General features: G+C 65.9%; 32 protein-coding genes and 1 riboswitch (1 of these 33 only partly in view). Of the genes, 20 read left to right on the top strand and 12 right to left on the bottom strand.

Going from position 1 to position 49,766, the window contains the following annotated elements; all coding sequences use genetic code 11:
* A partial coding sequence (locus BRA1253DRAFT_RS08880; RefSeq protein ID WP_007593203.1) for a LysR family transcriptional regulator occupies positions 1 to 171 on the bottom strand: 171 nt, incomplete at its 3' end.
* Between the two features lie 120 nt (positions 172 to 291).
* Here BRA1253DRAFT_RS08880 and BRA1253DRAFT_RS08875 point away from each other — a divergent pair.
* From BRA1253DRAFT_RS08875 to BRA1253DRAFT_RS08845, 7 genes are all read left to right on the top strand, one after another.
* The gene (locus BRA1253DRAFT_RS08875) at positions 292 to 1,713 is read left to right on the top strand and encodes an amidase (RefSeq protein ID WP_007593202.1); all 1,422 of its coding nucleotides are present in this window, start codon (positions 292 to 294) and stop codon (positions 1,711 to 1,713) included.
* A gap of 96 nt (positions 1,714 to 1,809) precedes the next feature.
* The gene (locus tag BRA1253DRAFT_RS08870) at positions 1,810 to 2,760 is read left to right on the top strand and encodes an ABC transporter permease (RefSeq protein ID WP_007593201.1); all 951 of its coding nucleotides are present in this window, start codon (positions 1,810 to 1,812) and stop codon (positions 2,758 to 2,760) included.
* On the top strand, positions 2,757 to 3,650 hold the full coding sequence (locus tag BRA1253DRAFT_RS08865) for an ABC transporter permease (RefSeq protein ID WP_007593200.1): 894 nt from the start codon (positions 2,757 to 2,759) through the stop codon (positions 3,648 to 3,650). Before BRA1253DRAFT_RS08870 ends, BRA1253DRAFT_RS08865 begins: the two co-directional genes overlap by 4 nt.
* A 2-nt stretch (positions 3,651 to 3,652) precedes the next feature.
* Positions 3,653 to 4,666 (top strand): ABC transporter ATP-binding protein, encoded by a 1,014-nt coding sequence (locus BRA1253DRAFT_RS08860; protein ID WP_007593199.1) that lies wholly within the window; start codon positions 3,653 to 3,655, stop codon positions 4,664 to 4,666.
* Positions 4,663 to 5,667, top strand: a complete 1,005-nt coding sequence (locus BRA1253DRAFT_RS08855) for an ABC transporter ATP-binding protein (protein ID WP_007593196.1) — start codon at positions 4,663 to 4,665, stop codon at positions 5,665 to 5,667. The genes BRA1253DRAFT_RS08860 and BRA1253DRAFT_RS08855 overlap by 4 nt, the downstream gene beginning before the upstream one ends.
* A 54-nt stretch (positions 5,668 to 5,721) precedes the next feature.
* On the top strand, positions 5,722 to 7,215 hold the full coding sequence (locus tag BRA1253DRAFT_RS08850; protein ID WP_007593194.1) for an ABC transporter substrate-binding protein: 1,494 nt from the start codon (positions 5,722 to 5,724) through the stop codon (positions 7,213 to 7,215).
* Positions 7,216 to 7,567: 352 nt separating this feature from the next.
* Positions 7,568 to 8,542, top strand: coding sequence for a magnesium transporter CorA family protein (locus BRA1253DRAFT_RS08845; RefSeq protein WP_007593193.1), 975 nt, complete (start codon positions 7,568 to 7,570; stop codon positions 8,540 to 8,542).
* Between the two features lie 43 nt (positions 8,543 to 8,585).
* Here the strand turns inward: BRA1253DRAFT_RS08845 and BRA1253DRAFT_RS08840 are convergent, their stop codons facing one another.
* Both BRA1253DRAFT_RS08840 and BRA1253DRAFT_RS08835 read right to left on the bottom strand, forming a co-directional pair.
* A complete protein-coding gene (locus BRA1253DRAFT_RS08840; RefSeq protein WP_007593191.1) occupies positions 8,586 to 9,212 on the bottom strand; it encodes an alpha/beta hydrolase in 627 nt (208 codons plus the stop codon).
* Entirely contained in the window at positions 9,209 to 10,147 is a 939-nt protein-coding gene (locus BRA1253DRAFT_RS08835; RefSeq protein ID WP_007593189.1) for a ring-cleaving dioxygenase, read from the bottom strand. Before BRA1253DRAFT_RS08835 ends, BRA1253DRAFT_RS08840 begins: the two co-directional genes overlap by 4 nt.
* A 129-nt stretch (positions 10,148 to 10,276) precedes the next feature.
* Here BRA1253DRAFT_RS08835 and BRA1253DRAFT_RS08830 point away from each other — a divergent pair, with 129 nt between their 5' ends.
* Positions 10,277 to 11,188 carry a LysR family transcriptional regulator gene (locus BRA1253DRAFT_RS08830; RefSeq protein ID WP_007593186.1) on the top strand — a complete coding sequence of 304 codons (912 nt, stop codon included), beginning with the start codon at positions 10,277 to 10,279 and terminating at the stop codon, positions 11,186 to 11,188.
* A 37-nt stretch (positions 11,189 to 11,225) separates the two neighbouring features.
* Here BRA1253DRAFT_RS08830 and BRA1253DRAFT_RS08825 read toward each other — a convergent pair whose 3' ends face one another.
* The 3 genes from BRA1253DRAFT_RS08825 to BRA1253DRAFT_RS08815 are packed head-to-tail and all read right to left on the bottom strand — an operon-like array spanning position 11,226 to position 15,277.
* Entirely contained in the window at positions 11,226 to 11,540 is a 315-nt protein-coding gene (locus tag BRA1253DRAFT_RS08825; protein ID WP_035993050.1) for a hypothetical protein, read from the bottom strand.
* A 15-nt stretch (positions 11,541 to 11,555) separates the two neighbouring features.
* Positions 11,556 to 14,249 carry a hybrid sensor histidine kinase/response regulator gene (locus BRA1253DRAFT_RS08820; protein ID WP_007593183.1) on the bottom strand — a complete coding sequence of 898 codons (2,694 nt, stop codon included), beginning with the start codon at positions 14,247 to 14,249 and terminating at the stop codon, positions 11,556 to 11,558.
* Positions 14,246 to 15,277 carry an ABC transporter substrate-binding protein gene (locus tag BRA1253DRAFT_RS08815; RefSeq protein ID WP_007593181.1) on the bottom strand — a complete coding sequence of 344 codons (1,032 nt, stop codon included), beginning with the start codon at positions 15,275 to 15,277 and terminating at the stop codon, positions 14,246 to 14,248. The genes BRA1253DRAFT_RS08820 and BRA1253DRAFT_RS08815 overlap by 4 nt, the downstream gene beginning before the upstream one ends.
* A gap of 294 nt (positions 15,278 to 15,571) precedes the next feature.
* Here BRA1253DRAFT_RS08815 and BRA1253DRAFT_RS08810 point away from each other — a divergent pair, with 294 nt between their 5' ends.
* From BRA1253DRAFT_RS08810 to BRA1253DRAFT_RS08800, 3 genes are all read left to right on the top strand, one after another.
* Positions 15,572 to 16,342, top strand: coding sequence for a hypothetical protein (locus BRA1253DRAFT_RS08810; protein ID WP_007593180.1), 771 nt, complete (start codon positions 15,572 to 15,574; stop codon positions 16,340 to 16,342).
* 69 nt (positions 16,343 to 16,411) lie between these two features.
* A complete protein-coding gene (locus tag BRA1253DRAFT_RS08805) occupies positions 16,412 to 33,280 on the top strand; it encodes a leukotoxin LktA family filamentous adhesin (protein WP_007593179.1) in 16,869 nt (5,622 codons plus the stop codon).
* 11 nt (positions 33,281 to 33,291) lie between these two features.
* Positions 33,292 to 34,986 carry a ShlB/FhaC/HecB family hemolysin secretion/activation protein gene (locus tag BRA1253DRAFT_RS08800; RefSeq protein ID WP_007593178.1) on the top strand — a complete coding sequence of 565 codons (1,695 nt, stop codon included), beginning with the start codon at positions 33,292 to 33,294 and terminating at the stop codon, positions 34,984 to 34,986.
* An 18-nt stretch (positions 34,987 to 35,004) separates the two neighbouring features.
* Here the strand turns inward: BRA1253DRAFT_RS08800 and bluB are convergent, their stop codons facing one another.
* The 3 genes from bluB to cobU are packed head-to-tail and all read right to left on the bottom strand — an operon-like array spanning position 35,005 to position 36,924.
* A complete protein-coding gene (gene bluB / locus BRA1253DRAFT_RS08795; RefSeq protein ID WP_007593177.1) occupies positions 35,005 to 35,637 on the bottom strand; it encodes a 5,6-dimethylbenzimidazole synthase in 633 nt (210 codons plus the stop codon).
* Between the two features lie 4 nt (positions 35,638 to 35,641).
* Complete coding sequence (gene cobS, locus BRA1253DRAFT_RS08790; protein ID WP_007593175.1) at positions 35,642 to 36,424, bottom strand: adenosylcobinamide-GDP ribazoletransferase; 783 nt, start codon at positions 36,422 to 36,424, stop codon at positions 35,642 to 35,644.
* Positions 36,421 to 36,924: a bifunctional adenosylcobinamide kinase/adenosylcobinamide-phosphate guanylyltransferase gene (cobU, locus tag BRA1253DRAFT_RS08785; RefSeq protein ID WP_007593173.1), complete on the bottom strand. Its 504-nt coding sequence runs from the start codon at positions 36,922 to 36,924 to the stop codon at positions 36,421 to 36,423. Before cobU ends, cobS begins: the two co-directional genes overlap by 4 nt.
* Before the next feature lie 122 nt (positions 36,925 to 37,046).
* On the opposite strand from cobU, the gene cbiB reads away from it, so the two are divergent.
* On the top strand, positions 37,047 to 37,985 hold the full coding sequence (gene cbiB / locus BRA1253DRAFT_RS08780; RefSeq protein WP_007593171.1) for an adenosylcobinamide-phosphate synthase CbiB: 939 nt from the start codon (positions 37,047 to 37,049) through the stop codon (positions 37,983 to 37,985).
* An 11-nt stretch (positions 37,986 to 37,996) separates the two neighbouring features.
* Complete coding sequence (gene cobD, locus BRA1253DRAFT_RS08775; RefSeq protein WP_007593170.1) at positions 37,997 to 38,959, top strand: threonine-phosphate decarboxylase CobD; 963 nt, start codon at positions 37,997 to 37,999, stop codon at positions 38,957 to 38,959.
* Here the strand turns inward: cobD and BRA1253DRAFT_RS08770 are convergent.
* Together BRA1253DRAFT_RS08770 and cobO are read right to left on the bottom strand one after the other, a co-directional pair.
* Positions 38,948 to 40,396 carry a cobyric acid synthase gene (locus BRA1253DRAFT_RS08770; RefSeq protein ID WP_035993045.1) on the bottom strand — a complete coding sequence of 483 codons (1,449 nt, stop codon included), beginning with the start codon at positions 40,394 to 40,396 and terminating at the stop codon, positions 38,948 to 38,950. The two genes, cobD and BRA1253DRAFT_RS08770, sit on opposite strands and share 12 nt — an antisense overlap.
* Before the next feature lie 10 nt (positions 40,397 to 40,406).
* Positions 40,407 to 41,042, bottom strand: a complete 636-nt coding sequence (gene cobO, locus BRA1253DRAFT_RS08765) for a cob(I)yrinic acid a,c-diamide adenosyltransferase (protein WP_007593167.1) — start codon at positions 41,040 to 41,042, stop codon at positions 40,407 to 40,409.
* A gap of 40 nt (positions 41,043 to 41,082) precedes the next feature.
* Positions 41,083 to 41,301, top strand: a riboswitch (cobalamin riboswitch).
* Positions 41,302 to 41,395: 94 nt separating this feature from the next.
* On the opposite strand from cobO, the gene BRA1253DRAFT_RS08760 reads away from it, so the two are divergent.
* Genes BRA1253DRAFT_RS08760 through cobJ form a run of 7 tightly spaced genes read left to right on the top strand, consistent with a single transcriptional unit; the run spans position 41,396 to position 49,312 of the window.
* Positions 41,396 to 41,779, top strand: coding sequence for a DUF1636 domain-containing protein (locus BRA1253DRAFT_RS08760; protein WP_007593166.1), 384 nt, complete (start codon positions 41,396 to 41,398; stop codon positions 41,777 to 41,779).
* Positions 41,776 to 42,810: a cobalamin biosynthesis protein CobW gene (cobW, locus tag BRA1253DRAFT_RS08755; RefSeq protein WP_007593165.1), complete on the top strand. Its 1,035-nt coding sequence runs from the start codon at positions 41,776 to 41,778 to the stop codon at positions 42,808 to 42,810. The genes BRA1253DRAFT_RS08760 and cobW overlap by 4 nt, the downstream gene beginning before the upstream one ends.
* Positions 42,810 to 46,058, top strand: coding sequence for a cobaltochelatase subunit CobN (gene cobN, locus BRA1253DRAFT_RS08750; RefSeq protein WP_007593164.1), 3,249 nt, complete (start codon positions 42,810 to 42,812; stop codon positions 46,056 to 46,058). The genes cobW and cobN overlap by 1 nt, the downstream gene beginning before the upstream one ends.
* Positions 46,055 to 47,218: a precorrin-3B synthase gene (cobG, locus tag BRA1253DRAFT_RS08745; RefSeq protein ID WP_007593163.1), complete on the top strand. Its 1,164-nt coding sequence runs from the start codon at positions 46,055 to 46,057 to the stop codon at positions 47,216 to 47,218. Before cobN ends, cobG begins: the two co-directional genes overlap by 4 nt.
* Positions 47,218 to 47,847 (top strand): precorrin-8X methylmutase, encoded by a 630-nt coding sequence (locus BRA1253DRAFT_RS08740; RefSeq protein WP_007593162.1) that lies wholly within the window; start codon positions 47,218 to 47,220, stop codon positions 47,845 to 47,847. Before cobG ends, BRA1253DRAFT_RS08740 begins: the two co-directional genes overlap by 1 nt.
* Positions 47,848 to 47,849: 2 nt before the next feature.
* Positions 47,850 to 48,581 (top strand): precorrin-2 C(20)-methyltransferase, encoded by a 732-nt coding sequence (locus BRA1253DRAFT_RS08735; protein ID WP_007593160.1) that lies wholly within the window; start codon positions 47,850 to 47,852, stop codon positions 48,579 to 48,581.
* Entirely contained in the window at positions 48,578 to 49,312 is a 735-nt protein-coding gene (cobJ, locus tag BRA1253DRAFT_RS08730) for a precorrin-3B C(17)-methyltransferase (protein WP_007593158.1), read from the top strand. The genes BRA1253DRAFT_RS08735 and cobJ overlap by 4 nt, the downstream gene beginning before the upstream one ends.
* Here the strand turns inward: cobJ and BRA1253DRAFT_RS08725 are convergent.
* Positions 49,288 to 49,766: the 3' portion of a cobalt-precorrin-6A reductase gene (locus tag BRA1253DRAFT_RS08725; protein WP_035995036.1), read on the bottom strand. It continues 268 nt past the right edge of the window; 479 of the gene's 747 nt are visible here — the last part of the coding sequence; the start codon falls outside the window, past its right edge; the stop codon is at positions 49,288 to 49,290. The genes cobJ and BRA1253DRAFT_RS08725 overlap by 25 nt on opposite strands.

Here is a 49,766-nt window from a genome sequence, read left to right as displayed (position 1 = left end):
CAAATCCATGCCGCGCGTGCCGCGGCGGAACAGCGGCGCGCCGACCTCGGCCTCCAGCTTGCGGATCTGGACCGAGAGCGGCGGCTGCGCCATCCGCAGCCGCTCGGCGGCCTTGCCGACGCTGCGCGCCTCGGCGACGGCGACGAAATAGCGGAGCCGGCGAAGATCCATTGGCATACCGAAAACGTATGGGTTGGTGTTCAAAATCGTATTGGCGGCGAGTTAACAAAACTGTCATCCTGGCTGTCAATGCTATCGGCCACCGGCGGCCGGGTTCGGAGCGAAGTGACGATGAACGGTGATCCCTGCCTGCTGTCCGCAACCGTGCTGCGCGGCCTCATCGCGACAAAGCAGATCTCGCCCGTCGAGCTCACCCGCGCGGTGCTCGCCCGCGCCGAAGCGCTCCAGCCCGAGCTGAACTGCTTCATCACGATCTGCGGCGACGAGGCGCTTGCCGCCGCGCGCGAGGCAGAGCGCAAGCTGATGGCCGGCGGGCCGCTCGGCCTGCTGCACGGCATCCCCGTCACCGTCAAGGACATTGTCAACACCAAGGGCGTGAAGACCAGTTTCGGCGCCATTCCCTACAGGGACAATGTTCCGGACGAGGATGCCGTCGCGGTTGCGCGGCTTCGCGCGGAAGGCGCCATCCTGATCGGCAAGACCACGACGCCCGAATTCGGCAGCAAATGCCTGACCGACTCGCCGCTGTTCGGCCGCACCCGCAATGCGTGGAGCGCCGAGCGTTCCTCCGGCGGCTCCAGCGGCGGCGCGGCGGTGGCGGTGGCGAGCGGCATCGCGCCGCTGGCGATCGCGACCGATGGCGGCGGCTCGACGCGAATTCCCGCCGCCTGCAACGGCGTTGTCGGGCTGAAGCAGAGCAACGGCGTCATCCCGCATAGCCAGGCGCTGGACGTGTTCGGCAACCAGACCTATGTCACGCCGATGACTCGGACCGTCGCCGACACCGCGCTGATGATGCAGGCGATGGCCGGCGAGGATTCTTGCGATCCCTGGTCGATCGGCGTTCCCGTGCCCGACTTCGTCGGCACGGCCGCGCCGCGCGGCGATCTGCGTGGGCAGAAGATCCTGTACTGCCTTTCGCCGCCCGGACGCCCCGTCTCTGCCGATGTCGAGGCCGGCTTCAATGTGAGCCTCGATCGGTTGGCAGGGCTCGGCGCCGAGCTCGAGGAATTCTCCGGCGAGGGGTTCGACATCGAGCCGATCTGGCGCGCCATCAATCACACGGTCTGGCGGACGCGCTTTGCAAAGCTCGCGGCCGAGCATGGGGACGCGCTGAGCGAGGCCTTCCTCGAGCAGCTTGCGCTTGCCACCGACGTCAGCGGCGTCGCCTATCAAGAGGCGATGTTCGCCCGCACGGCGCTGTTCCGCCGGGTGCAATCCCTGCTTGCGCGCGGGCATTTGCTGGCGATGCCGACCATCACCCGCACCGCCCTGCCGATCGATCAGGATCTGTTCGGCACCATCGAGATCGACGGCAGGCAGTTTGACAGCGTCCGGCCGCACTGGTTTCCTTGGACCATGCCGTTCAACATGACCGGGCACCCCGCGATCAGTCTGCCCTGCGGCTTTGGCCGCGACGGCCTGCCGATCGGCTTGCAACTCGTGGGCCGCTTCCGCAGCGATGCCGACTTGCTGCGCGCGAGCGCGTTGTTCGAAGCCTCGCATGACCTCCTGTCCCGCTGGCCGGCTTGAGGAGAGGGACATGCAAAGGACTTGTTCGCAAAGCACTTGCCTCCGGTGCTCGGACATGTTGATCGTGCTGCGGATGAGCCCTGAATCCGAGCGCGCATGAGCGTATTTGTCCTCCGACGTGTGCTGACCTTGCTGGCGACGCTGGTCGGCGCGTCCGTGATCATTTTCCTGGTGCTGGATGCTCTTCCGGGCAACGCCGCGCAGATGCTGATGGGCGCCGACGCCTCGCCAGATGCGGTCCGCGCGCTCACCGTCAAGCTCGGGCTCGACCAGCCGCTGGCGCTTCGCTATCTGCAATGGATCAAGGGGCTGCTCGTCGGCGATCTCGGCAACTCCTATGTCTACGGCACGCCGGTCGCAAGCCTGATCGCGGAACGGCTGGTGCTGACCATTCCGCTCGCGATGATGTCCATGCTGATCACGGTGACGCTGGCGCTGTCGGCCGGCATCTACACCGCCGCCAACCACAACAAGCTCGGCGACGTCGGCGTGATGTCACTGACGCAGGTTGGCATCGCGCTGCCGAATTTCTGGTTCGCGATCCTGCTGGTGCTGTTGTTTTCGGTGCGGCTGCAATGGCTGTCCGCGGGCGGCTTTCCCGGTTGGGAGGACGGCATCTGGATCGGGATCAAGTCGCTGCTGCTGCCGGCGGTATCGCTCGCGGTGGTGCAGGCCGCGATCCTCGCACGCGTCACGCGCTCGGCGGTGCTGGAAGTGCTGCGCGAGGATTTCGTCCGCACGGCGCGCGCAAAAGGGCTCGGCAAGCGCGAGGTGCTGTGGAAGCACGTGCTGCGCAATGCCATGATTCCCGTGATGACGGTGATGGGCCTGCAATTCGCCAATCTGCTCGCCGGCACCATCGTGATCGAGAACGTGTTCTATCTGCCGGGCCTCGGCCGCCTGATCTTCCAATCGATCGCCAACCGCGACCTCATCGTGGTGCGCAACTGCGTGATGCTGCTCGCGACCATGGTCGTCATCGTCAATTTCGTGGTCGACGTGCTCTATGCCTTCGTCGATCCCCGCATCAAGGTCCACGATCTGTGAGCGCGCCGCTGACCACCCTCGTCGATGCGCCGGCCACAGCGCGCCCTCTGCCGGCCCGGACCTTCTGGCGCCGCGCGCTGCGTCATCGCAGCTTCGTGCTCGGCGGCGCGCTGAGCCTGCTGGTTCTCGCCTCGGCGCTGCTGTCGCTGCTGTGGACGCCTTGGTCGCCCTATGAGATCGACATCGCCGCAAAGCTCCGGCCGCCCTCGGCCGCGCACTGGCTCGGCACTGACGTCTTCGGCCGCGACATCGTCTCGCTGCTGCTGGCCGGCGCCCGCTCCACCATCATGGTCGGCATCATCGCGGTCAGCATCGGCCTCACCTTCGGCGTCTGTCTCGGTCTGATCGCGTCGGCCAGGCGGGGCTGGACCGAAGAGATCATCATGCGCTTCTCCGATTTCACCTTCGCCTTTCCGGCCGTGCTCTCCGCGATCATGCTCGCCGCGGTCGCGGGGCCGGGCATGGTGACCTCGATCGTCGCCATCGGCATCTTCCAGATCCCGACGCTGATCCGGCTGACGCGCGGCTCGGCCAACGCGATCTGGGCGCGCGAATTCGTGCTGGCCGCGCGCGCGGCAGGCAAGGGCAAGTTTCGCATCACCATCGAGCACGTGCTGCCCAACATCCTGTCGATCCTGATCGTGCAAGCGACGATCCAGTTTGCGCTCGCGATTCTTGCCGAAGCCGCCTTGTCCTATCTCGGTCTCGGCACGCAGCCGCCGCAGCCGTCTTGGGGACGGATGCTGAACGACGCGCAGACGCTGCTGTTCCAGTCGCCGATGCTCGCGGTCTATCCGGGCGCTGCGATTGCAATCGCGGTGCTCGGCCTCAATCTGCTCGGCGACGGACTGCGCGATCTGCTCGACCCTCGATTGGCGCGGGAGCGATGAGGATGGGTGAGCGCTCGACCATGCCGCTGATCGAGGTTGCGAACCTGGGCGTGCGCCTCAACACCAGCCGCGGGCCGGCCCAGGCTGTGCGCGGCGTCAGCTTTGCCCTGAAGCGCGGCGAGACGCTCGGGCTCGTCGGCGAATCCGGCTGCGGCAAGTCGGTGACGGCGTTGTCGCTGATGGGGCTGCTGCCGGACAGCGCCGTCGTCACCGGCAGCATCAAGCTGGATGGTGGCGAACTCGCTGGTTTGTCGGACGCGGATTATTGTCGGCTGCGCGGCAATCGCATCAGCATGATCTTCCAGGAGCCGATGACCGCGCTCAACCCGATGCACACGATCGGCCACCAGGTCGCCGAGCCGCTGCGGCGTCACAAGAAATACTCGGCATCGCAGGCGCGGCGAGAAACGATCGCCTTGCTCGACCGCGTCGGGCTGCCCGATCCGGCGAGGCGCGTCGATGCCTATCCGCACCAGTTCTCCGGCGGCCAGCGTCAACGCGTCACGATTGCGATGGCGCTCGCCTGCGAGCCGGACCTTCTGATCGCGGACGAGCCGACCACGGCGCTCGACGTCACCATTCAGGGCCAGATCCTCGACCTGATCGCCGATCTGGTCGAGGAGCGCGGCATGTCGATGATCCTGATCTCGCACGATCTCGGCGTCATCGCCGAGAACGTGCAACGCATGATGGTGATGTACGGCGGCACGATCATCGAGAGCGGACCGACCGACGAGGTGTTCCGCCGGATGGGACATCCGTACACGCAGGGCCTGTTCCGCGCCCGGCCGAAACTCGGCGCACGCAAGGGGACGCGGCTGACGACGATATCGGGCACGGTCCCGGAGCTCGCTGATCTGCCGTCCGGTTGCACCTTCGCCGATCGGTGTCCGCTCGTGATCGAGCAGTGCCGGGCCGCGCTTCCACCGATGGTGGACGTCGGACCCGGCCATTTCGTGCGCTGCATCCGGACCGACGTGTCCATGGCTGAACGCGTCGGAGCGCTGACCGCATGAGCACGGCGCCTCTTCTCGACGTCAAGGATATCGAGCAGCGCTACACGCTGCCGCGCGAAAGCGTGTTCCGCCCGCCGGGGCAGGTGCGCGCGCTCAACGGTGTCAGCGTGCGGGTCGACGCCGGCAAGAGCCTCGGCATCGTCGGCGAATCTGGCTCCGGCAAGTCGACCTTCGCGCGGGTGGTGATGGCGCTGGAGCGGCCGACATCGGGGCAGGTCGCGCTGCTCGGCCGCGACCTCAACCGCATCTCCGCCGACGAATTGCGCCGCGCCCGCCGCGATTTCCAGATGGTGTTCCAGGATCCCTACGGATCGCTCGACCCACGCCAGACCATCGCGCGTATCGTCGCCGAACCGCTCACCGTGTTGGAGGGGATTGACCGCACGACGCTTCGTGCCCGCGTCTCCGCGGTGCTGCGGCAGGTGGGCCTACGCGATGCCGATACGGAGAAATATCCGCACGAATTCTCCGGCGGCCAGCGCCAGCGCATCGCCATCGCGCGCGCGCTGATCACCCAGCCGAAGTTGATCGTCGCCGACGAGCCGGTCTCCGCGCTCGACGTCTCCGTGCAGGCGCAAGTCTTGAACCTGATGCAGGACCTCCAGGAGCAGTTCGGTCTCAGTTACGTCCTGATCAGCCACGATCTCGCCGTCGTCGACTATCTCTGCGACGAGGTCGCGGTGATGTATCTCGGCCGTATCGTCGAGCAGGGGCGGCCGGAGGATTTGTTCGAGCGCTGCGCCCATCCCTATACACGGGCCCTGCTGGATGCCGTGCCGCGGGTGCGCGCCGGCGGCGGCCGGCGCCGGCGCGGGGCCCAGGCGATCGCCTCGCAATCGGCGGTCGCGACCGGGTGTCCCTATGTCTCGCGATGCGCGCTGGCCGATCAGCATTGCTGCGAGGTTCTGCCTGAGCTACGCAAGGTGGGCGAGACGCATCTGGCCGCCTGTCACAAGGCGGAAGCCGTGATGGCGTTGCCGCAATTGCCCGTCGAAGGTTAGCGTCCGCGCCGGGATTGGCGTAGGTTGGGACAACAGAAGGTCGGGGAGTTACGCATGCTCAGGAAATTATTCGTCGTTGCATGTGCCGCTGCGTTTGCTGCGGCACCGTTGCCGGTACTGGCGCAAGGCAAGAAGGACAGCGTCGTCATGGGCATGACGCTGGAGCCCCCCGGGCTCGATCCGACCAACGCCGCCGCAGCGGCGATCGCCGAAGTCACGCTCTACAACATCTACGAGACGCTGACCAAGATCAACGAAGACGGCTCGACCTCGCCATTGCTGGCGGAGAGCTGGACGGCCTCGCCCGATCTGAAGACCTATACGTTCAAGCTGCGCAAGGGCGTCAAATTCCACAATGGCGAGCCGTTCGATTCCGCCGCGGTGAAGTTCTCGTTCGAACGCAATGCTGGTGCCACCAGCACCAACAAGGACAAGAGCCTGTTCCAGAGCTTCGAGTCCGTTGCCGCGCCCGACGCCGACACGGTCGTGATCACCCTGAAAAACCCCGAGCCGAACTTCCCGTTCTTGATGGGGCAGGCAAGCGCCTCGATCGTCGAGCCGAAAAGCGCGCTAACCAATGTCACGCAGCCGGTCGGGACCGGACCTTACCAGTTCGGCGCCTGGGCCAAGGGGTCGTCGATGACCCTGAACAAATGGGCCGACTATCGCAACGCATCCGCGATCAAGCTCTCCAAGGTGACGATCCGTTTCATTTCCGATCCCGCGGCTCAGGCCGCGGCGCTGCTCTCGGGCGACGTAGACGCTTTTCCGCGCATCGCGACTCGCGTCGTTGCCCAGTTCAAGGCCGACCCGCGCTTCACGGTGCTGATCGGCGGCTCCAAGGCCAAGACCATTGTCGCCATCAATCATCGGAAGAAGCCGCTCGACGACGTCCGCGTTCGCCGCGCGATTCTCGCTGCGATCGACCGCAAGGCGATCATCGAGGGGGCCGTCGAAGGATTCGGCACGCCGATCGGCAGCTTCTACACGCCGGGATCGCTCGGCTATGTCGACACCACCGGCATCAACCCTTACGATCCCGAAAAGTCCAAGAAGCTGCTCGCCGAGGCTGGAATCACCGCGCCGCTCGAGCTGTCGCTGAAGCTGCCGCCGCCGCCCTATGCGCGGCAAGGCGGCGAGATTGTCGCGGCCCAGCTTGCCAAGGTCGGCATCATCGCCAAGATCGAGAACGTGGAATGGGCGCAATGGCTGTCGCAGGTGTTCGCGCCCAACGGCCCGCATAATTTCGACCTCACCATCGTCAGCCACGTCGAGCCCTTCGACCTCGTCAAGGTCACCGAGCCGGACTACTATCTCGGCTACAACAACGAGGCCTTCAACGCATTGTACAAGCAGATCGTGTCAACGCCGGACGACACGGCGCGTGCCAGGCTTCTCGGCGACGCCCAGCGTATGCTGGCAACCGACGCAGCCTCCGCCTACTTGTTCCAGCCGCAATGGCCCACCGTCGTCAGCAAGAAGCTGAAAGGCGTCTGGAAGGAAGTCCCGCAGTTCGAGAACGATTTCTCGACATGGAGGTGGGAGTAGCGTCGCGCAGGTCGATTGCGCGATTTCGGTGACGATCTCTCCCAAAGGAAGAGATCGTCACGAGACCGGTCCAAACAAAAACCTGAAAAACAACCCCATGCACAGTAGCCGGGGATAGTCATTTCAATGGCTTGCGCGTCACGCGAATTGAAATGGTTTGCGGCGATGCCGTTGACGCGTCGGGCAAAACACTGGCATGATGGCATGATCGAAGAAGGCCGCGGCCGCTTGGTTTGATTGCGCCGGCCCGATGCTCCCCCGACTTTGAACGTTCGGAACCCTCATGCGTTAGCTCGGCGCAGGATGGCCGCAGGCCGTGCGATCCGGCGCGAGGGTATGCGGAGTTCGATTCTTGCTCAAGCTGTACAGGTGGCCATCCGACGACTGGCAGAAGATCGGCGCGGAGATGCCGTCCGAGATCATCTGGGCTGATCTTTTGGACGCGACCGCTGAGGAAAAGCAGTTCGTCGAACGATTGCTCGGGATACGCGTTCCGTCCGAGGATTCGCTCAGCGAGATCGAAGCGTCGAGCCGCCTGATCCTCGACAACGGCACGCTCTATCTCAGCTCGCCGGCGGTCCGGCTCAACGAGGACAGCGAGGCCGAGATCACGCCGGTGGGATTCGTCATCGGCCCGCGCGTGCTGGTGACGGTGCGCTTCGCGCAGTTGCCGATCTTCGACGACATCGGCAAGCGTATCGGTTCCGATGACAGCCTGGAGAACGGCATGTGCGTGTTCACCAGCCTGGTCGAGGCCATGGTCGACCGCGGGGCCGATGTTCTTGAGCATCTCGGCGCGAAGGTCGACAGGCTCTCGCGGGGCGTCTTCAAGGGCGGGCTCGTCCGCACCAAGCGGCCGGTCCGCTCCAGCCGGCGGATGCGCGAGGCGCTGGAGAACATCGGAGAGCTGGCCGATCGGCTCGCCAAGGCGCGCGATGTCCTGCTTGGCGTCGGCCGCGTCGCCTCGTTTGCCGGCGATGTCGGGAGCGAGTGGATCACGCCCGCGTCGAAAAAGCGTCTCGAGGCCGTCTCGAAGGATGTCGCTTCGCTCGGCGATTACGAGACGCGATTGTCGGAAAAGATCCAGCTTCTGCTCGATGCGGTGCTCGGCTTTATCAACATCCAGCAGAACGAGCTGTTCAAGATCCTGACGATCGTCTCAGTCGTGGGCGTGCCGCCCACGATCCTGGTCGGCATCTGGGGCATGAACTTCAAGCACATGCCGGAGCTGGACTGGACGTTCGGCTATCCGCTGGCCTGGCTCGCCATCATTGCTAGCGGCGTGCTGCCGCTGATCTGGTTCAAGCGGCGCGGCTGGTTCGAATGAAATAGCGGCGCACCGTTCGACAACGGTGCGCCGCTCTTCGGGATCAGGCGATTTCGACGGCGAATGTGCCGATCCAGTCGCGGGCGAGCGTCACATCCGCTTGCGACAATTGATGGCCGGCCGGCAACACCTTGTGTTCGACCCGCGCTCCGGCTTCCGACAACAGCGAGGCAAGCTTCGCCGAATTGTTCGCCGGAACGATCGGATCAGCCTGCCCTGACAGAAGCAGGACGGGCTTGCCGCCGAGCTCGGCCTTCGGCGGATCCGACAGCGGCACCATGGCGCGGAGCAGGATCGCGCCTGCCAGCACATCCGGCTCCAGCAGCAACAGCGCGGTTGCGATGTTGGCGCCGTTGGAGAAGCCGACCGCGATCGGCGCGGCGATGCCGTAGCGCTGCCGCGCCTCGCTGACGAAATCGCCGAGTTCGTGCGCGCGGCGGCGCACGTCGTCCTCGTCGAACACGCCTTCGGCAAGACGGAGGAAGAAGCGCGGCATGCCGTGCTCCAGCACGCGGCCGCGCGGCGAGAGCAGGGCCGAGCCGGGCGAGATCATCTTGCCAAGCCCGAGCAGATCGTTCTCGTCGCCACCGGTGCCGTGCAGCAGCAGGAGCGGAGGGGAGCCCGCGCCGGTCGCGGGCTCGAAGCGATGGACGAATGAATTCTCGGTCACGACACCCTCTCTTCCAAATTGGGCAGAACACCCTCGATCTGCTTGCGCTGCGCTTCGAGGAAGCTCGGCAGCTTCAGGTCGCGTCCCAGCGTCGCGACGGGCTCGTCGACGGCGAAGCCGGGGATATCGGTCGCGATCTCGAACAGCACGCCGCCAGGCTCGCGGAAGTAGATGGAGCGGAAGTAGTTGCGGTCCCTCTGCTCGGTCGGATGCAGGCCGTGATTGCTCACGAGCCTTTGCGCCATCTTGCCCTGCTCGGCATCGTCGGCCGCGCGGAAGGCGATGTGATGCACGGAGCCGCCACCTTGGTGCCCGCGCAAAAAGCCCTTGGCCTCGTAGATGTCGACGACGCTGCCTTCGACGTCGCCCGGCGCCTTGAAGCGGATCACCGAGCCTTCGCGCGCCGTCTCCTTGAAGCCGAACACGTCGGTGAGGACGGCCGCCGTCTTTGCCGCGCTGTCGAGCAGCAAGGTCACGCCGTGGAAGCCGCGGATCGCATGCTCGGCGGGGACGTCGCCATTGCTCCAGCCGGGCTCGCTCTCGGCACCGGGAATGCCCACGAGCGCGAGTGCCATGCCATCGGGGTCCGTGAACGGCAGCACGGATTCGCCAAAGCGCTTCTCCAGCGCCTCGTAAGCGATGCCCTTCTCGACGAAGCGCTGCGTCCAATAGCCGAGCGAGCTTTGCGGCACGCGGAAGGCGGTCTGGTGCGTCTCGCCGACGCCGCGGCGCCCGGCCGGCACGCCGGCCCAGGGAAAGAAGGTCAGGATGGTGCCGGGGCGGCCGGTCTCGTCGCCATAATAGAAATGATAGGTGCCGGGATCGTCGAAATTGACCGTCTTCTTGACGAAGCGCAGGCCGAGATCACGGGTGTAAAAGCCGAAGTTCCTGATGGGGTCGCCCGCGATCGCGGTCACATGGTGCAGTCCAGACATCGTCGTCCTCCTGAATTCGGGGAGCGGTCTTGCTCTGACCGGAAATATCGTTCCGCTTTGGATTGGAGACAATCCATGCAAATATGACGTCTATGTCTACGATTTGGAAACAATTGCCGGCGCCGGCCCGTGGATAAGGTCGCCAGCCTCCGGGCCTTCGTAAAGGTGGTCGAAAGCGGCAGTTTTGCCGAGGCGGGCCGGCAGTTACGGCTGTCGCGCTCGGCGATCAGCAAATACATCGCCGACCTCGAAGAAAGCCTCGGCGTGCAGCTCCTGAACCGGACCACGCGCCATGCGAGCCCGACCGAGAACGGCCAGCGCTATTTCGAGCGCGCGGTTGTGATTCTCTCGGAGATCGAGGCGGCCGACCAGGCCGTGACGCAAGCCCAGTCGGCGCCGCGCGGCCTGTTACGCGTCAACGCGCCGATGTCGTTCGGCACCCTGCGGCTCGGGCCGGTGCTTGCCGATTTCATGGCGCGGTATCCGGAGCTGCAGCTCCAGCTCGTGCTCAGCGACGATCTGCTCGATCCCGTCCAGGACGGTTTTGACGTGACCTTGCGCATCGCGGAATTGGAATCGTCGAGCTTGATCGCGCGAAAAATCATGCCGGTGGCGCGCATGATCTGCGCTTCACCCGATTATCTCGCGCGTCACGGCACCCCAAAACATCCGCAGGATCTGCGCGGGCACGCCTCGCTGACCTACGGCTTCCTGCTCACGGGCAATCAGTGGAAGCTCACCGGCATCGACGGCGATCACTGGATCCAGCCGGCCTGGTCGCTCTGCGTCAACAATGCCGAAGTGCTGCGCGATGTCGCGATCAAGGGCAGGGGGCTCGCGCTGCTCCCGGAGTTCATCGCCGCGGATGCTTTGCGAAAGGGCGAACTGCGAACGGTGCTGGACGAGTATTCCGCGCCGCCGCTCGCGCTCTATGCGGTCTATCCGCCGACCCGGCATCTGTCGGTGAAGGTGCGGCTGTTCATCGATTTCCTGGTGGAGCGGTTTGGCCGGGATGACGAAGCGGGTGTGCGAACCCGCTAACGGGGCGCAGGGCTATGAGCGCACGACCAGATTTTCCCTAGTTTTCGATCTCGAACCGAACCGCGACATCCTCGCCAACGCGCGCAAGCCTACGCGCTCGTGTCCTCGCAATCGCAGATGAAAAGTCGTGGACCATCTCCTTGACTTCGGGCACCAATTTGGCCGTGTTCACGACTTTGATTACATAGGGAGGTTTGAGGGCGTTCATCCCGCCTCCAAAAATCGAGTCTAGAAAAGCTCCCACAATGTCGCCATGCCATTCGGGCGCCCCTATCGCAATCTTAAGCGCCAGTCGAAAGTCCTGAACAGTTTTCCAGCTGCTGCCGTCGAGTTTTATTTCGTGCATCGTCATTACCGGGGGGATCGTCTAGTTGACCGTACGATCTTCGGCAGGCCAGAGCAATTCATCCAGCGTACTCATCGAAGCATTTCGAATCGCGGCGAGCTCGCGTGCGGCGCTCTGGGATTCGGGCGAGGACATCGAGGCTGCTGCTTGCTCGACCTCGCTGCAGCGCTCGAACAGGCGGACCAGGCCGAGCGCGCCGGCGGCGCTGCCGAGCTGGTGCGTGGACCGCGCGAGCTGCTTGCGATCGCCGGCTGCGGCGGCTTCGATAATGTCCGTGATCAACTTCTCGCTGGTCTCCCGCAACAAATGATGGAGTTTTGCGATCTGTGCCGCGCCCAGCAGCTCCTTCTGGTCGGCGAGGAAATGCCGGTCGATCAATGCGCCTGCGGCGAGTTGCGCCGCGGCTGGCTGGTTCTGGGCATCGTCCTCGATCGCCTCGCGCAGCGCATTGATCAGGATCGGTTTGCTGACGATTCTGGCAATGCCTGCGTCTGCAAGCCGCTCGCGGGCGCGGCGCGACATGTCGGCGGTTACCGCGATGATGCGCGGCATGGTCGGCAGACCGAGCTTTCGGATTCGCGATGCCGCCTCGACGCCGTCCATGTCGGGCATGTGCAGATCCATCAGGATGATATCGAACGCGTGATCGCGGGCGAGTGCGATGGCCGACGCGCCGTTCGTGGCAATGGTGGCGTGGTGGCCGAGCCTCTTCAACATCGCTTCGCCGACCTCGCAATTGACGGGGTCGTCGTCGACCAGCAGCACGCGGAGCTGCCGCGATGGCGGCTGGTCCGCGCCTTGCGCGATGCCGCTCGCGGCGAGGCCAAGCGGGACCTCAAGCATGAACGAGCTGCCCGCACCCGGCGTGCTCGCTACCGTCAACTCGCCGCGCATCAGGCGGGTGAGGCGCCGCGCGATCGCCAGTCCGAGCCCGGTACCGCCGAACCGCCGCGCGATGCTGTCGTCGGCCTGGACGAAATCCTCGAAAATCCGCTCGTGCATGTCGGGCGCGATGCCAATGCCGGTATCGCGAACGGTGATGCGCAGCAGGACATGATCGTCATGTCCGTCGGCCGTTGCGCTCAAGCCGATGCCGCCGCGCGGGGTGAACTTGATCGCGTTGCCGATCAGATTGAGCAGAATGCGATTGAGCCGCACCGGATCGCCATGCACGGAGGTATTGACCGTCGCATCGCAGGCGAGATCGAAGGTCAGGCCCTTGCCGAAGGCCTGCGGACGCATCAGATCGGCGGCCGTTTCGATGAGCTGGTCGAGGCGGAAATCGCGGGTCTCCAGAGTCTCGGCGCTGGCCTCCAAGCGCGCATATTCGAGGATGCCGTCGACCAGCGCGATCAGCGTTTCGCCCGACGCGGCCGCGGTCGTGAGGTGGCGCCGCTGCGCTTCGCCGAGGCTGCCGTCGTCGAGCGTTTGCAGCACGCCCATGACGCCGTTCAGCGGCGTGCGCAGCTCGTGGCTGACGACCGCGAGAAAGCGCGATTTGGTCTCGTTGGCCGCGACCGCCGCGCTGCGCGCGCGCTCGGCGGCATCGTGCTCGGCAAGGGCCTGGTCGCGGGTCTTTTCCAGTTCGGAGGTGCGCTCGATCACCTTGCGCTCGAGCGTCGCATAGGATTCGCGCAAGTGAGCGGCCATCCGGTTGAACTGATCGCCCAGCGCCTCCAGCTCGTCACCAGTCTTGATCGCGAGCCGCAGGCCGAGGTCGCCACTGCCGATCCGCCGCGCGCCTTGCGTCAGGATCTGGATCGGCACGGTCATGCGCCGGCTTAGAAACAGAGAGACCAGCACCGCACATGCCAGCAGGATGACCAGGAGAAAAGTCGAGCGTCCGATCGACGCATAGATCGGCGCGTAGGCTTCGGTGAGCGGCAGCTCGACGAACACCAGCCAGCCCAGCGAGGGGACCGTCGCGTAGGTCGACAGCACGCGTTGACCGGACGGATCTTCCTTGACCAGGCCGCCGGCGGGCGGCCCGACGCCATCGAGCGCGGCGCGCACGTCGGCATGGCCGGAGAGATCGCTGCGACGCAATGCCGGCCACAAATCGGGATGCGCGATCAACAACCCCATCCGATCGACCACATAGGCCTTGCCGGTGTTGCCGACTCTGATCCCGGCGACGAGGTCCCAGATGAAGCGAAGATTGACCTCGGCGACAATCACGTCCGGCGTGAGGCCCGTTCCGCGCGTGGCGAGCGTCATGAACGGCTCGGTGTCGCCGAGGAAGTAGACCGGCCCGTAATAGGCGCGGCTTTCATTGGCGCCGCGGAAGGCCTGCGAAGCGGAGAGGTCGGCCTTGCTGCCGATCCTGTCCGCGACACGGCGCGACACGCGCACCTGCTCGCGGCCTTGGGCGTCGAGCTCGGCGATTTCCGCGATCGCAGGCGAGAGGCGCAGGAGGCGGATGGCGTTAAGGCGCTGGTCCTCGTTCGTGGACAACTCGGGGGGCAGGCGCGAGAGCCACCTGATCTGGTTTTCGATCTGGCCGATGAACTGGCCGATCTGGATGGCGGCGCTTGCTGCCTGCTCGCGCTGGGTCGCCGCCAGGAGCTGCTTCTGCTCGCGATAGGAGAACCAGACGTCGAAGCCGGTGTTGATGGCGAGCGCGGCAAAAGCGAGTGCGACGATCGAGTAGAGATATTTGCGGAACAGCCGGCCGGGAGGTGGCCGCAGATCTCCCTGGTCGATCGTCTCGTTCACTCGCGGATCTCGTCGGCGCGCGCGAGCAGCGTGAATGGGATCGTCAAATCCAGCGTGCAAGCAACCGTGCGGTTGATCAGGAGCTCGTATTTCCGCGGCGACTGCACCGGCAGATCGCCGGCCTTGGTGCCGCGCAGGATGAGATCGACATAGTCAGCCGAGCGCACTTCGAGCGTCGGCCCGTAGCTCATCAGCCCGCCCGCATCCATGAAATAGTAGAACGGGTAAATCGTGGGCACGCGATATTTGGCCGCCGCGGCCACCGCAGCCTGCCGGTGGACCACCAGGAAGCTGTCGACCAGCGCAATCATCGCCGCCTTGGGCGCTTCGGAAAAGGGCCTGACGGCTTCGTCGATCTCCGATGGCGCGCTGACGGGGGCGGGGACCACGGACACGCCGGACAGTGCTGCCTCTTGCTCGATGGAATCGAGGAAGAAGCGGCCGCCGCGAGGCGTGGTCGCCGGGTTGTACAGGATACCGACGCGCGCAAGATCCGGCACGGCCTCCCGGATGAGCTGAAGCCATTTGCCACCCATCTCGGCGCTGCTGTTGGTGAAGCCGGTCACGTTGCCGCCGGGGTGGGCGAGGCTTTCGACGAAGCCGTTGCCGACGGGATCGTTGGCGGTCGCGAACACGATCGGGATGGTTTTCGTGGCTTCCAGGACGGCCGCGGTTTCGACCGTCGAGCCGGTCAGGATCACATCCGGCTTGAGCGCCAGCAATTCCTGAACTGCGGTTTTCAGTCTATCCGGCGCGCCGAAGGTCGAACGGAGTTCGAGGCGGAAATTGACCCCTTCGACCCAGCCTCGCTGCCTCAAGCCCACGATGAGGCCACCCAAGCGGGAGGTCGGGCTGTCGATCATGCTCCTTCTGGTCAGTTCGTCGTCTAGCGGCAACGCCGTCAGCGATGCCACGACCCGCACGCGATCAGATGCTGCGCCGAGCGCCAGCCACCCCGCGGCGGTTGTGCCCGCAAGGCGAATGAACCCGCGGCGATCGACCGCGAGAGCGGAAGGCCGTTCGGTCATGGATGTCTTTGCATGATGGCTTGCCCCAACCCGATGCTTAGCGCGAACGGCCGGCATCCACAATTGATGAAAAAATGCGTTTGTGACTGCTCATTCGCAGCGTTTGGCGGCCCGATACCGTATTCCTACGCCGCCAAAGAGTCGCTGTTTCGAACCTTGCCTCCTCCGTGACACCTTGTAACGCACCGCGGCGTCGCAACATTTTCCGTCTCGGTCGTGATGACGGTTCGGGGAGGCCGATTTCGTAGCTGCCGATTTTTGAAGCGTTGTTTCATATTTTTTCGAAGGTTTTCGATGCGCAAAATCTATCTCGTTCCGGCCCTCGTCGGCCTGCTCACCACCGTTGCAGCGGGACCCCTTGCGGCCCAGGGCGCCGTACCGAAGCAGAAAGCTGCGCCGGCACCGAGAGCCGCCGGTGCCGCTCCCGCAGCCGCCGGTACGCCGGTCGCCGCCGGCGCGACGTCGGCAGCCGCCGCCGAGACAGCGGCCCCGGACGACAAGTCCAAGGCGACCGATTCCAAGTTGATCGACGGCTTCCGCTCGGCCAAGTTCGGGATGAACGAGGCCGACGTGCGCGCGGCGATAGCCAAGGATTTCGGCGCAAAGCCCGACGCCGTCAGGGCGCAGGACAATGCGTCCGAGCTGACGCACAGCCTGCTGTATTCGGCGCCCGAGCTGCTGCCCAACGGCGGCACCGCCGAGCTCTCCTACGTGTTCGGCTACAAGTCCAAATCTCTGATCCAGGTCGGCGCGGTCTGGTCGAAGGGCACCGACGCGGCGATCACGCCGGAGAAGCTGTTCTCCAACGCCAACATCCTGCGCGCCCATTTCCTCAGCGAGGGCTTCAAGCCCGACTCCATCGCGGTCAACATGCCCGTCAACGGCGGCATCGTGATGTTCCGCGGCAGCGACGCCAAGGATCGCTCGGTCATCCTGCTTCTCCAGGGCACGTTCGAGAACAAGGACAACAACCAGCGCGTGCTGACGCCGACCAGCCTGCTGCTGTTCTACGTGGCCGACGCCAAGAGCCCCGACATCTTCAAGCTGCCGCCCGGCCAGTTCTGATGCCGCGCGGCCACGACATTCTCCCACCCGGTTGTGGATCGGCCCCAGTGCCGATGAAGAGGATCTGAAATGCGCCGACCATCTGCAAGGCGAGACAATGACGAGCTGACGCTGCGGGGGCTTGCGCGCTTCCGTTCGATGTCACTGCTCTGCGCGATGCAGATGGTCTTCCTGCCGGTGTTCAGCGTCCGCCTGCAGGCGCAGCCGGCGAACGTGATCACGCCGGACGGCCGCACCGGGACCAGCCTTCAGACGTCCGGCAGCGTCACCAACGTCACGACGTCGACCGTCTCCGGCACCAGTGCCTTCAACTCGTTCTCGCAGTTCAGCGTCGGGAAGGGCAACACCGTCAATCTGCAACTGCCGACCGGTACGCAAAATCTCGTCAACATCGTTCGCGACGCTCCGGTCTACGTCAACGGCACGCTGAACTCCTACATGAACGGCGCGATCGGCGGTAACGTCTATTTCGCCGATCCCAAGGGCTTCGTGGTCGGCCGCAGCGGCACGGTCAATGTCGGCAGCCTCAACGTCTCGACGCCGACGCGCGAGTTCACCGACAGTCTGATCGGCGTGCAGGGGCAGATCAACGGTTCGGCCGTCGCCAATCTGATGGCGGGGTCGTTCCCGGTCTCGCCGGACGGCAACATCCGGATCTACGGCCGGGTCAATGCCATCGACGGCGTGCGCCTGACCGGGCAGAACGTCCTTGTCGGTGGTGCCAGCCAGCGCGACATTGCCAATCTCGATCACGCCGCGAAGTTCGCAGCCTCGGTCAATTCCAAGGGGCTGCGCAGCGCCGCCGCGATTTCCGTGCGCAATGGCTCCATTCACATCGGCGCCGTCAACAACGCCAGCGTGAACGGACGGCTGACCGCGCGCAGCAAGACCACGACGCCGAGCAACATCACCGTCGTGGCCGGCAACCAAGCCGAACTCGGCAAGAATGCGCGGTTGAGCACGGCGAGCAGGACTGCGGATGCCGGCGGCGTCCTTGTCAAGGCCGGCAACGACGTGACCGTGAAGAGCGGCGCGAAGATCAATGCCAGCTCGAAAACCGGCAATGCGGGCCTGGTCGAGCTGAGCGGAAACGGCGTCATCGACGTCGGCAGCGGCGTTACGATCAATCTCGCCGCCCCCAACGGCCGGGCCGGGACGCTGCTGATCGACCCGACCGATGTGGTGATCGGCGACGCCAGCCAGGGCGACGTCGGCGTAACCCTCGGGAACACGTCCGTCGCCAACGCCATCGCGGCGCTCAGCGCTGGTGGCACCTATCTGGTTCAGGCCGACAATTCGGTCACGCTGGCCGCGCATGCGGTGATCGATGCCCGCAACCTCGACGCCACCAAGACTCATTCCGTCGGCAACGCCATCAACGTCGAAATCAACGCGCCGACCATCAGCATCGTCAACGGAGCGCAGATCCTCGCCCAGGCGATCAATACTGGTGGAACGACCTACACCAGCGGCAGTGTCACGCTTGCAGCCACGGCGAGCCAGACCCTGATGTCTGGCCACGCCCATGCGACCACGGGCGTCACCGTTGACGGCACGATCACCGGCGGCGCGATCTCGATTAGCGCGAGCTCCACGGCGGTGGCGAGCTTCACGAGCTCACTCGCTTCGACGTTCGCGCTTGTCGGCGAATCGGTCCCCGGCATGATCCTGGGCCTCAACGGAGGCTATGTCGCGGCGAGCGCAACCGCGACCGTGAACATCAACGGCCATGCCAATATCTCCGGCAGCGGCAACGTCTCGATCAGCGCGTACGGGTCGGAGAGGGCCGAGGATCCCGTTATCGCCTCGTCGCTCCTCGGCGTATCGCCGGTCGGCGCTGCGGTCGTGGTCGGGAACATCGCCGGCAACGTCACCACCAACGTAGCAAGCAATGCGACGATCAGCGCAGGTGGTAGCCTCGGCATCAAGGCCACCAACGATGCCACGATGAACGTCACGGCCGTATCGCTGACCTCGAGCGCGGTTCTCGTGGCGACGGTGGCCTATTCGACGGCGTCGGTGACGACCACGGCAAACGTCGCGACCGGCGCCCACCTGAGCGTCGGCACCGCGAGCGGATCGACCGGTGGATTCGCGCTGCGCGCGCTGAATAACAACAGCTTCTCGACGTCCGCGACCTCCGTGGGGCTGGATAATCCGGCCCTGAACGGCGGCGTCGGCGGTGCCGTCGCGATCAGCAACGTCAACACCTCGGCGACCGCGACCCTCGGGTCGTCGCTGGGGTCCAGCACGTCGAACCGGATGAACGGCTCGGTGACGGTCGAGGCGACCTCGAACACGACGTCGAATTCGACGATGTCCTCGACCATCACAGGTACGCCGGCTTTGATCGCCGGACTCCAGGGTGCCCTGGTCGTGGGCACGATGAATCCCAACTTGTTCTCCCAGCAGTTCAGCACGCTTTTCACCGCGGATCTGAACCTGAAGGCGGCGGCGGCCTTGACGATCGCGCGCAGCACGGAGAGCGCGACGGCGGCGATTGCGCAAAACCCCAGCGGCGGCGCGCCGTCGATCTATACGTCGGGCAACGTCGTTGTCATCAGCAACGTGATCGACGTGGGCGTGCGCAGCATTGCGACGGCCTCGGCGATCAGCTCGAGCCCGGTCGATGGTCAGTCGACGGCCGTTGCCGCAGCGGTCGCGTGGGGCGATTTCACGCACAATTCGAACGCCTATATCGGCGACGCGACCCTGATCAATGCGCCGGAGATCGGCGTCTCGGCAAACACCTATATGCCGATCACCAACACCTGGTTGCAATGGGCCTCGCTGACGGATGTGCTGAGGCATCTCAACGGCAATCTCGGCGTCGGCGGCAGCATCTTGACCAGCTACGCCAACTCGACCGCGGACGCCGGCGACACCGTCGGCATCGCAGGGTCGTTGAACAATTTCATGGTTCACAACAACACCACGGCCTGGGCCGCGACCGGTGCCAACCTGACGTCGACCTGCACGGTTGCGAGTTGCGGCAGCGGCGCATGGACGGCTGCGCTGGACAGCGGGGCGACGCAGGCCTTCGACGCGACACTCGCCATCGCGGCGACGGCCTATTCGGCCTCGATCGACGCTGCGGGCAATGTCGGCACGCTCGGCTTCCTTCCCGGTAACACCTCGGGTGGTTCATCGCTGGGCGGCGCGCTCAATCTGGTCCAGTTCTGGAACAACACCATCGCCGGCGTGGCGTCCGGGGCTTCGGTCGGTGCGACCGACAACGTCTCCGTCACGGCATCGACCACCGACCAGTTCTTCGGCGTCGCGCCGACATCCGGCAAGGCGGCCGGCGCCCTGGCGCTGAACGGGATTACGTCGATCGCGCTCGTGAACAACACGACGCATGCCTCGATAGGCATCGGCGCCACGGTGTCGGCTCCGACGGTGAATGTGCTCGCGCAGCAGGATCTGTCGATGCTGTCGGTTGCCGGCGCGGTGTCAGCCGGCGGCAACTCCGCCGTCGGCCTCGCCGTCGCCTATCTCGGCGCGACCACCGACACCGCTGCCTATGTCGGTGACAATCACAGCGATATCCGGTCGGGCCCGTTCAGCTCGGACGATCCGTTCTCAGGGAACGGCGGCGGTAGCGGGTCGGTCACGGCCGACCATCTGGCGATTTCCGCGACGACCGCGGGCCGGATCACCGCGGCGTCGATTGCGGCGGCGATCTCGGAACCTTCGGTTTCGGACTTCGGCACCAAGGCCGGTGCCGTCGGCGCAGCCGCGACCGGCGGAGCGGGCGGGATTTCAACCGCGCTGGCCAAGGTTGGCTCGTCGTCTGGCGCCTCCAGCAGCGGCTTCACGATCGATCTTGCCGGCAGCTCTTCCATCAGCGACGTGAGCCTTGGCACGACCGCCTCGATTACCGGCGTCACGATCAACCGCTACTCGCCACCCCCAACGGCCACCGTGTTGGTCCAGGCGCTCAACGACACCATCCTCAACAACGGCTCGGGCGGCGCCGCCGCCAATCTGGGAGGCAGCGCCGGCTCGACGAGCGTGGCCGTCGACGGCACCATCGCTGCGGCGATCTCGAACAATGTGACCAAAGCCTTCATCTCCAACTCCACGGTCAACAACCAGCAGTCCGTGACCGTGCAGGCATTGAACGGCGGATCGGAAACGGTCGTGGCGATCGGCCTTGCCGCGTCAACGCGGTCCAACGCCGCCTCGATCGCGCTGTCCGTCGGCATGATCACCGACAGTGCGCAGGCCTATATCGAAAATTCGACGATCGCCGGCGGAAGCACAGGCGTCCTGCGGGCTCTCGAGGTCGATGCTTACCAGACCAGCAACATCGCGGTCGGCGGCGGTTCGCTCTATATTTCCGGCGGACAGGGCGGCTTCGGCGTCGCCATGACGTATGCTTCGATCGGCGATCCCTCCGGCGGCAACGCGACCGACGCGCACATCAAGTCCACGTCGACCAGCAATTACGACTCGCTTCTGGTGCTCGCCGACAATGCCAGCATCATCGCGGCCGGTGCCGCGTCGGCCGGGGTGGGGTCCAACGGTCTGTCGGGTTCGATCGTCGTCGATGAAATAACCTCGACGACCACGGCCTATATCAGCAGCAACTCGACGGTGAACATCAACGTCGGGCGCGTGACGGTGCTCGCGGATAGCGGCGCTGTGTCGGACCTCGATACGGCGCTCGGCAATCTCGTCAAGAAGTCGAACAACAATCATCTCGCATCGGACACGTGCACGGCCGCCGCCGGCAACGGCACGGCGAATTGCATAGATTTTAGCGCGGCGGCGCTCAACGACGGCACGGCGAACGGTCCGGGCGCCAGCATCATCTCCGTTGCGGGCATTATCCAGGCCGGCAAGAACAATGTCGGCGCCTCCATGGTGTACGATACCATCGCGACGACGCATTCGGCCTATATCGCCAACGTCCGGATGTCGACGATCGGCAGCGTTAGTGTGAATGCGGTCGACACCACGAAGATCCAGTCGGTCACGATTGGCTTCGGCCTGGCGACCGGTCAGTTTGCCGGCGTCGGCGGCATGACAATCAGCTCGATCGCCAATAATGTTTCGGCGGCAATCGGCAACAACCAGTCCGACACGACGCAATCGACCGTGACGGCCTCCAACATCTCCGTCACCGCGACCGACAATTCCAGCATCACCGGCGCCGCCGCCGTCGCTGGCGCCTCGACGCAAGGCAGCGCCGCGGGCCTGGCCCTCGTCTACAGCAGCATCGCCAACAATGTCAGTGCCGGCGTCACCGGCTCCAAGCTGACCGCCTCCGGCAATGTCGTCGTCAACGCGAACTCGAATGCCGATATCTCGACGGTTGCCGTCGGTATTGCGATTTCCTCGCAGATCGGCCTTGCCGGTTCGGTCGCCACCAATCTGATGGGAACCAACGTCACCGCCAGCATCACCGGCGGGGCCGACGTCGCAGCGAATAACAACGTTGCCGTGATTGCCGGTAATAATGACAAAGCGGGCGTTTTCGCCGGCGCCGTGTCCATCAGCAAGGGCGCGGCCGGCGGCGCGGGCTCGATGGTCACGAACAAGATCACCGGCACCACCGCGGCCTATATCAGCGGGACGACAACCAAAGTGGATGCGCGCGGAACCAGCACGAGCGACGTGCTTTCCGTCAACAGCGGCACGCTCGCGCACGCGATCGATCTCGGCGGCTTCAGCGCGCCCACGGACACCACGCCCGATCTGAGCGAGACCCAGGAGAGTGTGCGCGGCCTCGCCGTCGTCGCCAGCTCGCACCAGGCCGTCGTCACCAACGTCGCCACCCTGTCCGCGGGCTCGGGCATCTCCATCATGATCAATCCGATCACCAATGTGATGAGCGGATCCACCAGGGCCTATATCGACGGCGCGGCGATCGACACTCGGCTGGCAAGTTCGACGCTGGACCCGCAGATCGATGTGGCCGCCAGCAGCTTCTCCTATTCGGGCGCGTTCGGCGCCGGCGTGGTGCCGCCAACCGGGAGCGGGGGCGGCGGTGCGACCATTCTCAGCACGACGATGTCGCGCGACACCGAGGCCGATATCACCAATGCGACCGTTGGTGGCGTGCAGTCGGCGAGCGCAACGGTGGGCGCCGTCACCGTGAAGGCCAATGCCGAGCAGGACGCATCATCGATCGCGGTCGGTTTCGGCACCGGCTCGGTCGGGCTGAACGTCTTCGTCGCAACTACCGAGGCCTATGTCGACGGCGGCTCCCTCACGGCGTCGTCGCTCACGGTCAACGCCTACGACGCCACAGGTATCGCGTCGGCGAACGGCTCGGGCGCCTATGGCAGCCAGGCCGCGATCGGGGCGGCGTTCCTGGTTCAGGTCTCGGCGAACCGGACCGAAGCCTATGTCGGCGACGAGTTCCACTATCAGGGCAACGGCGCGGCACACACGACTGCGGTCAATCTGAGCGGCGCGCTCGACGTCGAGGCAACGACGAAGAACCGCTTCCAGGCCTATTCGATTGGCGGGGCACTCTCGACCGGCACGGCGGCAATCGCCGGCATGGCCAACATCGAGATTGCCAACAACACCACCATCGCTGGCGTCTACGACACCACGCTGCAGTCCCCCACTGGCGGTTCGGCTGGTGCGGTCACGATCAACGCCACCGAGGACGTGGCGATCAAGGAGATCGCCGGCGCGCTTTCGATTGCCGCCAGCGGGTCCGGCGTCGGCGTGGGCGCGGCGGCGAACGTGATCGTCTTCAAGAGCCAGACCATTGCGGAAAGCCGCAACAGCGACCTCAATTCGTCCGGCGCGATCAACGTCGGCGCGCTCAGCACCAAGGAAGTCCTGTCCTACGCGGTCACCGCCGGCATCGGCGGCAGCGTCGGCATCGGTGCGACCGTCGGCGTCATCATCATCGGCACCAACACCGCCGATCCGGATACGCAGGGCGAGCAGACCGGCCAGCTCAATCAGGGCAACAACGGCACCCTCGCATCAGTGAACGCGGGCACCAATTCCTCGCACGGCAGCGACGCGGTCGCGGGCGGCACCTCGGGCAATCCGAGCAACGCCAACGCAACCTCGACCTACGACGTCGGCACCGTCCTGACCGGCGGCAATGACGGCGTCACCGCCCAGATCGCGGGCGGCAATGTGACCGGCACGCAGGTCAACGTCGCCGCCACCAGCGCCAACGCGACCAAGATGTTCCTGCTCGGCGCGGGCTTTGCCAAGAACGTCGGCATCGGCGCCGGCATCGGTTACACCAGCGTCGACAGCAGCGTCCTCGCCAATCTGAGCGCGATCGTCTCCGCGCCGTCCGTCACGGTTGCGGCGCGGGTCAAGGACGCCGATACCGGACCTTATTCGGGCAAGACCGTCGACAGCGAGGCGATCGCCGGCGGTGCAGCGCTCTATTTCGGCGCGGATGCGGCCGTGGCGGTCGGCAACGTCGCCAATACCGTCACGGCCCAACTCGGCGGCTCCGTGACCGGAACGGGCGGCACCGGCGCGACTGGCGTCGCCGTGATGGCGATGGACAGCTCGACTCAGAGCGTGACCGCGGGCGGCGGCACCGGCGGCCTTGCAGCCATCGGGGTGTCGATCGCGACCACGGGACGGTCCAGTTCAGTCGCGGCAAAGGTGCTGTCGAACGCGACGGTGAACAGCTCGACCCTTGCGGTTGGCGCCGCCGAGGCCGGCGCAATGTCCGCTTCCGCGACTGCGGTCGCCGGCGGTATCGTCGCCGGTGACGGCGCAGTTGCGACAGCGAAGGAAAATTCGACGGTCCTGGCAGAGATCGGTTCCAGCTCATCGATCACCACGTCGGCGACGGGCGCCGGCACGCTGGTGTCGGCATCGATCACGCCCAAGCTTTCGAGCAAGGCGATCGGTGTCGCGGTCGGCGGCGGCGCCATCGGCGTGTCCGTCGCGGAATCGATGGTGACGGCCACCGTCATGGCCGATGTCGGCGACAACACCACCTTCTCGGGCGGTGCGCTCGGTGTGACCGCCATGGCGCTGGTGCCGACGGGCGGCACGACGACTTACGCCTGGTCGCTCGCGGGCGGCGGCGGCTCGTTGATCGGTGCCCAAGGCAGCTATGCCAGGGCGTCCGAGAACGCGACGGTGAGTGCGTATGGCGGCATCGGGATCCATCTTCCCAATGCCGACGTGGTCATTGCCGCAGAGAACGACAGCAGCCAGTACGCCGAGTCGACTGGCCTCTCGACCGGGTTCCTCGCCATTGGCGCGACCGTCGCACAGGTCTCCTCGAGCGCCCACACCTACGCCTATCTCGGGGCCGGCGCGGTCACCGCCGCGTCCAACACGGGCGTTCTCCAGATCACCGCCACGGGCACGGATACCAACGTCGCCAGCGCGCTCGTCGGTGCGGGCGGCACCTATGCCGGCGCAGCAGCGGTTGCGACGACGGCCACCACCGCGGTCACCGACGCCATGCTCTATGGCGAGGCGACGGACAACACGCTTTATTTCGGCGGCCTCAACATCAAGGCCAAACATACGACGAATTATGCCGGCAGCGGTGATGCCTATCAGGCCTCTACGGCGGGCGCCTCCGGTGGTAGCGCGCAGAACGATGTCACGTCGGCGACCACCGCTGAAATCGGCACGCATCTGATCGTCAACTCGGCCGGCGGCGATATGGTTGTGATCGCCAACGACGTGGTCAACCAGGCTGGTGGCGGGGCGCGGTCTGGTTCCGGCGGCGTGTTTGCCGGCGCGGCGGCGCTCAGCAAGTCCAGGGTCACGCAGACCGTCACGACCAACATCGACGCCGGTACGATCCTGAGCCTTAATGCCGATCCGAGAACGACGACGGGCGCAATCAACATCGAGGCCTACAACACGCTGAGCACGACCGACACGGTCAATTTGAGCGCCGCGGGCCTGTTCGCCGGCGGCGGCGCCGAATCCGACATGACGGCAAATGCCACGCTCACGGTCAACATTCAGGCCAGAGAGCTGTTCAGCGCCGGCAACATCTATATCGGCTCGGCGTCGCGGATGGCGGCAAACAATTACGCCAACGCCAGCCTCTATGGTGCGGTCGGCGGAGTCGGTGCCAGCACGAACGCATGGGTGCATGCAACGCAGAACGTCAATGTCGGCAGCAGCTCGACAGTGGAGGCCTGGGGCAAGATCAACATCGCCGCAGGCCTGGCCGGCGACGGCAGCGTCTACAGCAGCGTGGCCGCGAACGCGACGACGGTGGTCTACAACAACACGGTCGTTGCCATCTCGGGCCTCTATCGCGGCACCGCCAACGCCGACGACGACACCAGCCTGACGCTTGCCATCGGCTCGAAGGTGCTCGGCGCCAACGACATCTCGCTCACCGCGACGCCGGGCCAGGTCACGGCCTCCGGCCTCGGTAGCAACTACAATCCCTACCTGGAGATCTTCAGCGCCAAGAACAGCGACAACCACAGCAACGACAACAGCGGCGGGACCGGCAATGTCGCGCTCAACGGCCTCGTGGTGGCCGGCATCCACAATGACGAGACGATCACGATCGCGCTTGGCGCGAGCACGCCGACCCTGTCTACGACGAGCCCCTACGATCCGCTCGCGCTCGAATACGTCTCCGACGTCGATCATTTCAATCGGGTGATGAGCTGGAACCACCAGACGATCCAGTACACCATCGTGGGCGGCTTCAATCCTTACCAGACGATCGTCGCTCAACTCGCATCTCTGAGTGGCCTGACGTCGACGCAGGTCCAGACGGCCCTTTCCGCCACGCAGCCCTCAATCACGTTTGGCGGCACCGATCCGACCGGCGAGATCCAGCGCCAGATCAATACCCTGATTCAGCAGGCGCCGTTCGCTGCCAATGCATCCGGCAACGCCTTCGCGTTCGGCGATATAATGGTCTCGGCCGGTAACGTTTCGATCCTGGCGCAGAGGCTGTCCGGGGCAGGTGGCGCAGGTCTTGCCGCACCATCGGTAATCGCGCGCTCTTCGCCCATGATCAAGATTGAAAACCAGGGCCTCGATTTCGTCGCGCTGTCGAACCTCACGATCACCAACGTGACGGGGGGGCTGGTCACGCACCCGCAGGTCGACCCGGGGTCGTCGTCGAACGTGACTTTCACGTCGAACAACAGCGCGACGCCGATCATCGACATCTCGGCGGTCTATAACCGCAAGGATCCCAACACGGGTCTCGGTGTCGACCAGAACGGCAACACCCTGACGCGCACGCCCGACATCTACTTCGACGGCGTCGTCACCAACGAGAACGGCCTGCTCAAGATCACCAACAATCTCGGCAACGTCGTCGCATCGCAGACGTTCGATGCTGCGACAATCCAGATGGTGGTGCCGAACGGCTCCTTCACCTTCAATGGCGGCGTCGGCAGCATCTTCAGCTCCAACCACGACGTGGCCTCGCAATGGGCCAATACCGAGTACAAGCCGGCTGACAACGACACGCTGACGGCGGTGATGGCGGCGGCGACCTATCTCGGTGCCTATGGCGCCTACGACAGCGGCGTGCATATCGCTTCCGGCGGCAATCACCCGTATTCCTATTATTGCTGCGCCTCCGGCAGCGCGGGCGTCGCCGGTACGGCGAGCAACAGCACTGTCTTTACGGCGCGGCTGCTGGATCTCTATTACGACGGCCTTTCGCTCTATTCGGCGATCTTCCTGCCGATGGGTTCGGGTGCGCCGGGCAACGGCAACGAACATGCCGGCAGCACTCCCGACGCGTCAACGCTCGCGACGATCGAGGGGCCGACCAGGCAGACCATCAGCACCGCCCCATGGGAGGCAAGCACCTATGATGGCCAGGGCGTCTATAGCGGCTCCAGCCCGTTCAACTGCTCGCATTGCTCCGCCTACTTCCAGGTTATCAACATCCAGCCCGATGTGATCACGCCGAAGACGGCGAACACGGCGACCAACCCGCCGGCGAATGCGCCCTTCATCATCGGCAAGGCGATCATCCTGTCGGCATCGGTTCTCAACATCAACGGCACCATCCAAAGCGGCTCGAGCAGCAACTATTCGGTCAATATCGGCACCGGCGCGCTGAACGCCATCAACGCTCTGAAGGCCGACAGCTCGGCCTTTGCCCAGGCCCAGACCAACGCGCAGCACGGCAGCTATGTGGATTTGACGCAATATCTGTCGAAGGTAAGTGGCAGCGACGTCCAGGTCGGCGCGAGGTACAATGCCGCCACCGACCAGATCCTCCTGAATGGCGTGGTGCAGGGGTCCGGCGGCTACGTCTACCTGAACGGCAAGATCATCTCGACCTCGACCGACGGCACGCCGCAGGGCAACATCATCGTCAACGGGGGCGCCGGCACGATCACGGTGAACAACACCACCGGCCTTCAACTCGTCACCAACACGATCAATACCGGCGTCAGCGCAGCCAGCGTGATCGAGATCGTCGATCAGCTCAAGGCGCAGACGACGTGGTACGTCTACAATCCTGCCGCCCCGGGCGGCCAGCAGGTGTCGACGTATCGAACCAACAGCGTCAATGCGAGCCAGTACGACGGCTCGATGCTTGCCGCGACAAGCGGCACGGCCGGCCTGCAGTACGCGCCGCAAGCCAACATGTACTACCAGTGGGTCGACACCGCGCGGCTGGATCGTTCGACGACGAGCACGCAGTTCGACTATGGCTGGCAATACACCTCGCGGGATCCCAACAGCGGTAGCTCCTTCGTCCGCACCACCAGCCTGGTCTCGGACGTGCAGCAGGTCGCCAACGGCGCCACCACGGGACAATTGCAGAGCACGAATTACCAGGAGGTCGTCACCGCGACCGGTTCGGCTCACGGCGGCGGCGGCAACACCCATTCCGACAAGTGCTGCGGCGCGGATGGACAGTACGATTGGTTCCAGGAGATCTTCGATCACCTGACGCTGACGCTGACCAACACCGTCAAGGCATCGAACCCCATCAACATCCAGTTCAACGGCGGCGGCGCCAGCACGGTCGCGGTCACGTCGAACTCCGGCATCGTCATCAACGGCCCCATCAACAACCTTCAGGGTGCGACTTCGGTCGTGGCCACGGGCGCCAGTTCGGCCATCACGGTCGGCGCGAACGCCAACAACCCGGTGATATCGGGCACCAGTGTGTCGCTGTCGGCGGCGGGCGGCATCGGCAGCATCGGTGCCGGCGGGGCGCCGGTCTCCGTGCAGGTCTATGGCGGCAGCCTCACCGCCAATTCGATCGACCACGATATTGCGATCGCGGCCGTGGGCTCGCTGTCGATCAACCAGGTCAAGGTGAACTCGACCGTGGCCGGCGACGCGCCGCAGGGCAGCGTCTTCATCTCGGCGACCGGCGACATCAACTCGGCGTCCGCCTACAGCGTCGCCAACCCTGTCGTCGTCGGCAAGAACATCGAGATCAGGTCCACCGGCGGTGCGATTGGCGCGGTGACCGGCGTCAGCAACGGCGCGACCGTCCTCACCAACATCAATCCGCTCGTGATCCAGGCGACCGGCACGACGCTGGTCGACGGCAGCGTCGATGGCGGCATGCTCAACAGCTATTCGACGACCGGAACCTACATCGTGCAGTCCAAGGGCGATCTGCGGCTCGGCACGGTCGAGTCGAAGAGCGGCCCGGTGTTCCTCGAGGCCGCGGCCTCCGATGGGGCGCAAGCCAGGATATTGAACGGCCTGTCGTCCGGCGGCCTCACGGCCGAGCAGAGCGCGCATCTGGCGGATGTCTGGACCAGCCTGGAACTCCTCAGCGGCAACGGCGCGACCGCAGCCGTCAACAGTTACCAGACCATGGTCACGGCGGCCTACAACGACTACTTCCAGCTCAAGAACGTCGCCTTCGCGAACGGCAACACCTATAGCCCGACCTCGGTGGGCCTGACCGTGCTGCGGGCGCAGGTAGCCGCCAAGCTCGGCATCGATCCTTCCGCGGTCTCGACGACGGACATGCAGAATGAGGCCACGACGCGCTTGCTGAAGGACCAGTTCCTGCTCGGCATGATCGACACGGTTCAGGTCAAGGCCTCGCTGACCACATTGCTCGGCACCGCGCCCTCTGACCCTCTGGCGACGCTGTTCGGCAGCACGCTCTCGTCGAACCTGTTCACCAGATTGTTCGACGGCGTGGCAACTGGCCATCAGCTTATGCCGACCAACACGGCCCTGCAGACGGCGCTTGCGACCTACAGCTCGAACTATGCCTATACGCTCGCTCCGACCGAAAAGCTCTACGGGATGATCACAGCGGGCTCGCAATGGACTCAGAGCCAGCTCGCCTACACCGTCTCTTCCTCGGCGGTCGGTGCACCGCCACCGCCGATCAGCGAGGATGTCGCGGCCAACATCAAGGCCAGCCAGGTCATGCTGTACACACCGAACGGTTCGGTCGGCCAGCTCGCGGCGCCTCAGACGTTCACGTTCACGAGTGTCAATGCCTCGTCGCTGACGTCCGCCCAGAAGGGACTGCTCGCCTCGGCCGGTCCCGGACAGCTCGTCGTCAACTCCTCGACCGACCCGACGACCGGCGTCGTGACCTACAACGTCACGCTGTCGCAACAGAGCCTCGTCATTCTGGACAATCCAACCGCGGTCACCGCCAAGGCGCTGTCGGAGGTCTATCTCGGCAGCAAGAACAGCCTCGTGCTCGGCGGCATTGCGGCCGCGAGTTACGGTCCGATCGCTGCCGCGCAGGCCGGCGGCATCCAGGTGACCGGCAGGGGTGACGTCAAGCTCGATGCGGTGGGCAGCATCTCCGCGGGCGTGAGCGGGGTTCCTGTGATCTCCGGCGACATTCCCAACCTCTCCCTGATCGCCGAGCACGGCAACATCGGCAGCGCTGGCGCGGCCGGAGCCGACCCGGCGGCCAACGCGAACGCGATCCAGATCGCCTTCGCGAGCCCGACCAGCGATCATCTTGATCAGGTGTCGTCCGGACTGGGCGTCTATGTGAAGCAGACCACCGGCGACCTGGTCCTCGGCAACGTCTCAGCGACCGGCGCCATCCAGTTGGCCGCGACAGGCAGCATCTATGCCGAGGCTGGAACCAACTTCGCCGATCGCACGGCGGTGCATATCGTCGGCACGGATCTCGATCTGCGCGCCGGCGGCGATATCAGCTTCAACGGCGCGACGTTCCAGCCGCTTCAGGTGCAGCTCTCCGGCGCGCTCACAGGCTCCGCGGTCGGCGACCTCAGCATCCTGGTCGTGGCGCACGATCTCGCGGTGGGTGCGACCGGCACCTACGGCGCGCTGACTGCGGGCGGGACACTGACGCTGAACGTGCCGCACGGCGCGATCAGCATCAATGCCGATGTCACCAGCGTTGGCCTGATGCAGCTGCTCGCAAACGGCGCTGTGACTTTCGCCGATGGCACCAGCGCGGCGCCGGTGGTGGCCAGCAGCTCCTCGGGCGGGGTGACGCTGGCTTCCGCCTCACTGTCGATGGGCGCCTATTCGGCCATCAACGCGGCCGGCGTGATCTCAGTGATCACCACGGGCAACGCGACGATCGGCCAGCTCAACTCGTCGCTGTCCTATGCGGCGGCCTCGAACGCGCCGTCGATCGTCGTTACCGCCGGCGGCGTCGCTTCGCCCGGAGCGATCATCGACAACGGCGACGGTCAAACGAAGATCGTCGCGTCCGGCTCAGGGGCAGAAGTCTCGCTAGACGCATCGAACGGCATCGGCAGTGCGGCGGCCCGCCTCATCCTCAGCGCGGCTCGGCTTTCGGCGAGCACGAGCGCCGGTGGCATCTACCTGAAGGCTCTCACCGACACCGAGGCAAGCCTGTTGTCCGCAGTGAAGGGTGGCGTGGATCTGGTTGGTTCAGGCGGCTTGACGCTCGACCAAGTACTGGCGGGCACGGCCACGGGTGCGAGCGGCAGCTTCAGCGCCGTCGCGAACAATGGCAGCATTGTCATCGGCACGGCCGACAGCAGCGGCTCGCAAACGGTCCACGCCAGCCAGAACGTGACGTTCAAGTCGCTGGTTACGACCGGCTACAGCGGTGATGTCGGTAACATCAACGTCACGGCCGACAACGGCTTCATCCTGGCGCAGGCGGTGATGTCGGGCGGCGTGACGACGCTCGGCTCGGTTTCGGCCCATGGCGGGGCGACACTGGTTGCAGCCTCGACCATCACCGGCAACACGCTCGCCGCCAGCACCGGAGCGGGCCTGTTGAGCGCCGGCGGGCCGATCAACTGGAACGTCCTCAACGTCGGCACGACGCTCAACGCGACCGCGGGCCAAGGCAGCATAGGCTTCAAGATCGCGCAGAGCGGCGGCACACAGACCATCCACGCCCACGACAACGTCAGCTTCGACGCGCTCACGTCCACCGGCTACAGCGGCGATGCCGGCAGCATCAACGTCAATGCAGACAACGGCTTCATCCTGGCGCAGACGGTGATGTCGGGCGGCGTGACGACGCTCGGCTCGGTCTCCGCCCATGGCGGGGCGACGCTGGTCGCAACCTCGACCATCACCGGCAACACGCTCGCCGCCACCACCGGAGCGGGCCTGCTGACCGCCGGCGGCGCGATCAACTGGAACGTTCTCAACGTCGGCACGACGCTCGACGCGACCGCGGGCCAGGGCAGCATCGGCTTCAAGACCGCGCAGAGCGGCGGCACACAGACCATCCGCGCCCACGACAACGTCAGCTTCAACGCGCTCACGTCCACCGGTATCAACGGCGACGCCGGCAGCATCAACGTCAATGCGGACAACGGCTTCATCCTGGCGCAGACGGTGATGTCGGGCGGTGTGACGACGCTCGGCTCGGTCTCCGCCAACGGCTCGGCCAGGCTGATCGCGGCGGGCACCAACACCGGTCATAACCTCACGGCCACGACCGGCAGCGCTGTCTTGAGCGGCACTGTCGTTCGTTGGGATAATCTCACGGCCGGCGGCACGCTCGACGTCACCGCGACTGTCGGGGGGATCACTCTCGGCACCACGATCAGCGGCGGCACACAGACCCTGCATGCCGTCAACGACATCGTCTTCAACCAGCTCACCACGGCGGGTATCCCGGATGATGCCGGCGATATCGACCTGCGCTCCGATGCCGGTTCGATCCGGGGCGGATCGATCTTCGCCAACGGCGACACGCACTTCGCTTCGGCGGGCTCGGTCTCGCTCGACCGGATCAGGGGCAACACGGTCAAGCTGTCCTCGCCGGGTGACCTGACGATCGGCTTCGTCAGCGTGGTGAGGGAGCTCGACCTTGCGGCGGATACGATCAAGGTCAATGGCGAGCAGATCCGCTCGACGCCGCAGGTCCCGCTGATCATGAACGTGACCGGCTACAACGGCGGCACCGCGACCTCGGCCAACGTCTCGATCGATCCGGACGGCATCATCATCAACCAGTTCAGGGTGGTGGATGCGAACTTCTGGACCGACGCCCACGCCGTGGCGATCCTGAACGGCTATGTCCCGGGTCAGCTCATGCTGACGACGGCAACCCAGCAGGTGCTGCTCAACAACCGTACGCCGGCGCCGTCCAACTGGCCGTCGCTCCAGCTCTACCAGCCGGGTGGCGTGTTCACGATGAGCCAGGTTGGGAACGCCAATGTCAGCAACACCTATGTGGTGTTCTACACCGGCGGCGTCTCCGCGACCGTCACCAATTACGGGTCGACCCACACCTGCTGCAACGACTTCACCGGCGCCAGCATGATCCGCAACATCTCCGTCGACGGCGAGGGCAACGAGAACATCGAGACCTGGCTCGCGAAGAAGGACGGGGGGACGTTCTACCTGCTCGGTCTCTCCGGCAAGGCGCGGCTCGATGCGCTGCTGACGCCGCGACCGGTCGAAACCATCGGGGCCGGACCCGCCGTCAACATCGAGGGATTGAGCGACATGCGCAAGCTGCGCCGGCAGGGTCAGCGCGTGGGACGCACCGGCTGGAAGGACGCGGCGATCGGGGCGGCGAAGCCGGCCATTGGCCGTCTCGCACAGGCATGGTAACGGGACCAGGGATGCGGATTTTGGGGGCAGCGTTAGGGCTTGGGCTGGCAGCGTCGTGCATCGTCCCCGCGCGGGCGCAGATTCCGTCGATCAATCCCGGCGTGATCCAGAACGACGTCGACCGGCAACGCCGGCAGCTCGAACAGCAGAGCGCGCCGCCCAAGCTCAACGGGCCGGCGGTGATTGGCGGCGAGCGGGAGAAGTCCCAGCTCCTGAAGCCGGGCGGGCCGAAATTCCGCCTGCACAAGGTCGAGTTCGACGCCTCCAAGTTCATTACGCCGGCCGAGCTCGACGAGATCGCGAAGAAGTACGTCGGCAAGAACGTCGACATCGCCTCGCTGTTGCAGCTCGTCGCCGACATCAACGCCCTCTATACCGAGCGCGGCATCGTCACGGGCATTGCGACGCTGCCCGAGCAGGATGCCAAGGGCGGCATCGTCCGCATCAAGCTGACCGAAGGCCGGCTCCAAAAGACGACCATCGAGGGTAACAAGCAGACCCGCCCCGACTACATCCTTCAGCGCGTGAAGGAGCCCGAAGGCGAGGTGCTCGACGTTCCGAAACTCAATCGCGACGTGATCTGGTTCAACCGGACCAACGACGTGCAGATCAAGGCGCTGCTGCAGCCCGGCACGAGCTTCGGCCTGACCGATCTCCAGTTCGCCGTGATCGAACCGCCGGTCGACACCTTGCAGCTCTTCACCGACAACCAGGGCGCGGAGAATACCGGGCGTTGGGAGGGTGGGGCCTTCTACAAGCGCCACGGCCTGTTCGGCGTCGACGACCGCCTGACATTCTACGGCGTCCGTTCCGACGGCAATCTCAACGGCAACGTCGCCTACAGCATCCCGGTCAATCCCTGGGGCGGCCGCGCCGGTGTCAGCTATACCGAAGGCAAGATCAAGATCATTCAGGGACCGTTCGTCGCGCTCGACGTCACCGGACGCTCGAGCCAGGCCGCGGTCAATTTCAGCCAGCCGGTCTGGGTGACCCAGAACTGGCTGGTGCTGCTCAACGCCGCGGAGACCGAGGGCAAGACGGTCAGCCGCTTCGCAACGGTGGCCGTGACCCAGGACCATTACGACAAGGCCACGGCCGGCCTCTCGGTGACCAATTCCGGCAATACCTATTCGATCACGGTTTCGCCTGCGGTGAACTACATCGCATGGCAAGACCACGTGCTCGGCAACAACCGCGCGTTCAACACCTATACCGGCTCGATGTTCGCGACCAGCGCTGCGGGGCCTGCAAATTTCAGCACCAACGTGCTGGCGAGCTGGCAGTACACACAGGAAAAGCTGCTGCCGGGCGACCAGATCTTCTCGATCGGCGGTCCCACCACCGTGCGCGGTTATCCCTCCAACTCGGCCTCCGGCGACAGCGGCTACTATTTCAACGCCGAGCTGCACTACAACTGGTCGCAATGGCTCAGGGGTTTCGACACTTACATCTTCACCGACTGGGGGGCGGTGTACTCGACGTTTCCGGGAATCACCGAACTGGGCTCGGTCGGCGTCGGCTTCTCCTGGACCTACGCCTCGTTCATGACGTTCGAGGCGAATTACGCGACGCCGCTGAAGATGGCGGTCTCGACCCAGCACCACTACGAGGCCTATGGCCGCGTCATTCTCCGGCCGTTGTTGATGTTCCAGAAGCAGGAAAGCCCCGCGCCGGTTGCGGCGGTTGCCGGCAGGAGCAAGTCGTAGGGCGTATGGGGCACGCGCTTAACGCCGCAGTGTGAATTCTTCCGCGCCGCGCCGCTGCTCCCACTTCGCCTGTTCCAGCTCGGGCCGGTCGCATTCGACTTCCGGATAGCCGATGCAGAGATAGGCGATGAATTTCCAGGTGTCGGGCACGTCGAGAATGGTGTGGATGCGATCCGGATGGAGGATCGATACCCAGCCAAGCCCGATGCCCTCGGCGCGCGCGGCCAGCCACATCGCGGTGATCGCCGCGACCACGGAATATTCCGTCGTCTCCGGCATCGTCGCGCGGCCGAGGCCGTGACCGACGTCGCTGGCCTTGTCCGCAAATACGGCGAGGTGGCCCGGGGCTTGTTCGAGACCCGAGAGTTTCAGCGTGGCATAGCGCGCCGCGCGCTCACCGGCATAGGCATTCAGCGCGTCGGCGTTGCACGCTTTGAAATCGTCGACCACGGCGCGACGCCGCGCGACGTCGTCGACGATGACGAAGCGCCAGGGCTGGCTGAGTCCGACCGAGGGCGAGAGACAGGCCGTCTCGATCAGGCGATCGATGGCGCCGTCAGGCAACTGATCGGCGCGAAAGCGGCGCACGTCGCGGCGCCACACGAACAGCTCGCGCAAGTGCTGGCGGAAGGCGTCGTCGAATTCGACCATCGCGTCACCCTCCGATCTGGAAAGCTGCGGCAACCAGGAGGATCAAAATCTCGCCGGTCTGCTCGAACGCGCCGAGGATGTCGCCGGTCTGCCCGCCAATCTGGCGGATGGCAAGTCGCGCCAGCATCAGGCCGGCGAGGGAGAGCAGGATCAGGCTCACTAGCGCCTTGCCGGGCCCAAGCGCGAGCGTGAGCGTGAGGATTCCAACAGCGAATGCGATCACAACGCTGCGGCCCGGCGGTGATCCGGCGCTCGCCGACAAGCCGTCAGGTCGTGCAGGTGCGACCTGCGACATGAACGCCGGCAAGCCCGCGCGGGCCGCAGTATGCGCAGCGCACAGCGCGAGCGCGACGGCCCACGGATTGGCGATCGCCGCGAGCGCGCTCCAGCGCAGGCCGAACGACAGGATCAGCGCGCAGACGCCATAGGTGCCGATCCGGCTGTCGCGCATGATCTCGAGCTTGCGCTCGCGCGTGCGGCCACCGCCGAGCCCGTCGGCAGTATCGGCAAGGCCGTCCTCGTGCAGCGCGCCGGTGATGAGGGCGGTCGCGGCCAGCGCGAGCAGGGCGGCAAGGTTCGGTGTCAGACCGAACCGGCTCGCGACCTTGTAGACCAGGGCGCCGGCAAGGCCGACCAGCAGTCCCGCGATCGGAAGGGCCCAGGTCGCGCGCGCGACGGCGCCGTCAGCTGTGGGCTTCGACGGTGCCACGGGGAGGATCGTCACGAACGATGCCGCCATCCTGAGATCGGCGATGACGTCCTGCAAGAATTCGGCGCGCGGCATCATTTCAGTTTCATCGGTAGGCCGGCGACGATAAATTCGACCTCGTCGGCGACGGCCGCGATGGCCTGGTTCATGAACCCGGCGGCGTCGCGGAAGCTCCGCGCCAGCGCATTGTCGGGGACGATGCCGAGGCCGACTTCGTTGGTCACGAGAACGACGGGGCTTTTCAGCCGGGGCAGGGCACCGGCAAGCTCCTTGATCTCGCGTTCCCAGTCGCGCTCCGTATGCATGAGGTTAGAGAGCCACAGCGTCAGGCAATCGACGAGCCGCGCGCCGCCGCCGTCGCTTGCGACCAGCGCGGGAACGAGATCGAGCGGCACTTCGCGTTCGATCCAGTCTGTTCCGCGGCGCGCGCGATGCCCGGCAATGCGCGCCTCCATTTCGGCATCGAGAGCCTCGGCCGTCGCGACATAGACCGGCTGCCCAGGAAAGGCGCGCGTGCGCATTTCCGCACGCTTGCTCTTGCCCGATCGCGCTCCGCCCGTGATCAAGATGACGGCCATAAAGGTCTCCTGTAGCCCAGCACTAATCACCAAACGCGGCCAAAAACAAAGCCGAAATCCGCCAATCAGGGGCTTGCGCTCCGGCCACCCTTTGCGCAACAGGGGCAGGACAGGAGACGGGTGTGGGTTTTGCGGGTGCGATGGCGGTGGCGATGGCGGTGGATGCCCTGTTGGGCTGGCCGTCGTGGTTGTTCGCGCGCATCGGCCATCCCGTCACCTGGCTGGGCCGGCTGATCTCTGCCATCGACACCGCCTGGAATCGACCGTCCGATCCGCCGGCATTTCGCCGCGCCGCGGGTCTCGCCGGAGCGCTCGCGGTGATCGCGCTCTCGGTCGCGCTCGGCTGGGCGCTTCAGTCCCTGCTTCCCTTGGAGATCCAGGTCGTGCTGGTCGGCGTCCTCGCCTGGCCGCTGGTCGCGCTGCGCTCGTTGCTCGACCACGTTGCTGCCGTCGCAAATCCCATGCGGGCCGGTGACATCGCCGCCGCGCGCGACGCGGTCTCGCGCATCGTCGGCCGCGATCCCCTGACGCTCGACGAGGCCGGCATCGCGCGCGCGGCGATCGAGAGCCTCGCCGAGAATGCGTCCGACGGGATCGTCGCACCCGTGTTCTGGGGCGCGCTGTTCGGTCTTCCCGGCATTTTGGGTTACAAAGCGATCAACACGCTGGACTCCATGATCGGCCATCGCTCCGAACGCCACGAAGCTTTCGGCTGGGCCGCGGCGCGCATCGACGACGTCGCCAATTTCGTTCCGGCGCGGCTGACCGGATTTCTGTTCGTGCTGTTGGCGCCACGGCGATCAGAGGCGCTGTCCTGCATGACGCGGGATGCACGCCGTCACCGTTCGCCCAATGCCGGCTGGCCGGAAGCAGCGATGGCGGGTGCGCTTGGTGTGCGGCTCAGCGGTCCGCGGATCTATCACGGCAGCACCACGAACGAGCCATGGCTGAATGAAGGTGCGCGCGATCCGCTTGCCGCCGACATCGATCGGGGATTGACGGTCTACCGCCGCGCCATGCTGCTGCTCGCCGGCCTCCTTGCGATCCTGGCCTTCGCGTGAAAGAACAGCGCATGCGCGAGCACGGTGGAAATCTCGATCAGGCCCAGCAGCGGTTCGGCGGTCGCGCGGAGGACTGGATCGATCTGTCGACCGGGATCAACCGCCTGCCTTATCCCGTGGGCGAGGTGAGCTCGCGCGCGTGGAGCGCGTTGCCCTCGCGCGGCGAAATCGAGGCGCTGCATCAGGCGGCGCGGCACGCTTACCGCACGAGCGCGGCGGTTGTCGCGCTCGGCGGCGCACAGGCCGCGATTGAACTGCTGCCGCAACTCGCGCCGCCCGGCCGCGCGCGCATCCTCGCGCCGACCTACAACGAATATGCCGGGGTCCTCTCGGCTGCGGGCTGGGAGGTCCAGGAGGTCGGGGAGCTCGACGCACTGGCGGGCGCGGACCTCGCCATTGTCGTCAATCCCAACAATCCCGACGGCCGATGCCACACACCAAGGGATTTGCTGTCACTGCTGCCGCGCGTCGGCCGTCTCGTCGTCGACGAGAGTTTTGCCGATGTGGCACCGCAGCTTTCGCTTGCATCCGAGGACCGGCCGGGGCTGCTGATTTTGCGCTCCTTTGGAAAGTTTTACGGCCTTGCCGGCCTGCGGCTCGGCTTCGCGCTCGGCAATTCCTCCGACATCGCCAGGCTCGCATCGATGTCGGGGCCTTGGCCGGTCTCGGGACCGGCGATCGCGATCGGTTGCCGCGCTCTGCATGACGATGCCTGGGCCGAGGCCGCGTCCGCGCGGCTGGCGCGAGACTGCGTTCGCCTCGACGGCATGGTGCGGTCGCAAGGCTGGACGCTCGTTGGCGGCACGCAGCTGTTTCGTCTCTACGAGACGCCTGACGCGCTTGCGGCGCAGGAGAGACTGGCGCGTCGCCATATCTGGTCGCGCGTGTTCGCGCGGGAGCCGACATGGCTGCGCCTCGGGCTTCCGGGCGGCGACTCCGAATGGACGCGCCTGGCCGAGGCGCTAGCGCGCTAGCGCGAGCAGGCCGTCGACGTCGAGATGTTGCTCGATGTGATCAGCAAGCGCATCGAGCGCACTCTCGACCCTGGCGTGATAGGGCTCGTTGCCTGCGGGAATGTCGAGCTTCGCCAAGAACGCCTTGCGGAAATCATCCGACGTGAACAGGCCGTGCAGATAGCTGCCCTGCACGCGTCCGTCGCGTGAGATCGCGCCTTCCAGTTCGCCGTTCAGCCTTGCGAATGGCCGCGTGCGATCCGGCCCATCGGTGCGGCCGATGTGGATTTCGTAGGCCTCGATCGGCTGATCCGTCGCGGCATGCACGGCCGCGACACGCGTCAGCGTCTTCTGCGGGGTCATCACCGTCTCGACCTCCAGAAGTCCGAGACCCGGTGTATCGCCCGCGGGTCCCTCGATCCCCTCGGGATCAGTGACGCTTCGTCCGAGCATCTGATAGCCACCGCAGAGGCCGAGCACATGGCCGCCTCTGCGGTAATGAGCCAGGAGATCGATGTCCCAGCCCTGAGCGCGCAGAAAGGCGAGGTCGCCGCGGGTGGATTTCGAACCGGGAATGATGACGAGGCGCACATCGCCGGGAATTGCCTCGCCCGGCCGCACCATCACGAGATCGACGCCAGGCTCGAGCTTGAGCGGATCGAGATCGTCGAAATTGGCGATCCGCGACAGCGCGAGACAGGCGATCTTGCATTGGCCCGGCTTGCGCGCATCGCTCAGGCCCAGCGCATCCTCAGCCGGCAGCTCGCCGGCGCGCGCGAACCAGGGCAGCACGCCGAAGCCGCGCCATGCGGTCTTTTCTTCGATCAGCTTATAGCCGTCGTCGAACAGCGTGGGATCGCCGCGGAACTTGTTGATGACAAATCCCTGGATCATCGCGGCATCATCCGGGTCGATCACCGTCTTGATGCCGACGAGTTGCGCGATGACACCGCCGCGGTCGATGTCGCCGACCAGCAGGACCGGCACGCCAGCCTTGCGCGCAAAACCCATATTGGCGATGTCGGCCTTGCGCAGGTTCACCTCGGCCGGACTGCCGGCGCCTTCCACCAGCACGAGATCGGCGCGCGCCTTCAGCCGCTCGAAGCTCTCCAGCACCGCAGCCATCAATGACGGCTTCATCGCCGCATATTCGCGCGCACGCGCGGTCGCGATGCGCTTTCCTTGCACGATCACCTGCGCGCCGACATCGGTCTCGGGCTTGAGCAGCACCGGGTTCATGTCGGTGTGCGGCTCGACGCCGGCGGCGAGCGCCTGGAGCGCCTGCGCGCGACCGATCTCGCCGCCGTCGACCGTGACGGCAGCATTGTTCGACATGTTCTGCGGCTTGAACGGGAGCACGCGCAGGCCGCGTCGCACAAAGGCGCGCGCGAGGCCGGCGACGATGAGCGACTTGCCCACGTCCGAGCCGCCCCCCTGGATCATCAATGCGCGCGCCATCGCGAGTTTCTTAGAACTCGACGCCGGCTTGCGCCTTGATGCCGGAGCGGAAGGGATGCTTGATCAGCGTCATCTCGGTGACGAGATCGGCGATCTCGATCAGCTCGTCCTTGGCGTTGCGCCCGGTGAGCACGACATGCGTCATCGGTGGCTTCGAGGTCACCAGGAAATCGACGACTTCGGCGATGTCGAGATAGTCGTAGCGCAGCGCGATGTTGATCTCGTCGAGCACGACCATGCGGAGATTCTGGTCGAGGATCAGCTCCTTGGCCTTTTCCCAGCCGGCGCGCGCGGCTGCGATATCGCGGGCGCGGTCCTGCGTCTCCCAGGTAAAACCCTCGCCCATGGCGTGGAATTGGCAGAGGTCGCCGAAATGGCCGGTGAGCATGCGGCGCTCGCCGGTGTCCCAGGCGCCCTTGATGAACTGCACGACCGCGCAGGGGAAGCCATGGGCGACGCAGCGGACGATCATGCCGAAGGCCGAGGACGACTTGCCCTTGCCGGCGCCGGTGTGGACGATGATGAGGCCCTTTTCGCCGCTCTTGGTCGCCATGATCTTGTCGCGGGCGACCTTCTTCTTCGCCATTTTCGAGGCGTGACGGGCGTCGGTTTCGTCGGCCGTCTGGGTATCCGGTTCTGACGTCATCGGACGGGGTCCTTCGGCTTGACAAGAGGCGGTCGGGGGCAAATGGTGACCCGGCGTTGGTTCCTGTCCTACGACAGGCGAAGAGGGAATGCGATAGGGTCCGAATCGGCAAGATTTGGTTCCAAAATGCAGCCGCCCCCGCGACCGTGACCGGAGAGATGCCCGAAGCCACTGACCCCTAGGGGATCGGGAAGGCGGGGATCGAAGGGGAAACCCTGCTCCGGAAGCCGGGAGACCTGCCAGCGCGGACGATTTTGGACCGGCGGACGGGGTGTTCCGCGACGGGGAAACGGACCTTCGCAAGAACGGTTCGTGGGCCTCATCGCTTCCCGCTGTTTATTCTGGAAGAAGCGATGACCGTCACACTTCATGTCTGCATTACCTGCCGCGCCGGCCAGACGCTTGGCGAGGGCGAGACGACGCCGGGCAAGCGCCTGCATGGTGCGATCCTTGAGGCCGGTGTGCCCGACGGCGTCACCGTGGTTCCCGTCGAATGCCTGTCTGCATGCAACCAGGGTTGCTCGGTCGCGCTCAGCGCGCCCGGCCGCTGGTCTTATGTCTACGGCCGTCTGTCGGATGCGCATGCGAGCGACGTGGTTGCGGGCGCCGCGGCCTATGCGGCCGCGCCCGATGGCCTCGTGCCCTGGCGCAGCCGCCCGGAGATCTTCCGCAAGCAATCGCTTGCCCGCATTCCCCCCATTCTCACCTTGGCCGTCGTGCCGGAGGCCGCCGAATGAATTCGCTCGCAAAAGTCCCGGTCACGGTCGTCACGGGCTTTCTCGGCTCCGGCAAGACCACGCTGATCCAGCACCTGCTTGCCAACGCCAACGGCAAGAAGCTCGCGGTGCTCGTCAACGAGTTCGGCAGCGAGGGCGTCGATGGCGAGATTCTGAAATCCTGCGCCGATGCGAATTGCCCGGAAGAGAACATCATCGAGCTCGCCAATGGCTGTATCTGCTGCACCGTCGCCGACGATTTCATTCCAACCATGGAGAAGCTGCTGTCGCGACCGGTGCGCCCCGATCATATCCTGATCGAGACCTCGGGTCTGGCGCTGCCCAAGCCGTTGCTGAAGGCGTTCGACTGGCCGGAGATCCGTTCGCGCATCACGGTCGACGGCGTGATCGCGCTCGCCGACGCCGAAGCTGTCGCCGCCGGCCGTTTCGCGCCCGATCCTGACGCCGTCGAGGCGCAGCGTGCGGCGGACGAGAATCTCGACCATGAGACGCCGCTGTCGGAAGTGTTCGAGGACCAGATCGCCTGCGCCGACATCGTGCTGCTGACCAAGGCGGATCTTGCGGGCGCGGCAGGGCTCGAAGCCGCCAAAGCGGCGATCACCGCCGAGATGCCGCGCCGCGTGCCGATGCTGGCGATCACCGACGGCGCGATCGACGCGCGCCTCATCCTCGGCCTCGGTGCTGCCGCCGAGAACGATCTCGCCGCGCGTCCCTCGCATCACGACGGCGAGGAGGATCATGAGCACGACGATTTTGCGTCGGTCGTGATCGATCTTCCCGAGGTCACCGATATCGACGCGCTGGTTGCATCCGTTCAGCGGCTGGCGCGCGAGCAGAATGTGCTGCGCGTCAAGGGTTACATCGCGATGGAAGGCAAGCCGATGCGCCTCTTGCTGCAAGCGGTCGGCGAGCGCGTGCGCCACCAGTTCGACAAGCCCTGGGGCGCGGGTGCGAGGCAGTCAAAGCTCGTCGTGATCGGCGAGCACGGAAACATTGATGAAGCCGCGATCAAGGCGGGACTAGGTATCTGATGCACGTCGTCTTCCGCGAGAGCCGCGGTCTCGAGGAGACCGCGATACCAAGGGACATCGGCCAGGACCCGGCCGATCTCGTGGTGCTCTCGTATTCGGATTCCGATCTAGCGGCGTTCGCGGCCGGTTGGCGCCGTGGTCGCGACAGCCTGCCGTCGCTACGGCTCGTCAATCTCGCCGAACTCCGTCACCCGCTCTCGGTCGACACCTATATCGAGCGCACGCTGGCGCAGGCGCGCGGCATCCTCGTGCGTCTGATCGGTGGGGAATCCTATTGGTCATATGGGCTCGCGGCCCTGCAGCAACTGGCGAGGGAGCGCGGCATCGTGCTGGCCGTGCTGCCGGCCGACGGCCGCGACGATACGCGGCTGGACGCGTATTCGACCCTGCCGGTCTCGACGCTGCGGCGGCTCAAGGTGCTCTGCGACACCGGCGGCCACGTCGCATCGCAAGCCGCAATCGCGCAGCTTGCGCTGGCTTCGGGCCTCTATGCGGGGCCTGTTATCGGCGAGATGACCGTGCCCGAGATGGGTATTTACGATCCGGCGCGCGGCGTCATTGCCGCGCCGGCGTCGGATGAGGGCACGCCGCGAGCGCTCGTGGCCTTCTATCGCTCCTATCTCACCGCTGCCGACACTGGCCCGGTCGATGCCCTGATCGCCGCACTGCGCGAGAAGGGGTTCGACGCGCTTGGTGTGTTCGTCACCTCGCTGAAGGCCCCGGGCGTTGCGGATTGGTTGCGCACGTATCTCGCGCAAAATCCTCCGGCCGCGATCGTCAATGCGACGGCGTTCTCGGCGATGGGCGACGACGGCACGATGCCGTTCGATGCCGCATCCTGCCCGGTGTTCCAGGTCGCGCTCTCCACGGCACGGCGCGAGGACTGGGCGAGCTCGCTCCGCGGCCTGTCGCCCGGCGACCTCGCGATGCATGTGGTGCTGCCCGAGGTCGATGGCCGCCTGTTTGCGGGCGTGGTGAGCTTCAAATCGGCCGCGATGCGCGATCCCGATTTGCAATTTTCGCATCTGGCACACAGGCCCGACGAGGAGCGCGTGAAGGCCGTGGCCGCGCGCGTTGCGGCCTGGCAGCGCCTTGCGGAGAAGCCGGCCGCCGAAAAGCGGATGGCACTCGTGCTCTCGAACTATCCGGGCCGCCCGCATCAGATCGCGCATGCGGTGGGGCTCGATGCGTTGGCCTCGGTCGAGGCTTTGGCGTCCGACCTCGCGGAGACCGGCTTCGATGTCGATCCGGTCCATGCGCTCGGTGAGACGCTGCTCAAGCAGACCTTGAGCTGGAGCGTTGCCGATTACCGCGCTGCGCTCTCGTGCCTTCCGCAAGTCCTGCAGGATGATCTCGCGCAAGCCTGGGGCGCGCCGGAGACCGATCCGGGTTGCGGCGACGGCGCGTTCCATTTCGCCGCGATTCCATGCGGCCGGTCGATCATCGCGGTTCAGCCGGAGCGCGGCGATGCGACCAGGCGCGATGCCGAGTATCACGATCTCGCCCGTACGCCGCGCCATGCCTATGTCGCGTTCTATCTCTGGCTCCGAGCGCAGGGCTGTGATGCCGTCGTGCACATGGGCGCGCACGGCACGCTGGAATGGCTGCCCGGAAAATCCGTGGCGCTGTCGCAGGCGTGCTGGCCGGAAGCCCTGATTGGCGATTTGCCCGTCATCTATCCCTTCATCGTCAACGATCCCGGCGAAGCCGCGCAGGCCAAGCGGCGCCTGGGTGGCGTCACGATCGGCCATCTGCCGCCGCAGCTCGCCGCATCGGCGGTGCCGGACGGGCTGCGCAGGCTCGAACAGCTCCTCGACGAGTACTCGACGGCCGATGGCCTCGATCCCGCCCGCCGCCAGCGTCTGATCGCCGCGATCCGCGACGAGGCACGCGCGGCTGGCCTCGAAGACGATCTTGGCCTCGATGCAGCGGCCGCACCGGCCGAAGCGATCCCGCGGATCGACCGCTTCGTCTGCGACCTCAAGGAAAGCCAGTTCGGCGACGGCCTGCACGTGTTCGGCCGCGGCGCCTGCGGTGAAGCGGAACGCGACGCGTTGCGGGCCGCGCTTGCAGGACGGCGCGTCGCGCCGGGGCCGTCAGGCTCACCGTATCGCGGCCGTCAGGACGTGCTGCCGACCGGGCGCAATCTCTTTGCCGTCGATCCGCGCGCGGTGCCGACGCCGTCCGCGCATGCGCAAGGCATCAAGCTCGCGGAAGAATTACTCCGTCGTCATCTGCAGGATCATGGCGACTGGCCGAAGGGCCTTGTCGTCGATCTCTGGGGCTCGGCGACGATGCGCACCGCGGGCGAGGAGTTTGCCATGGCGCTGCATCTGGCCGGCCTCGCACCGCGCTGGGATCATGCTTCCGGCCGTGTGACCGGCTACGACATCATCGCGCCTGCCGAGCTTGGCCGGCCCCGCATCGACGTCACGCTGCGCGTCTCGGGCCTGTTTCGCGACGTCTTCTCAGGCCTCGCGCAATTGTTCGAGGCGGCAGCCGAGGCGCTGTCGGCCCGCGAGGACGAGGGCGACGAAAATCCATATCGCCATCGCACATCGCGCGTGTTCGCCCCGCGTCCCGGACAATACGGCGTCGGCCTCTCGGCAATCCCGGACGACTTCACGCCCGAGACGCGCCACGCCGCCGGCGAAGCCTGGCTGTCGGCATCGTCATGGGCGTTCTCGGCGGACGGCGAGATCAGGCTCGATCGTGCCGGCATCGAGAAGCGGCTCGCATCCGCCGATGCTTTTGTTCACGTGCAGGATTTGCCGGAAACCGATCTTCTGCTCGCGGCCGACTATGCCGCGCATGAGGCCGGCATTGCGGCGGCCGCAGCCCATCTCGGCGCGACAGGGCCATCGCTCTATCATCTCGACGCGACGCGCCCCGAGCAGCCGCACGCGCGTACGCTGACCGAGGAAATCTCCCGTGTCGTCCGCGCGCGCGCGGCCAACCCGGCCTGGATCGCGGGCATGATGCGCCACGGTTTTCGCGGGGCGGCCGAGATCACCGCAACGATCGAGCACATGGCCGCCTTCGCGCATCTGGCCGGCGCCGTGCCGCCGCATCTGTTCGACCTCTATTACGATGCGACGCTCGGCCATGACGACGTCCGCGCCTTCATGGCTCGCGAAAATCCGGCGGCACTCGCTGCGATGGAGACGTGTTTCGCGCGCCTGCATGAAGCCTCGCTCTGGCGGACGCGCCGCAATTCGATTGCGGCTGCGCTGCGGGAGGCGTCATGAGCGCTTCCGTGGTCAAGGGCTGGTGTCCCGGCGCGCTGCGCCCGATGCAATCGGGCGACGGGCTCGTGGTCCGCGTGCGTCCGTTCGGCGGCCGGCTCGAAGCTGCCCAGATCTCCGGACTGGCCCATCTCGCCGAACGCCATGGCAACGGCCTGATCGACGTGACCAGCCGGGCCAATCTCCAGATCAGAGGCGTCAACGAGACCAGCCACAGGCTGCTGCTCGACGGCCTTGCGCAACTGGCGCTGCTCGACCCGGATGCTGAGACCGAATCCCGTCGCAACATCCTTGTGACGCCGTTCTGGCGTGCGGGGGACGCGACCCAATCGCTCGCCGCCGAGCTCGAGGAGGCGCTCGCTGACAGCAAGCTCGAACTTCCAACCAAGTTCGGCTTCGCCATCGATGACGGCACTTCACGCGTGCTTGCGGGCGATTCCGCCGACGTGCGGATCGAGCGCGATCGTTCCGGCGGCCTGCTGGTGCGGGCTGATGGCGACAAACTTGGCCGCTCCGTCGCGCGTGGCGAGGCCGTGACCACCGCGCTCGCATTCGCCGACTGGTTCGTGACCTCAGGCGGCGCCAGAGGGGGGCGAGGGCGGATGGCGGCGCATCTTTCAGCCGGTGCAATCTTGCCGGCGGCATTGCGCGGCGAGGCCGAGCCGGCGCCGATCATGGCCACGGCGCGTCCCGGCCTCTATGCGCAAGGTGCGATGGTCGGGGTCGCCTTCGGGCAGATGGCGCATGCGACGCTCAACCAGTTCGCCGGTTGCGGACATGCGCTGCGCATGACGCCATGGCGGATGGTTTTGAGCGAAGGCAAGCGCGCCATGCCGAACGCGACTGGTCTCATCACCGAGGCCTACGATCCTGCGCTGCGCGTCATCGCCTGCAGCGGCGCGCCACGCTGTCGCGAGGCGCATGCCGATACGCGTGGCCTTGCCGCGGCCCTGGCCCCGAACATCGGCGCGGCCGCACGGCTCCACGTCTCCGGCTGTGCCAAGGGCTGCGCCCATTCCGGTCCCGCCGCCATCACTCTGGTCGCGACCGGCGCCGGCTTCGACCTCGTGCGCGCCGGGTCGACACGCGATGAGCCCATCCTGCGTGGGCTGAACCGCGACGACATTGTCCGAGATCCCTCCATCCTGATGGGAGGGCACTGATGCCGCACTCGTACGAGACCGACGGCGCGGCGATCTACCGGCAATCCTTTGCGACCATCCGGGCTGAAGCCGATCTTGCGCGCTTCACGCCGGACGAGGAGCAGGTGGTGGTGCGGATGATCCATGCCGCCGGCATGGTCGGCCTCGAAGCGCATATCCGCTTCACATCAGGCATGGCGGTCGCGGCGCGCGCGGCCTTGCAGAAGGGCGCACCGATCCTGTGCGACGCGCGCATGGTCTCCGAAGGAATTACGCGCGCGCGGCTTCCCGCGGCCAACGCCGTCATCTGCACGCTGGGCGACGAGACCGTTCCCGCGCTCGCGCAGTCCATGCGCAACACTCGTTCGGCTGCTGCCCTGGAGCTATGGCGCCCACATCTCGACGGCGCGATCGTAGCGATCGGCAACGCGCCGACCGCGCTGTTTCACCTCCTCAACATGCTGGAGGACCGGGACTGCCCGCGGCCTGCGGCGATCATCGGCTGTCCCGTCGGCTTTGTCGGCGCGGCCGAATCCAAGGCTGCGCTGATGGCCGATCCGAAGGTCGCCGCGTTGACGGTCGAGGGCCGCCTCGGCGGTTCCGCGATCACGGTCGCCGCCGTGAACGCGCTGGCGAGCCGGAGCGAATAGCGATGGGACGCATCATCTGCTGCGGTCTCGGCCCCGGCGATCCCGATATGATGAGCGTGCGCGCCGATCGCACGGTGCGCGGCGCCAGGCATGTCGCCTATTTTCGCAAGAAGGGTCGGCCCGGCCAGGCGCGCCGCATCGTCGAGGGCATGTTGGCTACCGACGTCACCGAATATCCCATGGAATATCCTGTTACGACCGAGATCGCCTTCGACAGGCCTGAATATGTCCAGCTGCTTGCCGGCTTCTACGACGAATGGTCGGAACGTCTGGCGCGGCTGGCGCGCGCAGTCGACGTGGTCGTGCTCTGCGAGGGCGATCCCTACTTCTACGGCTCTTTCATGCATCTGCACACCCGCCTGCAGGGCCGCGTCGAGATCGAGGTGATCGCCGGCATTCCCGGCATGGTCGGCTGCTGGAATGGCGTGGGACAGCCGATCGCGCTCGGTGATGACGTGACGACGGTGCTCATGGGCACGCTCGCCGAAGCAGAGCTCGAGCGCCGCATGCGCGATTCCGATGCGCTCGTGGTCATGAAGACCGGGCGCAATCTCGCAAAGGTGCGCCGCGCGCTCGCGTCCGCCGGACGGCTGGACGACGCCTGGCTGGTCGAGCGCGGCACCATGCCGGGCGAGCGCGTGGTGCGGCTCGCCGAGATCGACGCCGCCGACTGCCCCTATTTCGCGATCGTGCTCGTGCACGGCAAGGGCCGGCATCCGGACGCCGCCGAATGACGGGCACGCTGACCATCGCGGGGCTCGGGCCGGGCAGCGACGCGCTGGTGACGCCCGAAGTCTCTGCCGCGCTTGCCGCCGCGACCGACATTCTGGGCTACGCGCCCTATGTCGCGCGCGTGCCGCCGCGACCGGGACTCAAGCTGCATCCCTCCGACAATCGCGAAGAATTACAGCGCGCGAGCGAGGCCTTGCGGCTCGCGGCCGAAGGCGGGCAAGTCGTCATCGTGTCCTCCGGCGACCCCGGCGTCTTCGCGATGGCCTCCGCCGTGTTCGAGGCGCTCGAACAGGCGCCGCAATGGCAGGAGCTGCCGATCCGCGTGCTGCCCGGCATCACTGCGATGCTTGCGGCTGCCGCGCGCGCCGGCGCGCCGCTCGGCCATGATTTCTGTGCGATCAATCTCTCCGACAACCTCAAGCCGTGGGCGGTGATCGAGAAGCGCCTGCGGCTCGCCGCGGAAGCCGACTTTGCCATTGCCATGTATAATCCGCGCTCGGCGAGCCGGCCGGAGGGGTTTGGCCGCGCGCTCGCGGTGCTGAACGAGGCCGGCTGCGGCGACCGCTTCGTGATCTTCGCGCACGCGATCAGCGCCGTCGATGAAAAGATCGAGACCGTCAGGCTGAACGAAGCCCGGCCTGAGATGGCCGACATGCGCACGCTGGTGATCGTCGGCAACTCGCAGACACGCCGCGTCGGCCGCTGGATCTATGCGCCGAGGCAGGCCCGATGACCGAACCACTGCATGATCTCGGCCACGCTCTCGACGCGCAAACGTTCCGGCAGTTGCGGTCGCGCGATCATGATCACGGGCAGGCCGAGCCTGCGGGCTGCGTCGATCTTGGCGCGCGCGCCGTCGCCGCCCGAATTGCGGGCGACGATCCGAGTGATGCCTCGCGCGCGCAGCATCTCCAGTTCGCCCTCAAGCGTGAACGGCCCACGCGACACGATGACGTCCGCGGCGAAGGGCAGCGGCGCTTCGAGCGGATCGACGAATCTCAGCGTGTAGGCGTGCTGCGGCTTGGACGCGAACGGGGCGATGTGCTGGCGGCCGATGGCGAGGAACACATTTGCCGGCGCCTCGGGCAGTGCGGCGACCGCGGCGTCGATATCAGGTATGTCGATCCAGTCGTCGCCGGGCGCTTTGGTCCAGGGCGCGCGCTCCAGAGCGATCAGCGGCGTGCCGG

Source organism: Bradyrhizobium sp. WSM1253 (genome assembly GCF_000244935.1).
GTDB lineage: Bacteria > Pseudomonadota > Alphaproteobacteria > Rhizobiales > Xanthobacteraceae > Bradyrhizobium > Bradyrhizobium canariense.
The sequence above is the reverse complement of the archived record's forward strand: the minus strand, read 5'-3'. Positions and strand labels throughout refer to the sequence as shown.

Coding starts and splice junctions, on each gene's coding strand:
- cobG (WP_007593163.1), top strand. CDS start 46,055: ATGAGCGCTTCCGTGGTCAAGGGCTGGTGTCCCGGCGCGCTGCGCCCG.
- BRA1253DRAFT_RS08860 (WP_007593199.1), top strand. CDS start 3,653: ATGGGTGAGCGCTCGACCATGCCGCTGATCGAGGTTGCGAACCTGGGC.
- cobU (WP_007593173.1), bottom strand. CDS start 36,924: ATGGCCGTCATCTTGATCACGGGCGGAGCGCGATCGGGCAAGAGCAAG.
- BRA1253DRAFT_RS08850 (WP_007593194.1), top strand. CDS start 5,722: ATGCTCAGGAAATTATTCGTCGTTGCATGTGCCGCTGCGTTTGCTGCG.
- BRA1253DRAFT_RS08870 (WP_007593201.1), top strand. CDS start 1,810: ATGAGCGTATTTGTCCTCCGACGTGTGCTGACCTTGCTGGCGACGCTG.
- BRA1253DRAFT_RS08825 (WP_035993050.1), bottom strand. CDS start 11,540: ATGACGATGCACGAAATAAAACTCGACGGCAGCAGCTGGAAAACTGTT.
- BRA1253DRAFT_RS08805 (WP_007593179.1), top strand. CDS start 16,412: ATGCGCCGACCATCTGCAAGGCGAGACAATGACGAGCTGACGCTGCGG.
- cobN (WP_007593164.1), top strand. CDS start 42,810: ATGCACGTCGTCTTCCGCGAGAGCCGCGGTCTCGAGGAGACCGCGATA.
- BRA1253DRAFT_RS08875 (WP_007593202.1), top strand. CDS start 292: ATGAACGGTGATCCCTGCCTGCTGTCCGCAACCGTGCTGCGCGGCCTC.
- BRA1253DRAFT_RS08810 (WP_007593180.1), top strand. CDS start 15,572: ATGCGCAAAATCTATCTCGTTCCGGCCCTCGTCGGCCTGCTCACCACC.
- BRA1253DRAFT_RS08740 (WP_007593162.1), top strand. CDS start 47,218: ATGCCGCACTCGTACGAGACCGACGGCGCGGCGATCTACCGGCAATCC.
- BRA1253DRAFT_RS08855 (WP_007593196.1), top strand. CDS start 4,663: ATGAGCACGGCGCCTCTTCTCGACGTCAAGGATATCGAGCAGCGCTAC.
- BRA1253DRAFT_RS08835 (WP_007593189.1), bottom strand. CDS start 10,147: ATGTCTGGACTGCACCATGTGACCGCGATCGCGGGCGACCCCATCAGG.
- BRA1253DRAFT_RS08770 (WP_035993045.1), bottom strand. CDS start 40,396: ATGGCGCGCGCATTGATGATCCAGGGGGGCGGCTCGGACGTGGGCAAG.
- cobO (WP_007593167.1), bottom strand. CDS start 41,042: ATGACGTCAGAACCGGATACCCAGACGGCCGACGAAACCGACGCCCGT.
- BRA1253DRAFT_RS08760 (WP_007593166.1), top strand. CDS start 41,396: ATGACCGTCACACTTCATGTCTGCATTACCTGCCGCGCCGGCCAGACG.
- cobJ (WP_007593158.1), top strand. CDS start 48,578: ATGACGGGCACGCTGACCATCGCGGGGCTCGGGCCGGGCAGCGACGCG.
- BRA1253DRAFT_RS08800 (WP_007593178.1), top strand. CDS start 33,292: ATGCGGATTTTGGGGGCAGCGTTAGGGCTTGGGCTGGCAGCGTCGTGC.
- cobD (WP_007593170.1), top strand. CDS start 37,997: ATGCGCGAGCACGGTGGAAATCTCGATCAGGCCCAGCAGCGGTTCGGC.
- cobW (WP_007593165.1), top strand. CDS start 41,776: ATGAATTCGCTCGCAAAAGTCCCGGTCACGGTCGTCACGGGCTTTCTC.
- cobS (WP_007593175.1), bottom strand. CDS start 36,424: ATGATGCCGCGCGCCGAATTCTTGCAGGACGTCATCGCCGATCTCAGG.
- BRA1253DRAFT_RS08735 (WP_007593160.1), top strand. CDS start 47,850: ATGGGACGCATCATCTGCTGCGGTCTCGGCCCCGGCGATCCCGATATG.
- bluB (WP_007593177.1), bottom strand. CDS start 35,637: ATGGTCGAATTCGACGACGCCTTCCGCCAGCACTTGCGCGAGCTGTTC.
- BRA1253DRAFT_RS08815 (WP_007593181.1), bottom strand. CDS start 15,277: ATGACCGAACGGCCTTCCGCTCTCGCGGTCGATCGCCGCGGGTTCATT.